The sequence below is a fragment of the Streptomyces sp. NPDC029296 genome, assembly GCF_055569255.1.
Genome location: NZ_JBVHXT010000003.1, coordinates 150,630 through 206,209, shown reverse-complemented (window position 1 = coordinate 206,209; position 55,580 = coordinate 150,630). Strand labels below are relative to the sequence as shown.

52 protein-coding genes and 1 pseudogene (1 of these 53 only partly in view) are annotated in these 55,580 nt (G+C 74.2%); 35 read left to right on the top strand and 18 right to left on the bottom strand.

Annotated features, from left to right (window positions below):
* On the bottom strand, positions 1–944 hold the 5' portion of the coding sequence (locus ACZ4W9_RS03965; RefSeq protein ID WP_467932980.1) for an Rv2578c family radical SAM protein. 100 nt of this gene lie to the left of the window's left edge; the window shows 944 of its 1,044 coding nt (coding positions 1–944); the start codon lies at positions 942–944; its stop codon lies beyond the left edge, outside the window.
* A gap of 134 nt (positions 945–1,078) precedes the next feature.
* Here ACZ4W9_RS03965 and ACZ4W9_RS03960 point away from each other — a divergent pair, with 134 nt between their 5' ends.
* From ACZ4W9_RS03960 to ACZ4W9_RS03920, 9 genes are all read left to right on the top strand, one after another.
* Positions 1,079–1,522 carry an SRPBCC family protein gene (locus tag ACZ4W9_RS03960; protein ID WP_467932979.1) on the top strand — a complete coding sequence of 148 codons (444 nt, stop codon included), beginning with the start codon at positions 1,079–1,081 and terminating at the stop codon, positions 1,520–1,522.
* A 161-nt stretch (positions 1,523–1,683) separates the two neighbouring features.
* The gene (locus ACZ4W9_RS03955; RefSeq protein WP_467932978.1) at positions 1,684–4,089 is read left to right on the top strand and encodes an MFS transporter; all 2,406 of its coding nucleotides are present in this window, start codon (positions 1,684–1,686) and stop codon (positions 4,087–4,089) included.
* Positions 4,090–4,244: 155 nt separating this feature from the next.
* Positions 4,245–6,713: an ATP-binding SpoIIE family protein phosphatase gene (locus ACZ4W9_RS03950; RefSeq protein WP_467932977.1), complete on the top strand. Its 2,469-nt coding sequence runs from the start codon at positions 4,245–4,247 to the stop codon at positions 6,711–6,713.
* 103 nt (positions 6,714–6,816) lie between these two features.
* The gene (locus ACZ4W9_RS03945) at positions 6,817–7,536 is read left to right on the top strand and encodes a methyltransferase domain-containing protein (protein ID WP_467932975.1); all 720 of its coding nucleotides are present in this window, start codon (positions 6,817–6,819) and stop codon (positions 7,534–7,536) included.
* Positions 7,537–7,590: 54 nt separating this feature from the next.
* Positions 7,591–8,424 (top strand): M55 family metallopeptidase, encoded by an 834-nt coding sequence (locus tag ACZ4W9_RS03940; RefSeq protein ID WP_467932974.1) that lies wholly within the window; start codon positions 7,591–7,593, stop codon positions 8,422–8,424.
* On the top strand, positions 8,417–9,721 hold the full coding sequence (locus ACZ4W9_RS03935; RefSeq protein ID WP_467932973.1) for a M20/M25/M40 family metallo-hydrolase: 1,305 nt from the start codon (positions 8,417–8,419) through the stop codon (positions 9,719–9,721). The genes ACZ4W9_RS03940 and ACZ4W9_RS03935 overlap by 8 nt, the downstream gene beginning before the upstream one ends.
* A gap of 3 nt (positions 9,722–9,724) precedes the next feature.
* Positions 9,725–11,692, top strand: coding sequence for a S9 family peptidase (locus tag ACZ4W9_RS03930; protein ID WP_467932971.1), 1,968 nt, complete (start codon positions 9,725–9,727; stop codon positions 11,690–11,692).
* Positions 11,689–12,612, top strand: a complete 924-nt coding sequence (locus ACZ4W9_RS03925; RefSeq protein WP_467932970.1) for a S66 peptidase family protein — start codon at positions 11,689–11,691, stop codon at positions 12,610–12,612. The genes ACZ4W9_RS03930 and ACZ4W9_RS03925 overlap by 4 nt, the downstream gene beginning before the upstream one ends.
* A 17-nt stretch (positions 12,613–12,629) precedes the next feature.
* The gene (locus ACZ4W9_RS03920) at positions 12,630–13,175 is read left to right on the top strand and encodes a GNAT family N-acetyltransferase (protein WP_467932969.1); all 546 of its coding nucleotides are present in this window, start codon (positions 12,630–12,632) and stop codon (positions 13,173–13,175) included.
* 5 nt (positions 13,176–13,180) lie between these two features.
* Here the strand turns inward: ACZ4W9_RS03920 and ACZ4W9_RS03915 are convergent, their stop codons facing one another.
* Positions 13,181–13,522, bottom strand: coding sequence for a VOC family protein (locus tag ACZ4W9_RS03915; protein WP_467933122.1), 342 nt, complete (start codon positions 13,520–13,522; stop codon positions 13,181–13,183).
* Positions 13,523–13,608: 86 nt separating this feature from the next.
* Between ACZ4W9_RS03915 and ACZ4W9_RS03910 the strand changes: the two genes are divergently transcribed.
* The gene (locus ACZ4W9_RS03910; RefSeq protein ID WP_467932968.1) at positions 13,609–14,022 is read left to right on the top strand and encodes a phage holin family protein; all 414 of its coding nucleotides are present in this window, start codon (positions 13,609–13,611) and stop codon (positions 14,020–14,022) included.
* A gap of 33 nt (positions 14,023–14,055) precedes the next feature.
* Here ACZ4W9_RS03910 and ACZ4W9_RS03905 read toward each other — a convergent pair whose 3' ends face one another.
* Positions 14,056–15,012: an LLM class F420-dependent oxidoreductase gene (locus tag ACZ4W9_RS03905; protein ID WP_467932966.1), complete on the bottom strand. Its 957-nt coding sequence runs from the start codon at positions 15,010–15,012 to the stop codon at positions 14,056–14,058.
* Positions 15,013–15,304: 292 nt separating this feature from the next.
* On the opposite strand from ACZ4W9_RS03905, the gene ACZ4W9_RS03900 reads away from it, so the two are divergent.
* The 13 genes and pseudogenes from ACZ4W9_RS03900 (at position 15,305) to ACZ4W9_RS03840 (ending at position 24,707) form a co-directional block, all read left to right on the top strand.
* Positions 15,305–16,732 carry an NAD(P)/FAD-dependent oxidoreductase gene (locus ACZ4W9_RS03900; protein WP_467932965.1) on the top strand — a complete coding sequence of 476 codons (1,428 nt, stop codon included), beginning with the start codon at positions 15,305–15,307 and terminating at the stop codon, positions 16,730–16,732.
* 17 nt (positions 16,733–16,749) lie between these two features.
* Positions 16,750–18,597, top strand: coding sequence for a transketolase (locus tag ACZ4W9_RS03895; RefSeq protein WP_467932964.1), 1,848 nt, complete (start codon positions 16,750–16,752; stop codon positions 18,595–18,597).
* Positions 18,594–19,223 (top strand): annotated as a pseudogene (ligD, locus tag ACZ4W9_RS03890) (non-homologous end-joining DNA ligase LigD); the annotation flags it as partial. The gene ACZ4W9_RS03895 and the pseudogene ligD, both read left to right, overlap by 4 nt.
* 51 nt (positions 19,224–19,274) lie before the next feature.
* On the top strand, positions 19,275–19,652 hold the full coding sequence (locus ACZ4W9_RS03885; RefSeq protein WP_467933121.1) for a gas vesicle protein GvpO: 378 nt from the start codon (positions 19,275–19,277) through the stop codon (positions 19,650–19,652).
* A gap of 64 nt (positions 19,653–19,716) precedes the next feature.
* On the top strand, positions 19,717–20,139 hold the full coding sequence (locus tag ACZ4W9_RS03880; protein WP_467932962.1) for a gas vesicle structural protein GvpA: 423 nt from the start codon (positions 19,717–19,719) through the stop codon (positions 20,137–20,139).
* Positions 20,136–20,906 carry a GvpL/GvpF family gas vesicle protein gene (locus ACZ4W9_RS03875; RefSeq protein WP_467932961.1) on the top strand — a complete coding sequence of 257 codons (771 nt, stop codon included), beginning with the start codon at positions 20,136–20,138 and terminating at the stop codon, positions 20,904–20,906. The genes ACZ4W9_RS03880 and ACZ4W9_RS03875 overlap by 4 nt, the downstream gene beginning before the upstream one ends.
* A gap of 39 nt (positions 20,907–20,945) precedes the next feature.
* On the top strand, positions 20,946–21,206 hold the full coding sequence (locus ACZ4W9_RS03870) for a gas vesicle protein GvpG (protein ID WP_467932960.1): 261 nt from the start codon (positions 20,946–20,948) through the stop codon (positions 21,204–21,206).
* Positions 21,203–21,880, top strand: coding sequence for a DNA primase (locus tag ACZ4W9_RS03865; protein ID WP_467932959.1), 678 nt, complete (start codon positions 21,203–21,205; stop codon positions 21,878–21,880). The genes ACZ4W9_RS03870 and ACZ4W9_RS03865 overlap by 4 nt, the downstream gene beginning before the upstream one ends.
* Positions 21,877–23,082 carry an SRPBCC family protein gene (locus tag ACZ4W9_RS03860; RefSeq protein WP_467932957.1) on the top strand — a complete coding sequence of 402 codons (1,206 nt, stop codon included), beginning with the start codon at positions 21,877–21,879 and terminating at the stop codon, positions 23,080–23,082. Before ACZ4W9_RS03865 ends, ACZ4W9_RS03860 begins: the two co-directional genes overlap by 4 nt.
* Entirely contained in the window at positions 23,079–23,414 is a 336-nt protein-coding gene (locus tag ACZ4W9_RS03855; RefSeq protein WP_467932955.1) for a gas vesicle protein, read from the top strand. Before ACZ4W9_RS03860 ends, ACZ4W9_RS03855 begins: the two co-directional genes overlap by 4 nt.
* Positions 23,411–24,217 (top strand): GvpL/GvpF family gas vesicle protein, encoded by an 807-nt coding sequence (locus tag ACZ4W9_RS03850; RefSeq protein ID WP_467932954.1) that lies wholly within the window; start codon positions 23,411–23,413, stop codon positions 24,215–24,217. The genes ACZ4W9_RS03855 and ACZ4W9_RS03850 overlap by 4 nt, the downstream gene beginning before the upstream one ends.
* Positions 24,214–24,429, top strand: a complete 216-nt coding sequence (locus ACZ4W9_RS03845) for a gas vesicle protein (RefSeq protein ID WP_467932953.1) — start codon at positions 24,214–24,216, stop codon at positions 24,427–24,429. The genes ACZ4W9_RS03850 and ACZ4W9_RS03845 overlap by 4 nt, the downstream gene beginning before the upstream one ends.
* A complete protein-coding gene (locus tag ACZ4W9_RS03840; protein WP_030605837.1) occupies positions 24,426–24,707 on the top strand; it encodes a gas vesicle protein K in 282 nt (93 codons plus the stop codon). The genes ACZ4W9_RS03845 and ACZ4W9_RS03840 overlap by 4 nt, the downstream gene beginning before the upstream one ends.
* Here the strand turns inward: ACZ4W9_RS03840 and ACZ4W9_RS03835 are convergent.
* Entirely contained in the window at positions 24,704–25,528 is an 825-nt protein-coding gene (locus ACZ4W9_RS03835; RefSeq protein WP_467932951.1) for a class I SAM-dependent methyltransferase, read from the bottom strand. The two genes, ACZ4W9_RS03840 and ACZ4W9_RS03835, sit on opposite strands and share 4 nt — an antisense overlap.
* Before the next feature lie 138 nt (positions 25,529–25,666).
* A complete protein-coding gene (locus tag ACZ4W9_RS03830) occupies positions 25,667–27,160 on the bottom strand; it encodes a phosphatase PAP2 family protein (RefSeq protein WP_467932950.1) in 1,494 nt (497 codons plus the stop codon).
* Between the two features lie 58 nt (positions 27,161–27,218).
* On the opposite strand from ACZ4W9_RS03830, the gene ACZ4W9_RS03825 reads away from it, so the two are divergent.
* The 3 genes from ACZ4W9_RS03825 to ACZ4W9_RS03815 all read left to right on the top strand — a co-directional run bounded on the left by ACZ4W9_RS03825 (position 27,219) and on the right by ACZ4W9_RS03815 (position 30,058).
* Positions 27,219–27,875 (top strand): histidine phosphatase family protein, encoded by a 657-nt coding sequence (locus ACZ4W9_RS03825; protein ID WP_467932949.1) that lies wholly within the window; start codon positions 27,219–27,221, stop codon positions 27,873–27,875.
* 75 nt (positions 27,876–27,950) lie between these two features.
* Positions 27,951–29,570 (top strand): ABC-F family ATP-binding cassette domain-containing protein, encoded by a 1,620-nt coding sequence (locus tag ACZ4W9_RS03820; protein WP_467932947.1) that lies wholly within the window; start codon positions 27,951–27,953, stop codon positions 29,568–29,570.
* Between the two features lie 200 nt (positions 29,571–29,770).
* Positions 29,771–30,058 (top strand): DUF6158 family protein, encoded by a 288-nt coding sequence (locus ACZ4W9_RS03815; RefSeq protein WP_030789224.1) that lies wholly within the window; start codon positions 29,771–29,773, stop codon positions 30,056–30,058.
* A gap of 105 nt (positions 30,059–30,163) precedes the next feature.
* Here ACZ4W9_RS03815 and ACZ4W9_RS03810 read toward each other — a convergent pair whose 3' ends face one another.
* The 4 genes from ACZ4W9_RS03810 to ACZ4W9_RS03795 form a co-directional block, all read right to left on the bottom strand.
* Entirely contained in the window at positions 30,164–30,706 is a 543-nt protein-coding gene (locus ACZ4W9_RS03810) for a type 1 glutamine amidotransferase domain-containing protein (protein WP_467932945.1), read from the bottom strand.
* Positions 30,707–30,712: 6 nt separating this feature from the next.
* Positions 30,713–31,393, bottom strand: coding sequence for a diguanylate cyclase (locus ACZ4W9_RS03805; protein WP_467932944.1), 681 nt, complete (start codon positions 31,391–31,393; stop codon positions 30,713–30,715).
* The gene (locus ACZ4W9_RS03800; RefSeq protein ID WP_467932942.1) at positions 31,390–31,767 is read right to left on the bottom strand and encodes a DUF2795 domain-containing protein; all 378 of its coding nucleotides are present in this window, start codon (positions 31,765–31,767) and stop codon (positions 31,390–31,392) included. The genes ACZ4W9_RS03805 and ACZ4W9_RS03800 overlap by 4 nt, the downstream gene beginning before the upstream one ends.
* Positions 31,768–31,861: 94 nt before the next feature.
* Positions 31,862–33,658: a thiamine pyrophosphate-requiring protein gene (locus tag ACZ4W9_RS03795; protein ID WP_467932941.1), complete on the bottom strand. Its 1,797-nt coding sequence runs from the start codon at positions 33,656–33,658 to the stop codon at positions 31,862–31,864.
* 360 nt (positions 33,659–34,018) lie between these two features.
* On the opposite strand from ACZ4W9_RS03795, the gene ACZ4W9_RS03790 reads away from it, so the two are divergent.
* From ACZ4W9_RS03790 to ACZ4W9_RS03780, 3 genes are all read left to right on the top strand, one after another.
* Positions 34,019–34,816, top strand: coding sequence for a hypothetical protein (locus ACZ4W9_RS03790; protein WP_467932940.1), 798 nt, complete (start codon positions 34,019–34,021; stop codon positions 34,814–34,816).
* Between the two features lie 215 nt (positions 34,817–35,031).
* A complete protein-coding gene (locus ACZ4W9_RS03785) occupies positions 35,032–36,420 on the top strand; it encodes an aminotransferase class I/II-fold pyridoxal phosphate-dependent enzyme (RefSeq protein ID WP_467932938.1) in 1,389 nt (462 codons plus the stop codon).
* On the top strand, positions 36,417–37,460 hold the full coding sequence (locus ACZ4W9_RS03780) for an MBL fold metallo-hydrolase (protein ID WP_467932937.1): 1,044 nt from the start codon (positions 36,417–36,419) through the stop codon (positions 37,458–37,460). Before ACZ4W9_RS03785 ends, ACZ4W9_RS03780 begins: the two co-directional genes overlap by 4 nt.
* Positions 37,461–37,505: 45 nt before the next feature.
* Here the strand turns inward: ACZ4W9_RS03780 and ACZ4W9_RS03775 are convergent, their stop codons facing one another.
* Together ACZ4W9_RS03775 and ACZ4W9_RS03770 are read right to left on the bottom strand one after the other, a co-directional pair.
* On the bottom strand, positions 37,506–38,126 hold the full coding sequence (locus ACZ4W9_RS03775) for a DedA family protein (RefSeq protein WP_467932936.1): 621 nt from the start codon (positions 38,124–38,126) through the stop codon (positions 37,506–37,508).
* On the bottom strand, positions 38,123–38,896 hold the full coding sequence (locus ACZ4W9_RS03770) for an MBL fold metallo-hydrolase (RefSeq protein ID WP_467932935.1): 774 nt from the start codon (positions 38,894–38,896) through the stop codon (positions 38,123–38,125). The genes ACZ4W9_RS03775 and ACZ4W9_RS03770 overlap by 4 nt, the downstream gene beginning before the upstream one ends.
* Before the next feature lie 84 nt (positions 38,897–38,980).
* On the opposite strand from ACZ4W9_RS03770, the gene ACZ4W9_RS03765 reads away from it, so the two are divergent.
* The 3 genes from ACZ4W9_RS03765 to ACZ4W9_RS03755 all read left to right on the top strand — a co-directional run bounded on the left by ACZ4W9_RS03765 (position 38,981) and on the right by ACZ4W9_RS03755 (position 42,301).
* Entirely contained in the window at positions 38,981–39,412 is a 432-nt protein-coding gene (locus ACZ4W9_RS03765) for a hypothetical protein (RefSeq protein ID WP_467932933.1), read from the top strand.
* A 128-nt stretch (positions 39,413–39,540) separates the two neighbouring features.
* The gene (locus ACZ4W9_RS03760; protein ID WP_467932932.1) at positions 39,541–41,730 is read left to right on the top strand and encodes a phage holin family protein; all 2,190 of its coding nucleotides are present in this window, start codon (positions 39,541–39,543) and stop codon (positions 41,728–41,730) included.
* Between the two features lie 145 nt (positions 41,731–41,875).
* A complete protein-coding gene (locus tag ACZ4W9_RS03755) occupies positions 41,876–42,301 on the top strand; it encodes an OsmC family protein (RefSeq protein ID WP_467932931.1) in 426 nt (141 codons plus the stop codon).
* A gap of 63 nt (positions 42,302–42,364) precedes the next feature.
* Here the strand turns inward: ACZ4W9_RS03755 and narI are convergent, their stop codons facing one another.
* From narI to ACZ4W9_RS03725, 6 genes are all read right to left on the bottom strand, one after another.
* Positions 42,365–43,087 (bottom strand): respiratory nitrate reductase subunit gamma, encoded by a 723-nt coding sequence (gene narI / locus ACZ4W9_RS03750; protein ID WP_467932930.1) that lies wholly within the window; start codon positions 43,085–43,087, stop codon positions 42,365–42,367.
* Positions 43,084–43,578: a nitrate reductase molybdenum cofactor assembly chaperone gene (gene narJ / locus ACZ4W9_RS03745; protein ID WP_467932929.1), complete on the bottom strand. Its 495-nt coding sequence runs from the start codon at positions 43,576–43,578 to the stop codon at positions 43,084–43,086. Before narJ ends, narI begins: the two co-directional genes overlap by 4 nt.
* On the bottom strand, positions 43,578–45,173 hold the full coding sequence (gene narH / locus ACZ4W9_RS03740; protein ID WP_467932927.1) for a nitrate reductase subunit beta: 1,596 nt from the start codon (positions 45,171–45,173) through the stop codon (positions 43,578–43,580). The genes narJ and narH overlap by 1 nt, the downstream gene beginning before the upstream one ends.
* The gene (locus tag ACZ4W9_RS03735) at positions 45,173–48,856 is read right to left on the bottom strand and encodes a nitrate reductase subunit alpha (RefSeq protein WP_467932926.1); all 3,684 of its coding nucleotides are present in this window, start codon (positions 48,854–48,856) and stop codon (positions 45,173–45,175) included. Before ACZ4W9_RS03735 ends, narH begins: the two co-directional genes overlap by 1 nt.
* A gap of 101 nt (positions 48,857–48,957) precedes the next feature.
* A complete protein-coding gene (locus ACZ4W9_RS03730; protein WP_467933120.1) occupies positions 48,958–49,821 on the bottom strand; it encodes a helix-turn-helix domain-containing protein in 864 nt (287 codons plus the stop codon).
* Positions 49,822–49,921: 100 nt separating this feature from the next.
* Positions 49,922–50,752 carry a helix-turn-helix domain-containing protein gene (locus ACZ4W9_RS03725; protein WP_467932925.1) on the bottom strand — a complete coding sequence of 277 codons (831 nt, stop codon included), beginning with the start codon at positions 50,750–50,752 and terminating at the stop codon, positions 49,922–49,924.
* Between the two features lie 102 nt (positions 50,753–50,854).
* Between ACZ4W9_RS03725 and ACZ4W9_RS03720 the strand changes: the two genes are divergently transcribed.
* The 3 genes from ACZ4W9_RS03720 (at position 50,855) to ACZ4W9_RS03710 (ending at position 52,737) form a co-directional block, all read left to right on the top strand.
* Positions 50,855–51,160, top strand: coding sequence for a 4a-hydroxytetrahydrobiopterin dehydratase (locus ACZ4W9_RS03720; protein WP_467932924.1), 306 nt, complete (start codon positions 50,855–50,857; stop codon positions 51,158–51,160).
* A gap of 5 nt (positions 51,161–51,165) precedes the next feature.
* On the top strand, positions 51,166–51,921 hold the full coding sequence (locus tag ACZ4W9_RS03715) for a class I SAM-dependent methyltransferase (RefSeq protein WP_467932923.1): 756 nt from the start codon (positions 51,166–51,168) through the stop codon (positions 51,919–51,921).
* Between the two features lie 102 nt (positions 51,922–52,023).
* A complete protein-coding gene (locus tag ACZ4W9_RS03710; RefSeq protein WP_467932922.1) occupies positions 52,024–52,737 on the top strand; it encodes a hypothetical protein in 714 nt (237 codons plus the stop codon).
* Between the two features lie 52 nt (positions 52,738–52,789).
* Here ACZ4W9_RS03710 and ACZ4W9_RS03705 read toward each other — a convergent pair whose 3' ends face one another.
* The gene (locus ACZ4W9_RS03705) at positions 52,790–55,459 is read right to left on the bottom strand and encodes a cellulose binding domain-containing protein (protein WP_467932920.1); all 2,670 of its coding nucleotides are present in this window, start codon (positions 55,457–55,459) and stop codon (positions 52,790–52,792) included.
* Positions 55,460–55,580 lie beyond the last annotated feature (121 nt).

Sequence of the window (55,580 nt, the reverse complement as noted above, 5' to 3'; positions counted from 1 at the left end):
CCGTACTCCTCGGCCAGCTCGTGCACCTGGCGGGTGATCCGGCGCTGGTACCACCTCGGCGCGTAGGCGCCCTCCGCGTACAGCCGCTCGTAGCGCGGCACCAGGTGCGGGTGGTGCCGCCCGAGCCAGGCCATGAACCACTCCCGCGCCCCCGGGCGCAGATGCAGCACCAGCGGGGTGACGGAGACGGCCCCGGCCGCCGCGATCGCCCGCACGGTCTCCCGCAGCCGCCCCGGGTCGTCGCCCAGGAACGGGATCACCGGCGCCATCAGCACCCCGCAGCCGATGCCGTGCTCCGCGAAGGCGCGTACGACCTCCAGCCGGCGTTCGGGCGCGGGCGTGCCCGGCTCCACCGTGCGCCACAGCTCGCCGTCCAGGAAGCCGACGGAGACCGAGACGCCCACGTCCGTCACCTCGGCCGCGCGGACCAGCAGCGGCAGGTCGCGCAGGATCAGCGTGCCCTTGGTGAGGACGGAGAACGGGTTCGCGTGGTCGGTGAGCGCGGAGATGATGCCCGGCATCAGCCGGTAGCGGCCCTCGGCGCGCTGGTAGCAGTCGACGTTCGTGCCCATCGCGACGTGCTCGCCCTGCCAGCGGGGCGAGCCGAGCTGGCGGCGCAGCACCTCCGGGGCGTTGACCTTGACCACGATCTGGGTGTCGAAGCCGAAGCCCGTGTCCAGGTCCAGATAGCCGTGGGTGGCGCGGGCGAAGCAGTACACGCACGCGTGCGAGCAGCCCCGGTAGGGGTTGACCGTCCACTCGAACGGCATGCGCGAGGCGCCCGGCACCCGGTTGAGCACCGAGCGCGCCCGCACCTCGTGGAAGGTGATCCCGCGGAACTCGGGCGTGTCGAACGTCCGGGTGGTGACGGCGTCCGCGCCGAACAGCGCGGCGTCGGCGGCCCGGCCGTGGTCGCCGTCGTCGGTGAGGTTGTCCCAGCGCATGACGCCTCCTCGGTAGCACTGGGCCCAGAATAGAACATGTGTTCCCGTGATCGTGCGGACCCCGATTTGGGCGGCCGAGCGCCGGGGTGGTTGGCTTGCCCCAGCCCTTGACGGACAGGTCCTGGAGGAACGCAATGGCGCAGGTCGAAGCCACTACGGAGCGGGTCGTCGCGGCGGACGCGGAGAAGGTGTTCGACGCGCTCGCCGACTACCGCGGCACCCGGCAGCGACTGCTGCCCGAACAGTTCAGCGAGTACGAGGTGCGCGAGGGCGGCGACGGCGAGGGCACCCTCGTCCACTGGAGGCTCCAGGCCACCAGCAAGCGGGTGCGCGACTGCCTGCTCGAGGTGAGCGAGCCCACCGACGGCGAGCTGGTCGAGAAGGACCGCAACTCCTCCATGGTCACCACCTGGCGCGTCACCCCGGCCGGCGAGGGCCGCTCCCGCGTGGTCGTCACCACCACCTGGCAGGGCGCCGGCGGCATCGGCGGCTTCTTCGAGCGCACCTTCGCCCCCAAGGGTCTCGGCCGGATCTACGACGCCCTGCTCGCCAACCTCGCCGCCGAGGTCGAGAAGTAGCCCAACTGCCTGCCGGTGCAAGGGTGTTGACCTCCGGTTGATCCCTTCACCGGTTCGAGTGGATCTCCGTCGTCGGCCGGACGATGCCGTAACCCCAGGCAACCGGGCCCCGTTGTCGCCTCGCGCGGGAAACGCGCGAGGCGCGACGAGGGGAGCGGTCCGTGGGCGGGACGACACTGGCGCAGCAGGAGCCGGCCGTGGCACCGGCGGCCGGCGAGGAGGCCGCGCCCCCGCCGCCGCACCCCGCGCCCGCCGTGCCGCTGACGCCCCGCCGGGTCCGGCTGGTCTTCTCCGGGCTGATGCTGGCGCTGCTGCTGGCCGCCCTGGACCAGATGATCGTCGCCACCGCCCTGCCCAAGGTCGTCGGCGAACTGCACGGCCTGGACAAGATGTCCTGGGCCGTCACCGCCTACCTGCTCACCTCCACCATCGGCCTGCCCCTGTACGGCAAGCTCGGCGACCTCGTCGGCCGCAAGGGCGTCTTCCAGTTCGCCATCGCCGTCTTCGTCGTCGGCTCCGCGCTCGCCGGCCGGGCCGGCAGCATGGACCAGCTCGTCCTCTACCGCGCGCTCCAGGGCGTCGGCGCGGGCGGCCTGATGATCGGCGTGCAGGCCATCATCGCCGACATCGTGCCGCCCCGGGAACGCGGCCGGTACATGGGCCTGATCGGCGCCGCCTTCGGCCTCGCCTCCGTCGCCGGCCCGCTGCTCGGCGGCTACTTCACCGACCACCTCTCCTGGCGCTGGTGCTTCTACGTCAACGTCCCCTTCGGACTGGTCACCTTCGCCGTCGTCACCGTCGTGCTGAAACTGCCCCGGCCGCCCGTGCGGGCCCGGCTCGACGTCCCCGGCGCGATCCTGCTCGCCGCCGCCTCCACCTGCCTGGTGCTGCTCACCACCTGGGGCGGCACCGAGTACGCCTGGGACTCCCGGCCCGTCCTCTTCCTCGGCGCGGGCGCCCTCGTCACCACCGTCCTCTTCCTCGTCGCCGAGCGCCTGGCCGCCGAACCCCTCATCCCGCTCCGGCTGTTCCGTGACCCCGTGTTCACCGTCAGCGGCCTGGTCGGCCTGGTCGTCGGTGTCGCCCTGTTCGGCGCCGCCAGCTATCTGCCGACCTTCCTGCAGATGGTCGACGGGGCCAGCGCCACCGAGTCGGGGCTGCTGATGCTGCCCATGATGGCCGGGATCGTCGGCGCCTCCCTCGTCTGTGGCCAGCTCATCAGCCGCACCGGCCGCTACAAGGTCTTCCCCGTGCTCGGCAGCGCCGTCTCCGTGGCCGGCATGTGGCTGCTGTCCCGGCTCGGGACCGACACGCCCCGGCTGCACTACAGCATCTGGATGGCCGTCCTCGGCACCGGCATCGGCCTGGTCATGCCCGTCCTCGTCCTCGCCGTGCAGAACTCCGTGCGCCCCGCCGACCTCGGCAGCGCGACCAGTGCCAACAACTACTTCCGGCAGATCGGCGGCAGCGTCGGCGCCGCCGTCTTCGGCACCCTCTTCGCCGACCGCCTGGCCTCCTCGCTGCGCGCGGAACTGCCCCCGCGCGCGGCCACCGGACTGCCCGCCGCCGACTCGATCACCCCGCAGCTCGTGCACGCGCTGCCCCCGGCCCTGCGCGACGCCTACATCCGCGCCTACGCCGACGCGATGCCCCGGATCTTCCTCTATCTCGTCCCGGTGCTCGCCCTCGGCCTGCTCATCGCCTTCTTCCTCAAGGAGAAACCGCTGGTGTCCCACAACGCCCCCGCCCTCGACCAGGAGACCGCGCCGGTGACCACCCCGCTCCCGCACGCCCGTTCGCCGTACCCGGCCGGCATCCCCGTGTGCGGCACGGTGCAGCACCCCGACGGCACCGTGGTGCCCCGCGCGGCGCTCACCCTCATCGACGTCGCCGGGCAGCAGGTCGGCCGGGGCGCCAGCGGCGAGGACGGACGGTACGCGCTCAGCACGCCCGGCTCCGGCTCCTACGTGCTGATCGCCGCCGCCGGCGGACACCAGCCGCAGGCCGTCTCCGTCACCGTCGGCGAACGCCCCGTCGAACTCGACGTCGTCCTCGGCGGCGCCGGGCGCCTGGCCGGCAGCGTGCTCACCGCCGACGGCAGCCCCGTCCGCGACGCCACCGTCACCCTCACCAACGTGCACGGCGAGGTCGTCGCCGCCACCCGCAGCGGACGCGAGGGCGGCTACGTCATCACCGAGCTGGTGGCCGGCGAGTACACCCTCGCCGCCAGTGCCCCCGCCTTCCGGCCCGCCGCGGTCCCGGTCACCGTGCAGGCCTCCCGGGAGACCCGGCAGGACATCGAACTCGCGGGCGGCGCGGTCCTGAAGGGCACCGTCCGGGCCGGCGGCGGACGCCCCGTGGAGGAGGCCCGGGTGACCCTGCTGGACGCCGCCGGCAACGTGGTCGACACCCTCACCACCGGAGCCGACGGAACGTTCCGGTTCGTGGACCTCTCCTCCGGCGAGTACACCGTCATCGCCGCGGGCTACCCGCCGGTCGCCACGGTGCTCCAGGTCGCGGGGGGCGGACGCACGGAACGCGACCTCCAGTTGGGGCACGAGGACTGACCGGGGGGCGCACGCGGCGCGCCGGGCCGTGCGCCGGTGCATCCGGTGCATCCAATTCCAGGATTGCCACACATCGCGACCGGCCGTCGCCTTACCGTAGTGGCGGGCGGCACAGATCGTTGTGCGGACAGCCGTGGGGAGAAAGGGCCGGGGCCATGGACCGTGGCAGCGAGCGGGACGCGTCGGCCGGGCGCGGCGACGGCGACACCGCGGCGGGCCGGATCCCGCTGGCCGTGGTCGTCGTCGACCGCGCCGGCCTGGTGTCCCACTGGAGCAGCGGTGCACGGCGCCTGTTCGGCGCCGACCGGGAGGAGGCCGTCGGCCGGCCCGCGGCCGATCTGCTGCCCGTCACCGGCGCCCTGCACGACCCGGAGCCCGACCCGCTCACGGCGGCCGACGACACCGGCCCCGACCTGGAGGCCGCGCTCGACGGGCAGAACGGCTTCGCCAGGACCGGCCGCGCCCGGCTCTGCCCGCACCGGCAGGGGCCCGCCGCCGAGGACCGGATCGACGTGCTGTGGTGGGCCTACCCCCTGGTCGGCCCGGGCACCTCCCGGCTGCTGGTGCTCGCCGCCGACGCCACCCGGCTGCGCGCCGAACGCGGCCACGACGACGAGAGGGCCGAACGCATCTCGCCCGGCCTCGCCCGCCACACCGAACTGCCGGCCCCCGAGGACCTCGAACGGCGCCTGCCCGACATCCTGCCCAACATGGGCCCGGGTCTCAGCGCCCGCATCGTCTCCCAGGTCCTCGAACTCGGCTACCCGGTCCTGGAGTTCAGCCGGTACGAACGGGTGCCCGTGACCCCGTACTGGGGCGTGCCCCGCCGCCCCGGCCGCCCCGGCACCGAGACCGTCCCGGACACCACGGACACCACGGCCGTCGCGGCGCGCGGCCGGGCCCCGGCCGCCACCGCGCCGGCCGGCGCCGAACAGGACCTGGAATACGCCGCCGTCCGCGAACGGCTGGAGTTCCTGAACGAGGTCAGCTCCCGCATCGGCTCCTCCCTGGACCTCGGTGAGACCATCCGCGAGGTCACCAGCGCCGCCGTGCCCCGGTTCGCGGACTTCGCCGGCACCCATCTGCGCGCCGCCGTGCTGGCCGGCGAGGGCTTCCCGGACGGCCCGCCGGACGCCAGCACCGTGATGTTCCGCGTCTGGGTCGAGCACAACGACGAACCCGGCCGCTGGGACGACACCGTGCCGGTCGGCGAGGCCTTCGCCTTCCCCGAGCACACCCCGTTCTACAAGTGCATGGTCACCGGCGAACCCGTCCTCGTTCCCCGGGTCACCGACGAGCTGTCCGAGCGGATCTCCGGCGAGTTCGAGAAGCGGGACCTCAGGCCCCTCATCGGCGGCCGGTCGCTGCTGATCGTCCCGCTCAAGGCGCGCAACGTCGTCCTCGGCTTCATGGTGCTCATGCGCCGCCCCGACCGGCCGCAGTTCGACGACATGGACCGCACCACGGGCGCCGAACTCGCCGCCCGCGCGGGCCTCGTGCTCGACAACGCCCGCATGTACACGTACCAGGAGAACGTCGCCGACACCCTCCAGGACAGCATGCTGCCGCAGATCACCCCGCGGATGGCCGGCTGCGACATCGCCACCCGCTATCTGCTCGGCACCCGGCTCGGCCGGATCGGCGGCGACTGGTTCGACACCATCAAGCTGCCCGGCTCCCGCACCGCCCTCGTGGTCGGCGACGTCATGGGCCACGGACTGAACTCGGCCGCGATGATGGGCCAGTTGCGCACCGCCGTGCAGACCATGGCCGCCATGGAGACCCCGCCCGCCCAGCTCCTGCGCAACCTGGACGACCTGGCCCGCCGGCTCGGCGACACCTACCTCGCCACCTGCCTGTACGCGGTCTACGACCCGATCCGCGGCGAGCTGACCCTCGCCAACGCCGGCCACATCCCGCCCGTGCTGGTACGCGCCGAGGACGGCGGCAGTCAGCTCCTCGACCTGCCCACCGGAGCCCCGATCGGCGTCGGCGGCGTCCCGTTCGAGGCCGTCCGGGTCAAGGTGGCGCCCGGCGACCGGCTGGTGCTGTGCACCGACGGCCTGGTCGAGGTGCGCGGCTCCGACATCGGCGAGGGCCTGGCCGCGCTCTGCGAGTCCGCCGCCCACCCCGCGGCCTCGATGGACGACGCCTGCGACACCATCATCCGGGCGCTGAACACCCACGGCGGACGCAAGGACGACGTCGCCCTGCTCATGGCGCGCCTCAACGGCATCGGCGACGACCATGTCGCCGAGTGGCGGCTCGGCGCCGCACCGCGCGAGGTGGCGCGGGCCCGCCGCCTGGTGCGCGAACAGTTGCGCGAGTGGGGCCTGCCGCAGGCCGTGGAGACCGCCGAACTGCTGGTCAGCGAGGTCGTCACCAACGCCGTCCTGCACGCCGGGGGCGACCGGATCGGCCTGCGGATCGTGCGTACCGACGCGCTGCTGTTCGAGGTCACCGACGAGGAACCCGCCCTGCCCGCCCTGCTGGCCACCGGCCCCGACGACGAGACCGGCCGCGGGCTGCGCGTGGTCAGCCGGCTCGCCCGGGAGTGGGGCGCCAGCGCCACCGGGCACCGCAAGACCGTCTGGTTCGAACAGGCCCTCACCGCCGGCCGCTGACCCACCGCGCCCGCCCCCTCCCACAATGGCCGCCGCGCGGCCCTTGCCCCGCGCCGGTCCCCCGCGATATCCCGATCACGGAACCGACCCGTGGGGAGACAGCATGAACATCTCGGACACCTATCGCGACGCGTGGGAGAGCTACTGGAGCGAGACCTCCGACGTCGGGGGGGAGGCGATATGGGACTCCGACCCCTCGCTGAGCGCCGCACCGCACAGCGACCTGCTCCTGCGGCACGCGGACCCGGAGCGCACGATCGTCGACCTCGGCTGCGGCAACGGCACCCAGACCCGCTACCTGGCCACCCGGTTCGCCCGCGCCGTCGGCGTCGACCTCTCGCACGCGGCCGTCGACCACGCCCGCCGCGCCGCGGGTGACGCCCCCGTGGAGTTCCGGCAGCTCGACCTCACCGACACCGACGCCGTCCGCGCCCTGCACCGGCGGCTCGGCGACAGCCACGTCTACATGCGGGCCGTCATCCACCAGAGCGAACCGGCCGCGCGCCCGGCCGTGGCCGCCGCCGTCGCCGAGATCATCGGGACCGAGGGCCGCGCCTTCGTGGTCGAGCTGACCTCGGCCTCCCGGGACGTCCTCGGCCGCGCCGCCGCCGGACCGGCCGGCCCGCCGCCCAAGCTGCGCCGCGTCTTCCACCACGGGCTCAAGCCCGCCGCCGCCCCCGACGACGAGATCCCCCGCCTGCTCGCCGAGGCCGGCCTCACCGTGCTGGCCGACGGCGAGACCGCGGTGCCGCAGACCGAACACCTCCCCGACGGCACCCGCATCGACCTGCCGGCCCGCTGGTTCGTCCTCGCGCGGGGCTGACGGGTCCGCCGGGGTCGTGGTCAGGGGGCGGTCCGGCGCGTAACGTGACACGGCATGAAGATCCTCATCAGCGCCGACATGGAGGGCGCCACCGGGGTCACCTGGCCCGCCGACGTGCTGCCGGGGACGCCGCAGTGGGAACGGTGCCGGTCGCTGTTCACCTCGGACGTGAACGCCGCCGCCGAGGGCTTCTTCGACGGCGGCGCCGACGAGGTACTGGTCAACGAGGCCCACTGGACCATGCGCAACCTGCTGCTGGAACGGCTCGACGAGCGGGTGGAGATGCTCACCGGCCGGCACAAGGCGCTGTCCATGGTCGAGGGCGTCCAGCACGGCGACGTCGACGGCATCGCCTTCGTCGGCTACCACGCCGGCGCCGGGGCGGAGGGCGTCCTCGCCCACACCTACCTCGCCAACCAGATCACCGGGGTGTGGCTGAACGACGTCCGCGCCAGCGAGGGCCTGCTCAACGCCCGCGTGGTCGCCGAGTACGGCGTCCCGGTCGTCCTCGTCACCGGCGACGACGTGGCCTGCGAGGACGCCCTCGGCTACGCCCCCGAGGCACGGAAGGTGGCGGTGAAGGACCACGTGTCGCGGTACGCGGCCGTGTGCCGTACCCCGGCCCGGACCGCCGCCGACATCCGGGCGGCGGCCAAGGAGGCCGCCTCGCTGGCGGTCCGTCACCCGCCCGTGCACGCCGGGCCCTTCACGGTGGCCGTCGAGTTCGACGCCGAGCACCTCGCCCGGGCCGCCACCGTCGTCCCCGGCGTGGCGCGGACCGGCGAGCGGAAGGTGGCGTACACCAGCGCCACGATGTACGAGGGCATCAGGACGTTCAAGGCGGTCACCACGATCGCCTCCGCCGCCGTGGAGGAGCAGTATGGCTGACCCGCAGGCACTCGACGAGGTCGTGGAGTTCACCTCCGGCCTGATCCGCGTCGACACCACCAACCGGGGCGGCGGGGACTGCCGGGAGCGGCCGGCCGCCGAGTACGCCGCCGAACGGCTGGCCGGGGCGGGCCTGGAACCCCTGCTGCTGGAGCGCACCCCGGGCCGCACCAACGTGGTGGCCCGGATCGAGGGCACCGACCCGTCCGCCGACGCGCTGCTCGTCCACGGGCACCTCGACGTCGTACCCGCCGAGGCCGCCGACTGGAGCGTGCCCCCGTTCTCCGGTGAGGTCCGGGACGGGGTGGTGTGGGGGCGGGGCGCCGTCGACATGAAGAACATGGACGCGATGATCCTCGCGGTGGTCCGCTCCTGGGCCCGGCAGGGCGTACGGCCCCGCCGCGACCTGGTCATCGCCTTCACCGCCGACGAGGAGGCCAGCGCCGAGGACGGCTCCGGATTCCTCGCCGACCGGCACCCCGAACTCTTCGAGGGCTGCGCGGAGGGCGTCGGCGAGTCGGGCGGCTTCACCTTCCACGACGGCGCCGGCCGGGAGATCTACCCCGTCGCGGCGGGGGAGCGGGGCACCGCCTGGCTGAAGCTCACCGCGCACGGCCGGGCCGGACACGGCTCCAAGGTGAACCGGGAGAACGCGGTGACCCGGCTGGCCGCCGCCGTCACCCGCATCGGCGAGCACGAGTGGCCGCTGCGGCCCACCCCCACCGTCCGGGCCGCCCTGGACGCGCTCGCCGCGCTGTACGGCATCGACGCCGGCCGCGCCGACGTGGACCGGCTGCTGGAGAAGCTCGGCCCCGCCGCCCGGCTGGTCGAGGCGACCGTCCGCAACAGCGCCAACCCGACCATGCTGGAGGCCGGTTACAAGCTCAACGTCGTCCCCGGCGAGGCGGTCGCCTACGTCGACGGGCGCTATCTGCCCGGCACCGAGGAGGAGTTCGCCGCCACCCTGGACCGGCTCACCGGCCCCGACGTCCACTGGGAGTTCGTCCACCACGAAGTGGCCCTCCAGGCACCGGTGGACACCCCGCTGTTCGCGCGCATGCGGGCCGCCGTCGAGGAGTTCGCCCCCGGCGGGCACGTGGTGCCGTACTGCATGGCCGGCGGCACGGACGCCAAGCAGTTCTCCCGGCTCGGCATCACCGGCTATGGTTTCGCCCCGCTGAAGCTGCCCGCCGGCCTCGACTACCAGGCGCTGTTCCACGGCGTGGACGAGCGGGTGCCCGTCGAGGCGCTGCACTTCGGGGTCCGCGTCCTGGACCGCTTCCTGAGGACGGCGTAGACGATGGGGGAACAGACGCGCACCGCGCCGTACGGATCCTGGCCGTCGCCCGTCACCGCCGCGCTCGCCGCCGCGCACGACGGCCGCCCGGACTGGGTGGCGTACGTGGGCGACGAGATCTGGTGGACCGAGCCCCGGCCGGCCGAGGGCGGCCGGCGGACCCTGGTCCGGCGGCGCGCCGACGGCGCCGAGGAGACCGTGCTGCCCGCGCCGTGGAACGTCCGCAGCCGGGTCATCGAGTACGGCGGCCGGCCCTGGACCGGGGTCGTGGCCGACGGCCGGCCGCTGATCGTGTTCGCGCACTTCGCCGACCAGCGGCTGTACCGGTACGAGCCCGGCGGCGAACCCGTCCCGCTCACCCCCCTGTCCCCGGTGGGCGACGGCCTGCGCTGGGCCGAGCCCCGCGTGGACCTCGCCCGCGGCGAGGTGTGGTGCGTGCTGGAGGAGTTCACCGGGGACGGCCCGGACGACGTACGGCGGGTCCTGGCCGCCGTACCGCTGGACGGCTCGGCCGCCGCCGGCCGGGCGTCCGTCCGCGAACTCACCGCCTGCCGGCACCGGTTCGTCACCGGACCCCGGCTCTCGCCCGACGGCCGGCGGGCCGCCTGGCTCGGCTGGGACCATCCGCGGATGCCGTGGGACGGCACCGAACTGCTGGTCGCCGACGTGCGCGACGACGGCCGGCTGACCGGCGTCCGCACGGTCGCCGGGGGCCCGGACGAGGCCGTCTGCCAGGCCGAGTGGGCGCCGGACGGTGCCCTGCTGTACGCGAGCGACCGCGGCGGCTGGTGGCACCTCTACCGCGACGGCACCCCGCTGTGCGACCGGGAGGAGGAGTTCGGCGGCCCCCTCTGGCAGCTCGGGGCGCGCTGGTTCGCGCCGCTGGACAACGGCCTGCTGGCGGTGGTGCACGGACGCGGACCGGCCGGGCTCGGGATACTGGACCCGGAGTCCGGCGAGACCGTGGACGCCGCCGGGCCGTGGACCGAGTGCGCCCCCACCCTGGCCGTGCACGGCCAGCGCGTCGTCACCGTCGCCGCCGGCCCGCACACCGGGTACGAGGTGGTCGAGCTGGACACGGTCACCGGCCGCGCCCGCGTGGTCGGCGCCCGCCACCGCGACCCCGTCGACCCCGCCTACTACCCGCGGCCCGAGGTGCGCACCTTCGCCGGACCCGACGGCCGCGAGGTGCACGCCCATGTGTACCCGCCGCACCACCCCGCGCGGACCGCGCCCGACGGCACCCGCCCGCCGTACGTGATCTGGGCGCACGGCGGGCCCACCAGCCGGACCCCGCTCGTCCTGGACCTGGCCGTCGCCTACTTCACCTCCCGGGGCATCGGCGTCGCCGAGGTGAACTACGGCGGCTCCACCGGCTACGGCCGGGCCTACCGGGAGCGGCTGCGCGGCCAGTGGGGCGTGGTCGACGTCGAGGACTGCGCGGCCGTCGCCCGCGCGCTCGCCGCCGAGGGCGCCGCCGACCCCGCCCGGCTGGCGATCCGGGGCGGCAGTGCCGGCGGCTGGACCGCCGCCGCCTCCCTCGCCACCACCGACGTCTACGCCTGCGGCACCATCGGCTACCCGGTACTCGACCTCACCACCTGGGGCCCCGGCGGGACCCACGACTTCGAGTCCCGCTACCCGGAGTCGCTGATCGGCCCGCTCGCCGAGGTGCCCGCCCGGTACGCCGAACGCTCCCCGATCACCCACGCCGACCGGCTCACCGTGCCCTTCCTGCTGCTCCAGGGCCTGGACGACGTCATCTGCCCGCCCGCCCAGTGCGAGCGCTTCCTCGCCCGGACCGCCGGCCGGGGCGTACCGCACGCCTACCTCGCCTTCGAGGGCGAGGGCCACGGATTCCGCCGCGCCGAGACCGTGATCCGCGCGCTGGAGGCGGAACTGTCCCTGTATGCCCAGGTGTTCGGGCTGGACCCGGAACCGCCGGCCCCGAAGGTGGAGCTGACCCCGTGAAGGTACTCGTCCGGCCGCGCCGGCTGGCCCCGGGCGCCCGGGTCGCCGTCGTCGCCACCAGCGGCCCGGTGCCCGAGGAACGGCTCCAGGCGGGCCTGGACGTGCTGCGCGGCTGGGACCTCGACCCGGTGGCCGCCCCGCACGTCCTGGACCGGCACCCCGGGTTCGGCTATCTGGCGGGCACCGACGCCGACCGCGCCGCCGACTTCCAGAACGCCTGGTGCGACCCCGCCGTGGACGCGGTGCTGTGCGCCCGCGGCGGCTACGGCGCCCAGCGCATGCTGGACCTGCTGGACTGGGACGCGCTGCGCGCGGCCGGACCCAAGCTGTTCATCGGCTTCAGCGACGTCACCGCGGTGCACGAGGCCATCGCCACCCGGCTGGGGCTCGCCACGCTGTACGGGCCGATGGCGGCCGGGGCCGACTTCGTCAAGAGCCAGCGCGCCCAGGAGCACCTGCGGGCCACGCTGTTCGCGCCCGAGACCGTCCGCACCCTCGTCTCCGGCGGCACCGCCCTCGTTCCCGGCCGGGCCCGGGGCGTCACCGTCGGCGGCTGCCTGTGCCTGCTCGCCGCGGAACTCGGGACTCCGGGCGCCCGGCCCTCGGCGCGCGGGGGGCTGCTCTGCCTGGAGGACGTCGGCGAGCCGGCCTACCGGCTGGACCGGTACCTCACCCAACTCCTGCGCGCGGGCTGGCTGGACGGGGTGCGCGGGGTGCTGCTCGGCTCCTGGGAGGACTGCGCCGGCCGGGAGGAGCTGCGGGCCCTGTTCGCCGACCGGCTCGGCGGGCTCGGGGTGCCGGTCGCGGAGAACGTCGGATTCGGGCACTGCGAAGGGGCGTTGACGGTGCCCTTCGGGGTGGCCGCCGCGCTCGATGCGGAGGCGGGCACGCTCACCCTGGACGAGCCGGCCCTGCGCTGACGTCATAGGCTGGGCGGATGCCGCACCACCCGTCCCGTTACGTCGCCGAAGGCCCCCGCGTCGCCATCCGCCCCTTCACTCTCGAAGACGGCCCCGAGTTCACCGCCCGGGCCCGCGAAAGCAAGGACCTGCACCGGCCCTGGCTGTTCCCGCCGGACACCGACGAGGCGTACGCCGACTACGCCGGCCGGCTGATCGACGACCCGGCCCGGGCCGGCTTCCTGGTGTGCGAGCGGGACGGCGGGGACATCGCCGGATTCATCAACATCAACAACATCGTGCGGGGCGGCTTCCAGTGCGGCGCCCTCGGCTACGGCGCCTTCGCGCACGCGGCCGGGCGCGGCCTGATGCGCGAAGGGCTCCACCTGGTCATCGGGTACGCGTTCGGCCCGCTGGGCCTGCACCGGCTGGAGATCAACGTCCAGCCGGGCAACGCCGCCTCCATCGCCCTCGCCCGGGGCGCCGGCTTCCGCCTGGAGGGCTTCTCGCCCGCCATGATCCACGTCGACGGTGCCTGGCGCGACCACGAGCGCTGGGCCCTGACGACCGAGATGCGCGGCTGACCGGTTCAGCCGCGCTGGTCCACGTACTCGAAGACCGACCCGTCCGGGTGCACCGCCAGCAGATTGCGGCCCCCCGGGGTCGGCACCGGCCCCGCGACGACCCGCCCGCCCAGCTCCGTCAGCAGCCGGTGGGCCTCGTCCACGTCCTCGGCCGCTATCGTCGCCGCGACCTTGCGCAGGATCTCCAGCTCCTCCTCCGACCCGCTCATCGGCAGGAACGAGCCGACCGCGGCGACCTCGACCCCGCCGCGCGTGAAACGCCGCGCGCCGGCGCCCGTCAGCCGCTCGTAGAAGGGGACCGCGGTGTCGAGGCCGTCGACGCAGATGCGCAGCGAAGCGCCCGGAATCTCCGTGCGGGCGAGCCTGGTTGGGGCCGCCCGCGGCGCGCACGGCCCCCGCGTTACCCACGGTGGGTGACGGGTACCCGCACGGTATGAACCGTTCGGAGCACCTGGAACATCATCTGGACCGGCACCTGGTCGAGGAACTGGCCCAGGTGGCACGCGAGACGGTACGTGACGAACTGCGCGAGCAGTCCCGCAGGCAGCGCCGCACCGCCGTGCTCTACGCGGCCTCGGGCGCCCTCGCCCTGTACGCGGGCGGCGCGGTGGCCCTCGCGGTGGGCCTGGCCCTGGCGTCCGGCCTGCCCGGCTGGGCGGCGGCCCTGATCACGGCGGCACTCCTCGGCGTGGCGGCGTACTTCCTGCGCGGCGCGGCCCACGGCCACCACACCCCGCCGCACCGCGTCATCGGCGGCACCGCCCCCGGTGCCCCGCCCTCGGGCCTCGGCATGCCCTACCCCCCGATGCCCCAGAGCCCGCCGGACACCCCGCACCACCGGTCCTGACGGCGGGGCCCGCCCGCCCCACCGCTCATCCGGTCATCCGGTCAGCCGGGGCAGCACCTTCGTCCGGTAGAAGTCGAAGAAGCCCCGCTGGTCCGGCCCGATCTGATTCACGTAGACCCGGTCGAACCCGGCGTCGGCGAACGCCCGCAACGTGCTCACGTGCTGCTCGACGTCGTCCCCGCACACGACCTTCTCCCGCACCATGTCCTCGGTGACCAGCTCGTGCAGCTGCTCGAAGTGCCGGGGCGAGGGCAGCACCTGCCCCATCTCGCCGGGCAGCAGCTCGTTGTACCAGAGCCGGTGCACGGTGCGGACGCACGCGTCCCGGTCGGTGCCGTAGCACACCTTCGTGCCGCCGCTCACCGGCTTCAGGCCACCGCCGCCGTCGCGGAACCGGGCGACCATCCCCTCGTCCGGCATCATCGTGATGTAGCCGTCGCCGACCCGGGAGGCCAGCGCGATCGCCTTCGGGCCGAAAGCCGAGATGTCGATCGGGACGGGCTCGTCCGGGACGGTGTAGAGGCGGGCGTTCTCCACCGTGTAGTGCTTTCCGTGGTGGCTGACCTCCTCGCCGGTGAACAGCCGGCGCATCACCTCGATGGCCTCCTCCAGCATCTCCAGCCGCACCCGCACCGGGGGCCAGCGGTCGCCGAGGATGTGCTCGTTCAGCGCCTCGCCGGTGCCGACGCCGAGCCGGAAGCGGCCCTCGGTCATCACCGCGCTGGTCGCTGCGGCCTGGGCCAGCACCGCCGGGTGGATCCGCACGGTCGGGCAGGTCACGGCCGTCTCGACGGGCAGCGACACCGCCTGGGACAGCGCCCCGATCACCGACCACACGAACGCGCTCTGCCCCTGCGCGTCGTTCCACGGGTGGTAGTGGTCGGAGATCCACAGCGCCTGGAACCCGGCCTGCTCGGCCATCCGGGCCTGCTCGACGAGGGCCGCGGGGTCGTGTTCCTCGGCCGCCAGGAAATAGCCGTACTCGGGCATGGGCGAAACCTCCGCGTCGCTGGGCCGGTCCTGGTGCGGTCCGCGCCGGTCGCGGGGGGACCCGTGAGGTGTGGCCCGGACCGGTCCCGGGTAACCGGGCGCGCCCGCGCGAAACGCCGCCGCCGGGGCGCGCGACGCCGCGCCGTCCGGGGCTGCGGCCGGCGCGCGAGCCCCCGGGGCGGGCTCCGTACCCCCGCTCCGGCGGGCGTAACGGTGACCCGCCCGGCGTTTGGGGGCCCCGGCCCCGGTTACGCGGAAGACCTCGTACGAGCCACACCGCCGGAGGCGCACCGTGAGCCGACCCCGCGTCGTGATCGTCGGCGCCGGTTTCGCCGGGTACCGGGCCGCCCGCACCCTGGCCCGGCTCACCCGGAACCGCGCCGACATCACGCTGCTCAACCCCACCGACCACTTCCTGTACCTGCCGCTGCTGCCCCAGGTCGCCGCCGGTGTCCTGGAGGCCCGCCGGGTCACCGTGTCGCTGCCCGGCACGCTGCGCGGGGTGCGGCTGGTCCTCGGCGAGGCGGAGCGCGTCGACCTGGACGGGTGCACCGTGCACTACCGCGACCCCGAGGGCGGCGCCGGCGAGCCGCCGCCGGTCCCCGGCGCCGCCGAGCACGCGCACGGCTTCCGGGGGCCGCCCGAGGCGCTGTACCTGCGCGACCACGTCACCCGGCAGGTGGAACTCGCCGCCGGCGACGGCCCCGGGGTGGCCGCCGCCCGGTGCACGTTCGTGGTCGCCGGGGCCGGGTACACCGGCACCGAGGTGGCGGCACAGACCCACCTGCTCACCGACCGGCTGGCCCGCCGCACCCCGCTGCCGGCCGGGCTGCGCCCCCGCTGGATCCTGCTCGACGCGGCACCGCGCGTGCTGCCGGAGCTGGACGAGCGGCTGTCCCGTACGGCCGAGCGGGTGCTGCGGGCCCGCGGGGTCGAGGTGCGGACCGGCACCTCGGTACGGGAGGCCACCCGGGACGGGGTGCTGCTCGGCGACGGCGAGTTCCTCGCGTCCCGGACCCTGGTGTGGTGCGTGGGCGCACGGCCCGCTCCGCTGGTGGAGGACCTCGGGCAGCCGCGAATACGCGGACGGCTGATCGTCGACCCGTATCTGCGGCTGCCCGGCCGGCCCGAGGTGTTCGCCTGCGGGGACGCCGCCGCCGTGCCCGACCCGGAGGGACCGGGCGAGTTCGCGCCGCTGACGGCCCGGCACGCCTGGCGGCAGGGCCGGGTGGCCGGGGAGAACCTGGCCGCCTCGCTCGGGCTCGGCCGGCGCCGGCGCCCGTACCGCCACCACCGCACCCGCCTCGCCGTCGACCTCGGCGGGGCCCGGGCCGCCGCCGACCCGCTCGGCATCCCGCTGTCCGGGCTGACGGCGGGCGCGGTGACCCGCGGCCACCACCTGGCCGCCCTGCCCGGCAACCGCGTCCGGGTCGCCGCCGACTGGCTGCTGGACGCCGTACTCCCGCGCCAGGGAGTCCAGTTGGGCCTCGGCCGGTCCTGGCCCGTGCCGCTGGAGACGGCGGCGCCCGAACCGCCAGGGCACCCGGGCGGCCCCGGCCCGCACGAGGGACACGGCGGACCCGGGGAACACGAACGGGCAGAAGGCGCCGGGGGGCAGGAGCCCATGACCCGCGGGAGCCGCGGGATCCGGCCGGACGGCCACCCCGCCCCCGAACCGAGCACGAGGGGGTCTGCGAGCAGCCCCCCGACAGACCTGTAAGGAGACCCAGGAGACTCATGAACACCGACGAACTCGCCGAACTCGGCCAGCAGTTGCGCGTGGACAGCGTGCGGGCGTCCGCCGCCGCCGGATCGGGGCACCCCACGTCCTCGATGTCCGCCGCCGACCTGGTGGCCGTCCTGCTCGCCAACCACCTCCGCTACGACTTCGAGCGTCCCGAACACCCCGCCAACGACCGCTTCGTCCTGTCCAAGGGCCACGCCTCCCCGCTGCTGTACGCCGCGTACAAGGCGGCCGGCGCCATCGAGGACGGCGAACTGGTCACCTTCCGCAAGCTCGGCAGCCGGCTGGAGGGCCATCCCACGCCCCGCCGGCTGCCCTGGGTGGAGACGGCCACCGGTTCGCTCGGCCAGGGCCTGCCGGTCGGCGTCGGCATCGCCCTCGCCGGCAAGCGGCTGGACCGCACCGGCTACCGGGTGTGGGTGCTGTGCGGCGACAGCGAGCTGGCGGAGGGCTCGGTGTGGGAGGCCGCCGAACACGCGGGCCACGAGAACCTGGACAACCTCGTCGCCATCGTGGACGTCAACCGGCTCGGCCAGCGCGGACCCACCCGGCACGGCCACGACCTGGACGCCTACGCCCGCCGCTTCCAGGCCTTCGGCTGGCACACCATCGAGATCGACGGGCACGACATCGACAAGATCGACCGGGCGTACGGCGAGGCGCTGTCCACCGCCGGGCAGCCCACCGTGATCCTCGCCCGCACCCTCAAGGGCAAGGGCGTCGCCGCAGTGGAGGACCGCGAGGGACTGCACGGCAAGCCGCTGCCCGAGGCCGAGGAGGCCATCGCCGAACTCGGCGGGCAGCGTGATCTGCGGATCCGGGTCAGCGAGCCGCAGGTCGCCGCCGCCCTGCGCTCCCTCACCACCGAGGCGGTCCGGCTGCCGCGCTTCGAGGTGGGCGAGGAGGCCGCCACCCGGGACGCCTTCGGCAAGGCCCTCGCCGCGCTCGGCACCGCGCGCGGCGACATCGTCGCCCTGGACGGCGAGGTCGGCGACTCCACCCGCACCGAGGAGTTCGCCAAGGAACACCCCGACCGCTACGTCGAGTGCTACATCGCCGAGCAGCAGCTCGTCGCGACCGCCGTCGGCATGGCCGCGCGCGGCTGGGTGCCCTACGCCGCCACCTTCGCCGCCTTCCTCACCCGCGCTCACGACTTCGTGCGCATGGCGTCCGTCAGCGGCTCCGGGATCAACCTGGTCGGCTCGCACGCCGGTGTCGCCATCGGCCAGGACGGACCCTCGCAGATGGGCCTGGAGGACCTGGCGATGTTCCGGTCCGTGTACGGCTCCACGGTGCTCTACCCGTGCGACGCCAACCAGACGGCCCGGCTCGTCGCGACGATGGCCTCACGGGACGGCATCCGCTATCTGCGCACCTCCCGCGGCAAGACCCCGGTGATCTACGGCCCGGACGAGGAGTTTCCCGTCGGCGGCAGCAAGACGCTGCGCTCCGGCGAGAACGACCGGCTGACGATCGTCGCGGCCGGGGTGACCGTGCCCGAGGCGCTGACGGCCGCCGACCGGCTCGCCGAGGAGGGCATCGAGGTGCGGGTGATCGACCTGTATTCGGTCAAGCCCGTCGACGCGGACACCCTGCACCGCGCCGCCGAGGAGACCGGCTGCCTGCTCACGGTGGAGGACCATCACCCGGAGGGCGGCCTCGGGGACGCCGTCGCGGAGGCGTTCGGCGACGGCCGGCCGGTGCCCCGCCTGGTCCGGCTGGCGGTGCGCACCATGCCGGGCTCGGCCGCGCCGGACGAGCAGCTGCACGCGGCCGGCATCGACTCGGTGGGCATCGCGGCGGCGGCCCGGCTGCTGGTCGAGGAGGCGGTCGTGCGATGAGCCACGGCGCCGCGCGGGCGGGCCGGCGGCCGGGGAAGGTCCTCTTCCCCGGGCGCGACGGCGCGCCGAGTACACCAAGGGCGACCCCGCCGACTACCACCGGTCCGTCGCGCCGTATCCGCTGCCGCACGTGCGGGCCGCCCGCTGATGCCGGAGCGGCACCCGGACGGCCCGCACGACGAGCGGTTCCCGCGGAGCCGGGCCTGCCCGCCGTGCCCATGACCACCGGCTCGCGCGGCCCGCACCTCGTCGTCCCGCCGGACGGCCGCGGCGACACCGGCGAGGTGCCGCGGTCCGCCCGGGACGTCGCTCCGCCGGCCGCCGCCCGGCACCCGGACCGGCTCACCACGGCCGCCCGCACCGGGGACCGCGCGGGCCGCCCCTCCCTCGGCGTCCAGCGCGATGCGTGTGCCCGGACCGCCGTCGCCCCGTACCCCGTCCGCGCCCGCCCGGGCGCTCCGGTCGCAGTGCCCCTAGCCTGGAAGCAGATGGACGTTCCCGCGCGCGGCGCCCGCCGGTGGACCCTCGCCGGCGCCGTAGGCCGGGCCTGCGCCGAACCATGGGCCGAGCTGCCGAGGCGGGGCCGCTCCCTCGGGCCGGCCCGGCGTCGCCTCGATGACATGCGCTCCCGAGGTTTGGCCAAGGGAGGAGCGGCCACACGCAGGGGAGAGGTGGCCATGTCGAACACAAACAGCACACCAGAGACACAAGGTTCACAAGAACCCCAAGATTCACACGACACGCACGACAACGCACAGGACAACGCGCGGAACGAGGCGAGCGGCCGTCGGCCACCCCTCGTGGAGGTGCTGCGCCAGGCGCGCGCCCAGCTCACCGAACTCACGGGGCTCGTCCCCGAGAACGTCTCCTCCTTCGAGCAGACCGAGGACGGCTGGGCCATCGAAGTCGAGGTACTGGAGTTGGCCCGGGTGCCCGACACCATGAGCCTGATGGCGAGCTACCAGGTCGAGCTGGACCCCGAGGGGCAGCTGACCGGATACCGGCGCGTCCGCCGTTACGAACGCGGCAGGGCCGACGCGCGCGGCGGACGCTGAGCCCGCTCGCGCGTCCCGACCGCGCAGTCCGTGCACCTACTAGGCACGAGGAGGAATCGTCGGTATGACTGTTGTTCCGGCACAGCAGAGCGGAGGCGGAGGCGGCAGCAGCGGCCTCTACGACGTGCTCGAGCTCGTCCTCGACCGGGGGCTGGTGATCGACGCGTTCGTGCGCGTCTCCCTGGTCGGCATCGAGATCCTGAAGATCGATGTCCGGGTCGTCGTGGCCAGCGTCGACACCTATCTGCGTTTCGCCGAGGCGTGCAACCGCCTCGACCTGGAGTCGGGGCCGCGCAAGAGCCCCGGTCTGCCCGAGGTCGTCGGCGAGATCACCGAGAAGGGTGCCCGCGGCAAGTCGAAGGGCGCGCTGTCCGGTGCCGCCCAGACCATATCCGAGGCCTTCAACCAGGCCCGCCAGGAAGGGGAGACCGAGTCCCGGCCGCGCGCCCGCAAGGCCGCGGCGAGCCGTAAGGAGGAGCAGGAGTGAGCACCTACGTCTACGGGATCACCGCCCGGTCGCACCCGGCGCTGCCCGAGGGCATGACGGGCGTGGGCGAGCCGCCCCGCCCGGTTCGCGTCCTCACGGCCGGTGACCTGGCCGCCGTGGTCAGTGACGCCCCCGAGGACCTGCGCCCCAAGCGACGGGACCTGCTCGCCCACCAGAACGTGCTCGCCGAGGCCGGGGCCGGCGGCTGTGTGCTGCCCATGCGGTTCGGCAGCGTCGCCGCGGACGACGACGCGGTCGTCCAGGTGCTCACCGAGCGTGCGGACCACTACGGGGAGCGGCTGCGGGAGCTGGACGGCAAGGTCGAGTACAACGTCAAGGCCACCCACGTCGAGGAGGCCGTGCTGCACCTGGTGATGGCCGAGAACGCCGAGGCACGCGCCCTCGCCGAGGCCAACCGCCGTTCCGGCGGGGGCAGCTACGACGACAAGATCCGCCTCGGCGAGCTGGTCGCCGCGCTCGTCAAGGGCAAGGAGGCCGAGGACGCGGGTGAGGTGCGCGACCTGCTGGCACCGACCGCCGCGGCGGTCAGCGTGGGCCCCGAGTCCACCGGCTGGCTGCTGAACGTGTCGTACCTCGTGCCCCGGGACACAGCCGAGCGTTTCCTGGCCGCGGTGGAGGAGGTCCGCGAGGGCCGTCCCCACCTCGACCTGCGGATCAACGGGCCGCTGCCGCCGTACAGCTTCGTCGAGCCCGGCCCGGCCCAGCCCGCCGGCAGTACGGCCGGCGCGGACACCGGCGCGCGGTAGCGCTCCGGGCCCGGACGGCCCGGACGGAAGGAGAACACCATGGGACTGATCGGCGAAGTGCTGATGCTGCCGTTCGCGCCCGTGCGCGGTGGCGCGTGGGCCATCAGGCAGGTGCTCCAGGAGGCGGAACGGATCTACTACGACCCCGCCACCGTACGGGCCGAACTCGCCCGCCTCGAAGAGCAGCTGGAGGCGGGCGAGATCACCGAGGAGGAGTTCGACCGGCGCGAGGACGAACTGCTCGACCGGCTGGAGACCACCCTGCACTCCGGCGACACGACAGGCAACGGGACGGGATGATGAACCGAACGGCACTGGGCCTCGCCGTAGGGGCCGGATACATGCTCGGCCGCACCAAGAAGCTGAAGATGGCACTCGCGGTCGGCTCCCTGGTGGCCGGCAAGAAGCTGAACCTCAGCCCGAAGATGCTCGCGGAACTGGCGAACCAGCAGCTGAAGAACAACCCCCAGTTCAAGGAGATCGGGGACCAGCTGCGCCAGGACCTGCGAGGCGTCGGCAAGGCCGCCACCGGTGCGATGGTCGAGCGGCAGATGGGTTCGCTCGCCGACCGGCTGCGCAGCCGCACCGACCGGGTGTACGACGAGCTGTCGGGCGCCCTGTCCGGCGGCTCGGACGAGGAGCCGGACGAGCGCGCGGAACCCGGCGGGGACGAGGACGAGGACGCGGACGAGGACGCCGGTACGAAGGGCGGGGCCCGGGACGGGGCACGCCGGGGTAACGGCGGGAAGGCCGCCGGGGACAAGGCTCCGCAGAAGAGGACTTCCGAGCGGAAGGCCCCCGAGAAGAAGGCTCCTGGCCGGAAGACCGCCGGGAAGCCGCTGTCCGCCACGGGCAAGGGGGCGGGCGGGAAGACGGGCGCGGCCGTGAGGTCGGCGGCGAAGCGGACGTCCGCGGCCGGTGAGACCGCCCGCGGCGCCGCCTCCCGGCAGTCGAAGGGTGGCGATGACCGATGACAGAGACCCTCCGTGACATGGCCTCCCGGGTCGTCGGCGGGAACCCGCCGGGCCCGCTCGCCGACCTCGCCCACAGTGAGGCCGCCGACCGGCTCAAGGAGGAGGCCCGCGCCTATCTGACCGCACAGGCCGAGCGGCTGCTGACCGGCGTCGGCCGCAAGCTCGGCGAGACGACCGTGCGGCTCAACGACATCGCCGAGGGCAACAGCCCGGGCTTCGCCAAGCTGGCGCTGGAAGGCGGCCGCAAGCTGGCCGAGGGCAAGGGCCCGCTGCGCTCCGCACTGGAGCTGGGCGCCTCCCGCGCCAAGGAGAACGTGATGGGCGCGGTCAGAAACCTGGGGGGCGGCAAGGGCAAGAAGGGCGGCGCGGGCAGGAAGCCCATCGTCATCATGGAGTCCGTCGACGTGGGCGTGCCGCTGCGCACCGCGTACGACCAGTGGACGCAGTACCAGAGCTTCAGCACCTTCGCGAAGGGCGTCAAGAGCGCGAGCCGCTCCGACGACACCCACTCCGACTGGCAGGCGAAGATCTTCTGGTCGTCCCGCAGCTGGAAGGCGCACACGACCGAGCAGATACCCGACTACCGCATCCAGTGGACCTCGGAGGGCGCCAAGGGCACCACCAAGGGCGTGGTCTCCTTCCACCGCCTGGAGGAGAACCTCACCCGGGTGCTGCTGGTCATGGAGTACTACCCGACCGGCCTGTTCGAGAAGACCGGCAACATCTGGCGGGCGCAGGGCCGCCGGGCCCGGCTGGACCTGAAGAACTTCGCCCGTTTCATCACCCTCAAGGGTGAGGCGGAGGACGCCTGGCGCGGTGAGATCCGCGACGGCGAGGTGGTTCGCAGCCACGAGGACGCCGTGGCCGAGGAGGAGCGGGAGCAGGAGCCCGAGGCACAGGCGCCCGGGGAAGGCGAAGAGGAAGAGGGCGAGGAGCCCGAGGAGTCCGAGGAGCCCGAAGAGGCCGAGGCGTCCGAGCGGGAGTCCCGGGAGCCCGAGGAGGGCGACGAGGCATACGAGGACGAGGAGGCCGGGGAGCCCTACGAGGACGAGGACGAGCCCGAGGAGGCCGGAGAGCCCGAGGAGGGCGAGGAGCCCGAAGAGGACGAGGAGCCCGAAGAGGACGAGGAGGGCGCCTACGACGAGGACGAGGAGGACGAGGAAGAGGAACCCGAGTCCACCGGGCGCGGGAGCCGTCGATGACGTTCCCGAGCCGCCTGCCCGAGCCGTACGGACAGGGATCGGGGGCCAACCTCGCCGACATTCTCGAACGAGTGCTCGACAAGGGTGTCGTCATCGCGGGCGACATCAGGATCAACCTGCTCGACATCGAACTGCTCACGATCAAGCTGCGCCTGATCGTCGCCTCGGTGGACAAGGCCAAGGAGATGGGGATCGACTGGTGGGAGAGCGATCCCGCCCTGTCCTCCCGGGCCCGCCGGGACGAGCTGACCCGGGAGAACGCCGAGCTGCGTGAACGGCTCGCCCGCCTCGAGGAACTCGAGGCGGGCCGCGCCCGGAAGGAGGCCCCATGACCGGACTGCGGTACGTGTACGCCGTCTGCCGTCCCTTCATGACACCGCTGCAGGCCGAGCTGACGGGCGTGGGGGGCGCCCCGGCGGGCCTGCTGCACCACCACGGGCTGGTCGCGGTGGTCAGCACGGTCCCGGAGGCCGATTTCGGGGAGCAGGCGCTGAAGGCACACCTGGAGGACCTGGACTGGCTCGCCGCGACCGCCCGGGCGCACCAGGGCGTGGTCGGGGCGCTCACCACGGTCACCACCCCGCTGCCGCTGCGGCTCGCCACCGTCTTCCGCGACGACAGTGCCGTACGCATGATGATCGAGGCTCGCGAGGACCACTTCCGGACCCTGCTCGACCGGCTCGACGGCCGGGTGGAGTGGGGCGTGAAGGTGTTCGTCGAGAACGAGCCGGCCGAGCCGGCCGAGGCGGCGCCCGCCGACCCGGCGCGGCCCGCGAGCGGCCGGGACTACCTGCGGCAGCGGCGTGCCCGCGGCCGGGCGCGGGAGGAGACCTGGCAGCGGGCCGAGGGGTTCGCGCGCTCGCTGCACGAGCGCCTCGCCGAACGCGCCGAGGACGTCCGGCTGCACGCTCCGCAGAATCCCGCGCTCTCCGGAGCGGCCGGGCAGAATGTGCTCAACGCGGCCTATCTGGTGCCACGGGCGCATTCCGAGGAATTCGTGGAACTGGTGGACCGGACGAAGGACGGGGCCCCCGGGATCCGGGTGGAGCTGACCGGCCCGTGGGCCGCCTACTCCTTCGCGGGGACCGCGGAAGAAGCGCAGGACACGGGAAGTACGGGGGAGGAAGTGACGTGACCGTCGTCGAACGGCGCGAGATCGCGCTCGTCGACCTGCTCGACCGGCTGCTGGCCGGCGGAGTCGTGATCACCGGGGACATCACCCTGCGGATCGCGGACGTCGACCTGGTCCGCATCGACCTGAACGCGCTGATCAGTTCCGTCAACGCGGCGGTGCCCTCGCCCTTCGACCCCCTGGTGCCCTCCGAGCCCCCCGAGGAGGTCGTGTGACCCCGCCCAAGCGGCTCGACCTGGAACCCGACACGGTCGAGCGCGACCTGGTGAAACTGGTGCTGACCGTGGTGGAACTGCTGCGCCAGCTCATGGAACGGCAGGCCGTGCGCCGCTTCGACACCGGCGAGCTGACCGAGGAGCAGGAGGAGCGCATCGGGCTCACCCTCATGCTCCTGGAGGAGCGCATGGCCGAGCTGCGCGACCGCTACGGCCTGCGGCCCGAGGACCTGAACCTGGACCTCGGCCCGCTCGGCCCGCTGCTGCCCCGCGATTAGGGCGCTTCCTTGCGGCACAGGATCTCGCCGTGCAGCACGGCGAACCAGCCGTCCTCCCGGCGGCCCCATTCCCGCCACGCCTCGGACACCGCCCGCAGCCCCTCCGGGGTGGCATGGCCGCCCTGGACCGCCCGGTCGGCGTAGGGGGAGGCCAGGGTGCGGTCCGCCCACAGGCCGCTCCACCAGGCCCGCTCCTCGGCGGTGGCGAACGTCCAGGTGCCGGTGGTGGCGGTGACGTCGGTCAGTCCGGCGGCCAGCGCCCACGCCTTCAGGCGGCGCCCGGCGTCGGGCTCGCCGCCGTTGGCCCGGGCCACCCGCTCGTACAGGTCCAGCCAGTCGTCCAGCCCCGGCACCGCCGGGTACCAGGTCATCGCCGCGTAGTCCGCGTCGCGTACGGCGACGAACCCGCCCGGCCTCGTCACCCGCAGCATCTCGCGCAGCGCCCGTACCGGGTCGCTCACGTGCTGGAGCACCTGGTGGGCGTGGACCACGCAGAAGGTGTCGTCGGGGAAGTCCAGGGCGTGCACGTCGGCCACCGCGAAGTCGATGTTGGCCAGCCCCCGGCCGGCCGCGGTGGCCCGGGCCTGCTCCAGGACGCCGGGCGCCCGGTCGACGCCGGTGACATGGCCGTCGGGCACCAGTTCCGCCAGGTCGGCGGTGATGGTGCCCGGGCCGCAGCCGATGTCCAGGATCCTCATGTGGGGCTTCAGGGAGCCGAGCAGATAGCCCGCGGAGTTGGCGGCGGTCCGCCAGGTGTGCGAGCGCAGCACCGACTCGTGGTGCCCGTGCGTGTAGACGGCGGTCTCCTGTGGCGTCGCCATGGCCGTACCCCTTCACCCCTCGTGGCGGACGGGCCGGACCCGTCCGCCGGTACGTCCCCACCGTACGCGTGTCGCCGAATGATGAGACTCGCATACCGCCATGTGGACTGACGGGGGGTCAGGGGAGGGATCGGCCGGTCACGTGCCCAGCGGGCGGTAGACCGTCAGGGCCTCCGGCAGCTTCTCCAGCGTCACCTCGCCGGACACCGACGTGACCTCGCCGTCGTAGGCGAGCGGGGTGCCCGGGGCGAGGCCGGTCAGCCGCAGCCGGTTCACCTGCACCGCCGAGTGCGCCGGCGACCGGGTCAGGGGGCCCGCGAGGGCCGCCGAGAACAGCCGCAGCGCGGGCCTGCGGCCCCCGTGCACCACCCGCACGTCCAGCAACCCGTCCGCCAGATCGGTCCGGCGGCCCGGGGAGAGCCCCATGCGGTGGTAGACGCCGTTGCCGACGAACAGCAGCCACAGGGGCCGCGGTCTGCCGCCCATCTCCACCTCCAGCGGGTGCCGCCCGGCCCGCAGCACGCGCAGCGCGCCGAGCACCCCGGCGGGCCAGCCGCCGATCCGGTGCGACCAGTTGTCCCGGGCCCGCACCAGCTCCGGGTACACGCCGAGGCTCAGCGTGTTCAGGAACAGGCCCTCCTGGTCCCCGGCGACGAACCGGCCCGCGTCCACCCGGACCGCCTCGCCGTGCCGGACCGCGCGGGCCAGCAGGCGTTCGTCCTCCACGCCCAGGTCGTAGGCGAAGTGGTTGAGGGTGCCGCCCGGCAGCACCGCGAGCGGCAGACCGTGCCGCAGCGCCACCCGGGCCGCCGCGTTCACCGTGCCGTCGCCGCCGCACACCCCGAGCACCCGTGCCCGGGCCGCCGCCTTCTCCAGCTCCTCCCCGATCTCCTCCGGGGCGCACTCCACGATCTCCGCCCGCGGCAGCGCGTCGTGCAGCGCGCCGACCCGGTCCGCCGTGCCCGAGGCCCGGTTGGCGACCAGCACCAGCCCCTCGCCCTCGGGCAGCGCCGGGACCTCGGCCCGGGTCCGGGCCGACTGCCGGACCTGGGTACGGGCCGGCACCAGCCGCCGCACCAGGAAGGCGGCGCCCGCCCCGAGCGCCGCCCCGGCCAGCACGTCGCTCGGGAAGTGCACCCCGGTGTAGACCCGGGACGCCGCCACCGAGAGGGCCACCGGTGCCACCGCCGCGCCCCACGCCGGCGACTCCAGCGCCACCCCGGTCGCGAAGGCCGCCGCCGAGGCCGCGTGCCCGGACGGGAAGGAGGTGGTGATCGGCTGCCGCTTCAGCTGCCGCACCAACGGCACCGGGTCCAGGACCGGCCGGGCCCGGCGCACCGAGCGCTTGCCGAGCGTGTTGATGGTCAGCGAGGCCAGGCCGAGCGAGGCCAGCCCGCGCACCGCCGCCCGGCGGGACCGGGGGGTGCGGGCCGCGCCCAGGGCGGCGGCCGTGGCGAACCACAGCACGCCGTGGTTCGCGGCCCGGCTCAGACGGGGCAGCACCCGCTCGGCGCCGGGCCAGTGCCAGGCGGCGGCGGCCTCGAACAGCCGGCCGTCGAGGTCGAGTGCCCGGCGCAGCGGGGCACGGGCGGCGGACGCCACGGGGGCGGTCAGGTCCAGGTCAGGGCTCATGGGGTGCGGTTACCCTGAAGGGCCCGTTCCTTGTGTCCGCGCGGAGGTGAACCCCCGGATGCGTCTGCTCCTCGTCCGGCACGGCCAGACCCCGTCCAACGTCGACGGCCTGCTGGACACCGCGGTGCCCGGCCCGGGGCTGACCACGCTCGGCGCGGCACAGGCCGCAGCCCTGCCTGGGGCGCTGGCCGCGGAGGACATCGACGCCCTGTACGCCTCCACGCTCATCCACACCCGGCAGACGGCCGCCCCGCTGGCCGCCGCCCGCGGCCTGGAGGTGATCGTCCGGGACGGCATCCGCGAGCTGTCCGCCGGAGACCTGGAGATGCTGCCCGGACACACCCCGCAGGGCCGGCGGTACCTGCGCACGGCGTTCGCGTGGGCGTCCGGGGACACCGCGCTGCGCATGCCCGGCGGGGAGAGCGGCACCGAGGCCCTGGGCCGGTACGACGCGGTGGTCGCCGAGGCCGCTGCGAGCGGCGCCCGGACCGTCGCCCTGGTCGGTCACGGCGCCGCGATCCGCGTGTGGACCGCCGCCCGCGCCGCCAACGTGAAGGTCGCCTTCGCCGCGGCCCGCCCGCTGGAGAACACCGGCGTGGTGATCCTGGAGGGCTCCCCGGCCGGCGGCTGGAAGGCCCTGTCCTGGGAGGGCGCCGTGGTGGAACCGGCCGGCGGGGGAGGGCCGGCCGGAGAGGCCCTGGGAACGGACGGGTAGCGCGGGGCGCACGCCCGGTACCCGACCGGGTATCCGTTTGCCCCCGGCGCCCGGCGCCGCGCAGAATGCCTGCCCATGGGACATCTGGAAGCCGCGCACCTCGAATACCACCTCCCCGACGGGAGGACGCTGCTCGGCGACGTCTCCTTCCGGGTCGGCGAGGGCGCCGCCGTCGCCCTCGTCGGACCGAACGGCGCCGGCAAGACCACGCTGCTCAGGCTGATCTCCGGCGAGCTGAAACCCCACGGCGGCACCGTCACCGTCAGCGGCGGCCTCGGCGTGATGCGCCAGTTCGTCGGCTCCGTACGGGACGAGTCGACCGTACGGGACCTGCTGGTCTCCGTGGCCCCGCCCCGCATCCGGGAGGCGGCGAAGGCCGTCGACGCCGCCGAGCACGCCCTGATGACCGTCGACGACGAGGCCGCCCAGCTCGCCTACGCCCAGGCCCTCGCCGACTGGGCCGAGGTGCGCGGCTACGAGGCGGAGACCCTGTGGGACATGTGCACCACCGCCGCCCTCGGTGTCCCCTACGAACGCGCCCAGTGGCGCCAGGTGCGCACCCTCTCCGGCGGCGAGCAGAAGCGGCTGGTGCTGGAGGCGCTGCTGCGCGGCACCGACGAGGTGCTGCTGCTGGACGAGCCGGACAACTACCTCGACGTGCCCGGCAAGCGGTGGCTGGAGGAGCAGCTCGGGGAGACCCGGAAGACGGTTCTGTTCGTCTCCCACGACCGCGAACTCCTCGCCCGCGCCGCCGAGAAGATCGTCTCCGTGGAGCCCGGCCCGGCCGGCGCCGACGCCTGGGTGCACGGCGGCGGCTTCGCCACCTACCACGAGGCCCGCCGCGAACGCTTCGCCCGCTTCGAGGAGCTGCGCCGCCGCTGGGACGAGAAGCACGCCCAGCTGAAGAAGCTGGTGCTGAACCTCCGTCAGGCCGCCGCCGTCAGCCACGAGATGGCCTCCCGGTACGCCGCCGCGCAGACCCGCCTGCGCAAGTTCGAGGAGGCCGGCCCGCCGCCCGAGCCGCCCCGCGAGCAGGACATCACCATGCGCCTGAAGGGCGGCCGTACCGGCGTACGCGCCGTCACCTGCCAGGGACTCGAACTGACCGGTCTGATGAAGCCGTTCGACCTGGAGGTCTTCTACGGCGAACGGGTCGCCGTCCTCGGCTCCAACGGCTCCGGGAAGTCGCACTTCCTGCGGCTGCTGGCCGGCGAGGACGTCGCGCACTCGGGGCAGTGGAAGCTGGGCGCCCGCGTCGTCCCCGGCCACTTCGCGCAGACCCACGCCCACCCCGAACTGAGGGGCCGCACCCTCCTGGACATCCTGTGGAAGGAACACGCCCAGGACCGGGGCGCGGCCATGTCCCGGCTGCGCCGCTACGAACTCACCCAGCAGGCCGAGCAGACCTTCGACCGGCTCTCCGGGGGGCAGCAGGCCCGCTTCCAGATCCTGCTGCTGGAACTGGCCGGCGCCACCGCGCTGCTGCTGGACGAGCCCACCGACAACCTCGACCTGGAGTCCGCCGAGGCCCTCCAGGAGGGGCTGGAGGCGTTCGAGGGCACGGTCCTCGCGGTCACCCACGACCGCTGGTTCGCCCGCTCCTTCGACCGCTTCCTGGTGTTCGGCAGCGACGGCCGGGTCCGTGAGACCCCGGAACCGGTCTGGGACGAACGCCGGGTCGAGCGGGCCCGGTGACCCTCGCGCCGCGTGTCCGGCCCGTCCGGAGGATCGGCGGCTCGGCCCGGCCGGTGCTCCCGGGCCGCCTCGGGCCCTGTCCCCGCAAGGCCGACGACGCGCGCGGAGGCCCGGAAGCCCGGATGTTCGTACAGTGGACTCGGGAACGCGAGCTCGGAAATCACTCGGGGCAGCGCGTTCCGGGCGGGTACCCGTAGCCCATGAACGAACACGACGAGCGGGGCACCACCATGACCGGAGTCGACCCCAGCCGGCTGGACGACCAGCAGCTCATGAAGGAGCTGGAGACGATCCACCGCACGCGCCACGACACCCTCCTGTACGGCTCGAACGACGCGCTGCGGGCCCACAACGAGCGGATGGCGCAGCTGGAGGGCGAGTATCTGCGGCGCAATCCCCGCCGCCTGGTGAGCGCCGGCCGCACCCGCGAAGGTGCCCGGGAGCGCGGCTGCGGCGAGGCGGCGACCCCGGACGCGTCCGGCACCTGACCCACGCGTCCGGCACCTGACCCACCGGACAAGCCCGCGCGACGACGCACGACGACGGGGCCGGCCCGCCTGGCGGGCCGGCCCCGTCGCACACGGGCGGGAGGCTCAGCCTGCCTCACCGGAGAACACGTGCACGAACGCGTCGCAGAACGCCTTCAGGTCGTCCGGCTTGCGGCTGGTCACCAGCTGGTTGGAGCCGTGGTCGCAGATCTTCACCTGCTCGTCCACCCAGGTGCCGCCCGCGTTGCGGATGTCGGTCCGCAGGCTCGGCCAGGACGTCAGCACCCGGCCGCGCACCACGTCGGCCTCCACCAGTGTCCACGGCGCGTGGCAGATCGCGGCGACCGGCCGGCCCTGGTCGAAGAAGTCCTTCACGAAGGCGACGGCCTTCTCGTCCATCCGCAGGAAGTCCGGGTTGGCGACCCCGCCCGGCAGCACCAGACCGCCGAACGACCCGGCCGACGTCTGCTCCACCACCTCGTCCACGGGGAAGGTGTCCGCCTTGTCCAGATGGTTGAACGCCTGGATCTTCCCGGACTGTGTCGACACCAGCACGGGTTCGTGACCGGCGTCCGAGGCCGCCTTCCACGGCTCGGTCAGTTCCACCTGCTCGACGCCCTCGGGTGCCACCAGAAACGCGATACGCATGATGTGTCAGGCTCCTTTCAGTTTCCGCAGCGCCGCCTCGCGGTTCCGGGCGCGGCGCTTCTTTTCCCTGGCCGCCCGTCGGCAGCGCAGCAGCTCCTCGCCGTACGGCAGCAGCACACACGCGCCGATCGCGACCCCGATGCCCGCCAGATAGCCCGGCGACAGCGGCCGCCGGCGCGGCACCAGCCGCCAGGCGTCCGGGTCCCCGCGGCCTCCCCGCAGCAGCGACCGCACCTGGTCGGAGTGCAGGCACATGAGGGAGACCAGCCCGCCGAACGGCAGCGACTCCAGGAAGCTGTGGATGTGCTGCTCGATCGGCTTGACCTCGCGGTCGCTGTCCTCCGCCGTCCGTACGTCCCACAGCGCGGTGGCCTCGTGCACCGCCGCCGCGCCTAGCTGTACGGCCAGCAGCAGCGGATTGACCTCGTAGCGCAGGGTGAGCGCGATGGGGACGCCCACCTCCGCCATCATCAGGGAGTGGATCAGGGACTCCTTCGTCCCCGACGTGTCCTCGATCCCGGTGCGCCGGTGCATCGCCCAGTCGGCGAGCCCCGGCACGAACCAGCCGGGCAGCAGCCCGTACAGCAGGAAACGCGTCGTGACCTCGCCGGTGTCGACCGTGGCCCCCCGCGCGATCTCGGCCGCCTGGTCCGTGGCACCGCCGGCAGCCGGTATCGGCAGCCTCATGCGCCCCCCACCAGCGCCTCGGCGAGCTGCTGCAGGTTCTCGTAGCGGCCCTCGTGCGGCAGGGCGGCCACGCCGTCGATCAGTGTGCCGGGCGCGTTGCTCCGGCGCAGCGCCCGGGCCAGCTCGCCGGGCTTCGCGGGGAAGGCGTGCCGGTTCAGGTGCCGGGCCAGCTCCAGCCGGGTCCGTTCCAGTGCCGCCGGGGACCCGAGGCCGCCCACCGGGCCGCTCCAGACCTCCGGGTCGTCGTCCGCGGCCGGCTCCGGGTCGTGCCACTCCTCCACGCGGGTGGGGTGGCCGGAGCGGAGCAGACCCCTCAGCTCGTGCTTCATCTCGTCGTCCCGGTGGACGTTCAGCCGGTCACTGCCTCGCTGCATACTTTCCTCCAAGGGTCGAAGGTGCGCACCGCGTACCCGGTGCCGCACGTCCGACACGGGTTCGTCACGCCGGCACGGATCTCGTCCCGCACGGTCACTGCTTGGCCCGGCCCGGCAGGAACTCCTGCACCTTCGCCTTCAGCCCCTGCTTGATCACCGAACCCCGGTCGGCGTCGCCCTTCAGGATCGACGTGGCCGTCGCCTCCATCTGCTCCCAGGTGGCGTGCGGCGGGATCGGCGGCACGGCGGGGTCGGTGAGGAACTCCAGCACCGCCGGCCCGTCCGCCTCCAGCCCGGCCCGCCAGGCCCCCTCCACGTCCTCCGGCTTCTCCACCCGGATGCCGGTCAGCCCGAGGGACCGGGCGAACTCCGCGTACCGCACGTCCGGGAGCGACTGCGACGGGAGGAAGGAGGGGGAGCCCTCCATGGCCCGCATCTCCCAGGTCACCTGGTTCAGGTCCTGGTTGTTCCACACGGCCACCACCAGCCGCGGATCCGACCAGCGGTCCCGGTACTTCGCCGCGGTGATCATCTCCGCCAGGCCGTTCATCTGCATCGCGCCGTCACCGACCAGCGCGAACACCGGCCGGTCCGGGTGTGCGAACTTCGCCCCGATCGCGTACGGCACGCCCGGGCCCATCGTCGCCAGCGTCCCGGACAGCGAGCCGCGCATGCCCGGCCGCATCGTGATGTGCCGCGCGTACCAGTTGGCGACCGAACCGGAGTCCGAGGTCAGGATCGCGTTGTCCGGCAGCAGCGGATCCAGCGCCCGGGCCACGTACTCGGGGTTGATCGGATCGGCCTGCACCGCGGCCCGCCGCTCCATCGTCGCGTGCCAGCGCCGCACGTTCGCGCACACCGTGTCGTGCCACTCGCGGCTCCGGCCCTCCGCCTTCAGCAGCGGGATCAGCCGGCGCAGCGTGGCCCGGGCGTCGCCGACGAGGTTCACCTCGTACGGATAGCGCATGCCGATCATGTGCGCGTCGATGTCGATCTGCACCCCGCGTGCCTTGCCGAACTCCGGCATGAACTGGGTGTACGGGAACGACGAGCCGATCGTCAGCAGCGTGTCGCAGTCCCGCATCAGCTCGTACGACGGCCGGCTGCCGAGCAGCCCGATCGGGCCGGTCACATACGGCAGCTCGTCGCTGAGCACGTCCTTGCCGAGCAGCGCCTTGGCCACCCCCGCGCCGAGCAGCTCGGCGACCTCGCGCACCTCCGCGACCGCGCCCGACGCGCCCTGGCCGACCAGGACGGCCACCTTCTCGCCCGCGTTGAGCACGTCGGCCGCCCGGCGCAGCGCCTCGTCCGTCGGGGTCGCGGTGAACTCGCTCATCCCCAGGCTGGACGGCACCATCTTGAACGCGTGCGTCGGCGGTGAGTAGTCCAGCTCCTGCACGTCGCCCGGGATGATCAGCGCGGTCGGGCAGCGCCGGGCGTACGCCGTGCGGATCGCCCGGTCCAGCACGTTCGGCAGCTGCTCGGGCACCGTCACGGTCTCCACGAACTCCGAGGCGACGTCCTTGTACAGCGTGTGCAGGTCGACTTCCTGCTGGTAGGAGCCGCCCATCGCGGTCCGGTTGGTCTGGCCGACGATGGCCAGCACGGGCACGTGGTCCAGCTTCGCGTCGTACAGTCCGTTGAGCAGGTGGATGGCACCGGGGCCGGAGGTCGCCGCGCACACGCCGATGCGCCCGCTGAACTTCGCGTACCCGACCGCCTCGAAAGCGGACATCTCCTCGTGCCGGGACTGGATGAACCGCGGCTGGTCCTCGGCGCGGCCCCAGGCGGCGAGCAGTCCGTTGATGCCGTCGCCCGGATAACCGAAGACCTGTTCCACGCCCCATGCGCGCAGGCGTTCGAGGATGTGGTCCGAGACCTTGGTGCTCATGGACAGACCTCCCGGTGGAGAGCGAAGCGGACGATCCGGTCAGCCTGTACCGAGTCACCTGCGCCACGGCCGGAAAACATCCGGCACGGGCCCGGGGCGCGTACGGCGCGGCCCGGGGGCCGTCACCCGGGCGGCCCCGTGTGTCGCGCGAATGGGCTCCGGCCGCGCGCGGTACGGGCCCGCGCGGGCTGTCATGGCAGCGAGGGCACACCGACCGTGCCCCCGTGGCCGGGGCGCCGCACGGCATCGCCGCGGTACGACCGTCCCCTCGTGGCCGGGTGCCGCACGGCGTCGCCGTGGTGCCGGTGCGCCGGCGTACGGCCGTCCGACCGCCCGCCGCACCCGCGAGGAGCCCCGCCCATGCGCCGCACCGCCCGCGCCGCCCTGTCCGCCGCCTTCGCCGCCGGTGCCGTGCTCGCCCTGACCGGGCCCGCCGCGTCCGCCGCCCCGGTCCCGCTCCCGGCGTCCTGCGACCCCCTCACCGGGCCCCTGCCGGTACCGCTGCCGGGCACCCTGGGCGCCGCGCCCATAGCTCCCGGCGACAAGAGCGCGGGCGATCCGGGGTGCGAGGACACCTCCCCGGGCGCGGGCGGGCGTGAACCGGCCGTGCCGGACGGGGGCGGCGCCCCGGACGCGGGAGCCGTGGGCGGCACCGGGAAGGAGGCGGCCGGGCCGGACGGCACCGGGTGGGACGGCTCGGCGCAGGAGGGCGGCGCCGGTCGGGCCGGGGGCCCGGACGGCCCGGGGCGGGATGGATCCGGGCAGGTCGGCGGGGGCCAGGACGCCGGGGGACGGGACGGGGCCGGGCAGGCCGACGGGGGACCGGGCGGCGGCGGGTGGGACGGCGGGAGCGCGGACGGCGGGGGGCGGGAGTGCTCGGGAGGGGACTCCTGCGCGCAGGACGGCCCCCGGTGCGGGGAGTCCGGCGACGCGGCCTGCTCCGACGCCGGCCGCGCCTGCCGTGAGGGCCGCGACACCGACGGCTGCCCGCCGGCCGGCGTCCAGCACGGCGTGGACGCGGGAGCGGGCGGCAGCCTCGGCGGCTCGGTGCCCGCGCTCGCCGCCGGCGCCGTCCTGATCACCGCCGCCTGCGCGGGCGCCGGCTACCGGGTGTACGGCCGCGCCCGCCTCGCCGCGGACCGGTCCGCCGGGATGTGACCCCGGAGACACCGGCCGTCTCCCATGGAGCGCGGCAGGACGGGTATACGGCGTCCGGGGCCACCGCCGGCGGCCCCGCCGGCACCCCCCGCGGCCCGGCCACCGGACCGGGAACGCCGGAACGCGTCGCCCGGGCACGGACGGCACCACGGCCACGAGGAGCACACGGCCCGGGCAGGGCGGCACGACGGCACCACCGACTCGCGGAGGCGGACATGCGGCGGACGGACCCCGACCGGGACCGCCGGGACGGCCACGGCCCCGTCCGCCGCCGCGAGAACGAAGGCCACCGCGAGAACGAAGGCCACCGCGAGAACGAAGGCCACCGAGAGGGCCGAGGCCACCGAGAGGACCGAGGTCGCGGGGAGGGACACGGCCCGGTCCGCTACGGCCCGCCGCTCCCCGGCGACGGCCTGCCCGTGCTGCCCGAACTCTCCGCCGTGCTCGCCGCCGCGGCCGGCCGCGCCGACGCCCAGCCCGTCGGCGGCGCCCCCGCCCTGCTGGAGGCGGCCTGCGGCTACTGGACCCGGCGCGGACTGCCCTGCGTCCCCGACCGGATCGCCGCGGCCCCCGGCGCCCCCGCCCTGCTGCTCGCCCTGACCGCCGCGCTGTCCGGGGACGGCGCCGACATCCTCGTACCCCGCCCCTGCGCCGCCTGGTGGGCCCCGTACGCCCGCCTCCTCGGCCGCCCCGTCTTCCATGTGCCGACCCCCGCCGAGAGCGGTGGCGTCCCCGACCCGTACGCCCTGCTGGAGACGGTCCGCCGGGTCCGCGCCGAGGGCGGCGACCCGCGGCTGCTGGTGCTGTCCGTCGCCGACGACCCCACCGCCACCGTCGCCCCGCCCGAACTGCTGCACGAGACCGTGGAGGCCGCCACCGCCGAGGGCCTCCACCTGGTCAGCGACGAGACCTGGCGGGACACCCTGCACGCGCCGCACGAGTCCGTCCTGCTCAGCCCGGCCGAGATGTGGCCCGACGAGGTCACCGTGGTCACCGACCTGGCCGGCGCCCTGCTGCCGGCCGGCTGGCCCGCCGCCGTCGCCCGCTTCCCGGCCACCGACGCCGGACACCGCCTCCACGCGCGCGTGCTCGACATCCTCACCGCCCTCGACGCGCGGCTCGCCGTACCGGTCGCCGCGGCGGCCTGCTACGCGCTCGACGAGCCGGCGCCCGTCATCGAGCGCCGGGAGGCCGCCGTCCGGCTGCACGCGGGCGTGGCCGCCGCCGCGCACGCCTGCCTGGTCGCCGCCGGCGCGCTCGTCCGGCCCCCGCAGGCCGGCCGCCACCTGTACGCCGACCTCGGGCCGCTGCGCGCACCGCTCGCCGCCCGGGGCGTCGGCGACGCCCAGGAACTGGAGGACCTCCTCACCGCCCGGCTCGGCATGCCCGCGCCCGGCGGCCACCGCTTCGGCGACGACCTCGGGGCGCTGCGCGTACGGCTCGCCACCGGCCCCCTGCTGGGCGGCACGGACGAGGAGCGCGCGGAATGCCTCAGGTCCACCGCCCCGGTGGAACTGCCACACGTACAGGGCGCGTTGGCCTCCTTGAGGTCGGCCTTCGACGATCTCCGCGATGACGCTCAGCGATGGGAGCCTCCTCGATGACGCAGCAGACGCACGAGCCCGGACCGGCCCCGGCGACCACGGTGCCCGGCACGTCCCGCACCGGCACCTTCCCCCCGCCGGCCGAGCCCCGCCCGCTGGGCGGACACCGGGTCTGGCCGCGCACCTTCCACGACCGGCTGACCGCGCCCCTGCCCGGCCTGAGGGCCCTCGCCCGGTTCGCCCGCGAAGGCGCCGTGCGCCCCGGTCCCGAGGGACTCGCCGACATCCCCCGGCTGCCGTACGAGCCGCGACCGCTGCCCCGCGTCGGCACCCGCACCCTCGCCGTCACCTGGGCGGGACACGCCAGCTGGATCGTGCGGATCGGCGGGCTGACCGTCCTCACCGACCCCGTCTGGTCCCGCCGCATCCTCGGCACCCCGGCCCGCGTCACCCCCGTCGGCGTGCCCTGGGAGGCCCTGCCCCCCGTCGACGCCGTCGTCATCAGCCACAACCACTACGACCACCTGGACGCGCCCACGCTGCGCCGGCTCCCGCGCGACACCCCGGTGTTCGCGCCCGCCGGCCTCGGCCGCTGGTTCCGCCGCCGCCGGTTCACCCGCGTCACCGAGCTGGACTGGTGGGAGGGCGCCGAACTGTCCGGCACCCGCTTCGACTTCGTGCCGGCCCACCACTGGTCCAAGCGCACCCTCACCGACACCTGCCGCAGCCTGTGGGGCGGCTGGGTGCTCACCGCGCCCGACGGACAGCGCCTCTACTTCGCGGGCGACACCGGCTACGGCCACTGGTTCTCCCGCATCGGCCGCCGCTATCCCGGCATCGACCTCGCCCTGATGCCCATCGGCGCCTACGCCCCCCGCTGGTGGCTCAGCGACGTCCACTGCGACCCCGAGGAGGCGGTCCAGGCCACCGTGGACCTCGGCGCCCGCCGCATGGCCCCCATGCACTGGGGCACGTTCATCCTCTCGGCGGAACCGGTGCTGGAACCGCTCACCCGGGTACGGACCGCCTGGGAGAAGGCGGGGCTGGAGCGGGAGGACCTGTGGGACCTGCCGATCGGCGCCTCGGGAGTGCTGGAGTGAGGGGACGCGGGACGGCACGGCGCCCCCTCGCCCGGCGGTGACGGCTCACCCGGCGGCCCGGACCCGCCGCCACACCCCGGGCGCCGCGCCGACGACGACGGTCAGCACCACCGCCAGCACGACCCCTTCCCAGGGCTCCTCGAACAGCGAACCCCCCACCACCCCGATCACCTGGTACGTGGCCGCCCAGGCCAGACACGCGGGCAGGTTGCCCCGCGCGAACCGCCGCGGCGGCCACTCCGCCAGCAGACACGCCAGCATCACCGGTATCCGCCCGCCCGGCACCAGCCGGGACAGCACCAGCACGGTGCCCCCGTGCTCGGCCAGCCTGCCCCGCGCCTGCGCCAGCCGTTCCTCCGGCGCCCGCGACCGGATCGCCGCCAGCCACCGCGACCCGTTCCGGGACCGTGTTCCGCGCCGCCCCAGCCAGTACAGCGCCGCGTCCCCGAGGAACGCGGCCAGCGACGCCGTCACGAACACCAGCGCCAGCGAGAACGGCGCCGTCCGGTGGCACGCCACCGCCGCCGCCGAACTCACCAGCGCGCCCGTCGGCACCACCGGCACCAACGCCCCGATCAGCACCAGCAGGAACAACGACGGATAGCCCACCGCCTGCTGCGCGGACCCGGCCGTCGCGGCCCTGGACGCCTCGGCGAGCCACGTCACCGCGCGACCTCCAGCCGAACGCTCTCGCCGTGTCCCAGCTTGTGCACCGCCACCCCGGGCGCGGCCAGCGCCGCCAGCCGCACGAACTCGTCGCCCGGCGCGTGGAACTCGTGCGGGCGCACCGCGTCCATGCCCACCGGCCAGTACGTGCCGTAGTGCACCGGGACCGCGGCCCGCGGCGCCAGCCGGGCCAGCGCCCGTGCCGCCCGCCCCGCGTCGAGGTGCCCCTCCCCGAGATACGGCCCCCAGCCGCCCACCGGCAGCAGCGCCACGTCCACCGGCCCGACCCGCTCGGCCATCGTGTCGAACAGTCCCGTGTCCCCGGCGAAGTAGGTGCGCGCCTCGCCCTCCACGACGTACCCCAGCGCGGGGCAGCGGCGCGGGCCCACCGGCAGCCGCCGCCCGTCGTGCAGCGCCGGCACCACCCGGACCCGCACGGCGCCGATCCGCACCTCGTCCCCGGGCACCACCTCGGTGATCCGCAGCTGCCGCAGCCGGCGCAGTCCGGGCACCGCCCGGGGTGCGCCCCGGGGCACGAGCAGGCGCGTGCCCGGGGCGAGACAGGCCAGCGAGGGCACGTGCAGATGGTCGGCGTGCAGGTGGGAGACCAGCGCCAGGTCCGCGCGGCGGGCCCCGGCGGGCGGCACGGCGCCCCGGCGGCGGCGCAGATGCGCCAGCCGGCGGGCGAACAGGGGATCGGTGATCACCCTGATGTTCGCGTCCTCCACCACGCAGGTGGCGTGGCCCCACCAGGTGATCTCCACCGGCACCTTCTTTCGCCTCCTTCACGCGACTCCCCGAAGCCTACGGGCAGGAGTAGGGTCGGCGGCGAAAACCGGAGGTGAGGGGACCCCATGAGACAGCCGCGAGGTGCGTTCGGCACGCTCACGCCGGTGCGGGTCACCGCCATCGCGAGCCTGACGCCCCTGGAGGAGCTGGAGGCGGACCCCTTCCTGGTGGACTCCCGCAGCCAGCACGCCATGTGCGCCCGCTGGGCCGCCGAGCGCGGCTATGTCGTCGCCCGGGAACTCCTCGTCGGCGGCCTCCGTTTCGATCACTGCGCGCTGTGGGAGGGCGTGCGCCCCGGGGTGGACGTGTTCGTCGCGCCCAGCCTCCGGGTGCTGCGCCGGGCCCTGTCCTCGGTGGAGGAGTTCACCGCCGAGTGCGTGCGCCGGGGCGTGCGCGTGGAGACGGTGGGGCGCGCCGAGCCGGCGTACGACGCGCAGATGAAGGCCCGGGTGCACCGGCGCCTGTCCATGCCGACGGCCGGCTACGACGGCCGCTGACCCCGGCCCGCCCGATCCGCCCGCGCCCCGTGTGACAAGGTGGAGCGGGGCCCGACCGGCCCGGTGAAGCGCAAGGAGGCTCCTTCCGGCCCGAGGGCGGGGGAGGGCCGGGGTGTGAGGTGTACGGCGTGCGGGGCATGCGGTGGCGGCGGATCGCCGGTCAGGTCGGACGAAGCGTCGCCGTATGGGCGGTCTCCACGCTCACCCTGCTGGTCCTCGCCGGGCTGCTGCCCGACTTCCGGCTCCAGTCCGCCGACGGCGACAGCGTCACCCGTATCGCGTTCACCGCGGCCTGCGGTGCCGGCGCCTTCGGCGTCCTGTCGGCCGTGGTGTGGCCGCTGCTGGTCCGCCTGCTGCTGCTCGTGCCCGCGCTGGTCCTCGGCCTGCTGGTCTTCTTCCTCAACGGCTCCCTGCTGCTGCTCGCCCTGCGCGTCAACCCGTCCGGGCGGGGCGAGGCCGCGCCGGAGACCGCCGTCATCGTGGCCGCGGTGATGTCCGCCGTGGCCTCCGCGACCGGGGCGGCCCTCGCCGTGCGCGACGACGAGGCCTACCGCCGCCGGCTGCACCGCCTCGCCACCCGCGGCCGCCGGGCCCACCCGCCCTGCCCCACCGCCCCCGGTCTGGTCTGCGTCCAGCTCGACGGCGTGGGCCACGACGTCCTCACCGACGCGGTCCGGCGGGGCCTGATGCCGACGGTCGCCCGCTGGCTGTCCCCGGAGGAGAACATACGCCCGGCCGCCGATGGCATACGCCCGGCCGGTGACGGCATGCGACCGGCAGCCGCCCCTGCCCCCGGCCGCTCCACCCCCCGGTCCGGCACCCCCCGCCCCGCGCCCACGCCCACGCACCGCCTCACCCCTTGGCGTACCGACTGGTCCAGTCAGACCGGGGCCAGCCAGCTCGGCATCCTGCACGGCAGCACCTTCGACGTGCCGGCCTTCCGCTGGTACGAGAAGGACCGCGGCGAGGTGATGGTCTGCAACCGGCCGACCAGCGCGGCCGAGCTCCAGCGCCGCGCCGCCCTGCGGACCGGCGACGGCGGACTGCTCGCCGTCGACGGCGCCAGCCGCGGCAACCTCTTCAGCGGTGGCGCCGGCGAACAGGCCCTCGTGCTCTCCATCGCCACCCGCCGCCGCGGCCGGGACAACCGCTCCCGGGCCGGCTACTTCGCCTACTTCTGCGACCCCGCGAACGCCGTCCGCACCGCCCTGTCCTTCGTCGCCGAGGTGGCCCGCGAGATCGGCCAGTCCACCCGGGCCCGGCTGGGCCGGCAGCGCCCGCGGGTCGGCCGGGGCGGCCTCTACCCCCTCGTCCGGGCCTTCGCCACCGTCGTCGAACGGGACGTGGTCGTCGCCGCGGTCATGGGCGACATGCTCGCCGGCCGTACCGCCGTCTACGCCGACCTGGTCGCCTACGACGAGGTGGCCCACCACTCCGGCCCGCGCGGCCGCGACGCCGAGCAGGTCCTGCGGCGCCTCGACCGCTGCCTGGCCCTGCTGGAGCGCGTCGCCGAGCACGCCCCGCGCCCGTACCGGATCGTCGTCCTGTCCGACCACGGGCAGAGCCCTGGTGAAACGTTCCGCTCCCGCTACGGCCTCGGCCTCGGCGACCTGGTCCGGGCCGGCTGCGGACTGCCCGTGCCGCGCCGGGCCGAGCAGACCCACAGCGGCGCCGAGGCCCGCGCCGCCGTCCGCGCCGCGCTGCGCCGCCCGGTGGAGGAGAGGGGCGGGCACCACCGCCCGGCCCGCCGCCGCGAGCCGATCGTGCTGGCCTCCGGCAACCTCGGCCTGGTCTCCTTCCCGGACGTCCCGCACCGGATGATCAAGGAGGAGATCGACGCCCGCCACCCCGCCCTGCTCACCACCCTCGCCAACCACCCCGGCATCGGCTTCCTGCTGGTGCGCAGCGAAGAGCACGGCGGCGTGGTGCTCGGCGCGCACGGCGCCGAGATCCCGCTGGACCGGCTGGACGACGAGCGGGGCCCGCTGGCCCGCTTCGGCCCCGGCGCCGCCGACGCCGTCCGCCGCACCCACTCCTTCCCGCACACCGCCGACATCATGGTCAACTCGGCGTACGACCCGGCCGACGGCGAGGTCCTCGCCTTCGAGGAGCAGATCGGCTCCCACGGCGGCCTCGGCGGCGCCCAGTCCCGTCCGTTCCTGCTCTCCCCGGTGGACCTCTCCCCGCCCTCGGCCGACGGGACGGAACCGGCCGGCGCCGAGCGGATCCACCACGTCCTGCGCCGCTGGCTCGCCGAACTGAGCGACCCCCAGGTCCCGCCGGCCCCCGCCACGGAGGCGGAGGAACGCGCCGCCTGAGGAAGGCGGCGGACGTCCGGCCCCCGGCACATCACCTCCCGTTCACCCCGTGTGAGCCGGTCTTCGGAGTGTGCGGAGGCCGGATGTGATCGGATAGGGGACACCGGGTACCCCGGAGACCGCGACCCTCGTGAAAGGAAGCATCGTGGCAACCACGCGCACCGCCCACACCGTCTGGGAAGGCAACCTGCTCGACGGCAACGGAGTCGTCACCTTCGACTCCTCCGGCATCGGCCAGCAGCCGGTGTCGTGGCCCTCGCGCGCCGAGCAGGCGAACGGCAAGACCAGCCCGGAGGAGCTGATCGCCGCCGCCCACTCCAGCTGCTTCTCCATGGCCCTCTCGCACGGCCTGGCCGGCGCCGGCACCCCGCCCACCCGGCTGGAGACCAAGGCCGACGTGACCTTCCAGCCGGGCGAGGGCATCACCGGCATCCACCTCACCGTGCGCGGCGAGGTGCCCGGCCTGGACGCGGACGGCTTCGCCTCGGCCGCCGAGGACGCCAAGAAGAACTGCCCGGTCAGCCAGGCCCTGGCCGGTACGACGATCACCCTGACGGCCGAGCTGGCCTGACCCTCGTCCGCATCCGCGGGCCGCGCCCTCGCAGTGGGGCGCGGCCCGCGGTGTGCGCGGGGCTCAGCCGCCCAGGCGCTCCCAGCCGCGCCGCTCCGGGCGCGGGCCGAGCTGCCGGGGGTCCCGGGTCCGGTAGACCACGTACGGCCGGAACAGGTACCGCACCGGCGCGCTGAACATGTGCACCAGCCGGCTGTACGGCACGAACGCGATCAGCACCATGCCGACCACCGCGTGCACCTGGTACAGCACCGGCACGCCCGTCATCAGTTCCGTTCGCGGCCGGAGCGTGAACAGGCTGCGCGCCCAGGGGGCGATCGTCTGCCGGTAGTCGTATCCGTTGCCACTGGTGTGCATCAGCTTGGCGACCATGCCCAGCACGATCGCGCCGAGCAGCAGCAGGTACATCGCCTTGTCGTTGGCCGTCGTGGCCCGGAAGACGGGGGCGCGGGTGCGGCGGCGGTAGACGAGCAGCCCGATCCCGGCGACCGCGAGGGCCCCGGCCGCCGTCCCGCCGTACAGCGACAGCAGGTGGTACGTGTGCTCGCCCACCCCGAACGTCTCCGTCCAGGACACCGGCACGAACAGCCCCATCAGGTGTCCGGCCAGCACGAACAGGATGCCGTAGTGGAAGACCGGGGAGGCGATGTTCAGCAGCCGTGACTCGTACAGCTGCGAGGAGCGGGTGGTCCAGCCGTACTTGTCGTAGCGGTAGCGCCAGACGAGGCCGGCCACCAGCAGGGCGAGGGCGATGTAGGGCAGGGCGCCCCACAGGAGAACGGTCATCGGCGTACCCCCGGTCGGGAGGCGGGCAGGGCGGCGCACACCGCGTCCAGGACGCCCGCGTACGGTGTGCCGCGGGCGGTCAGCCGGGTGCGCAGCTGCTCCAGCCCGGCGCGGTGTTCGGTCAGCAGGCCGGTGTCGCCGGTCCGCGCGGTGAACTCCAGCACCGCCGGCAGGAAGTCCGGCAGTTCCTCGCCGCTGAACTCCAGGCCGTGCCGGCGGTAGACGTCCTTGAAGCGCACCAGGGACATCCCGCGCCGCCGGGTGTCGCCGTCCTGCCACCAGCTCAGGTACAGGCTGTGCCGGTTCCTGAGGTCGAAGACCTCCACGTAGTGGGCGGCCAGGTCCAGGAGCGGGGTGAGGGCCGCGTGGTCGGCGAACTCCCGCAGTTGCGGGGCGGCCTCGCGCAGCAGCGGCAGCCGGACGATCAGGTCGTCGTCCGGGTAGGTCAGGCAGAGGGCCGCCGCCTGGTAGAGCACCGTGTCCGAGGGCATCAGGCGTCCTCCGCGTCGTCCGAGGTCTGCCGTCTGCGCAGCAGGTGGAAGTTCTCCACGGACACCAGCGGGAGCCGCCGGCGGCCGGAGTCCCGGCCGAACGGGCCGTCGCCGCCCATGCCGGGGCCGCCCGCGACGTCGAGGCTGCACTCGCCGGGCACCGCCGACTCCTCCAGCCGGCGGGCGTCCCCGAGGGCGGCGGTCGGGATGACGTACCGCTCCTCGTACTTGGCGATCGCCAGCAGCCGGTACAGGGCCTCGACGTCGGCCGGGCGCAGGCCGGCCGACGCGGCGATCGCCGGGTCCGGCACCTCGCCGAAATTGACGGCCCGCATGTGGGAGCGCATCGCGGCGAGCTTCTCCAGCGATGCCCGCACCGGCCCGGTGTCGCCCGCCGTGAACATCTCCGCCAGGTACTCCAGCGGAATGCGCAGGGTGTCGATGGCGCCGAACAGATTGCCCGCGTCCTCCCCGTCGTGGCCGGTCTCGGCCAGCGCGTCCACCACCGGCGACAGCGGCGGGATGTACCAGACCATCGGCATCGTCCGGTACTCGGGATGCAGCGGCAGCGCCACCCGGTGCCGGCTGATCAGCGCGTGCACCGGGGAACGCCGGGCGGCCTCGGTCCAGTCGCGCGGGATGCCCGCGTCCTCGCAGGCGCGCAGCACCGCGGGGTCGTCCGGGTCGAGGAACACCCCCAACTGGGCCTCGTACAGGTCCTTCTCGTCCGGTACCGAGGCCGCGGCGGTCACCTTGTCGGCGTCGTAGAGGAGCACACCGAGGTAGCGCAGCCGGCCCACGCAGGTCTCCGAGCACACCGTGGGCAGGCCGACCTCGATGCGCGGGTAGCACAGGGTGCACTTCTCGGCCTTGCCGGTGGCGTGGTTGAAGTACACCTTCTTGTACGGGCATCCGGTCACGCACATCCGCCAGCCCCGGCACTGGTCCTGGTCGACCAGGACGATGCCGTCCTCGGCCCGCTTGTACATCGCCCCGGACGGGCAGGAGGCCACGCACGAAGGGTTCAGGCAGTGCTCGCAGATCCGCGGCAGATAGAACATGAACGCCTGTTCGTAGGCGAACCGCACCTTCTGTGACGCCTCTTCGCGCAGGCGCTCGACCATGGGGTCCAGGTCGCCGTAGGCGGGGGCGCCGCCGAGGTTGTCGTCCCAGTTCGACGACCACTCGATCTTCATCGGCTCGCCGGTGATCGACGACACCGGCCGGGCCACGGGGTAGTCGTCGCCGAGCGGGGCGTCGGTGAGGTTGCGGTACTCGTACGTCCAGGGTTCGTAGTAGTCCTTGATCTCGGGCAGCCGGGGGTTGGAGAAGATCCCGGCGAGCTTCCTGAACCGGCCGCCGTCCTTGAGCCTGAGCGCGCTGCGCCGGTTCAGCTCCCAGCCGCCGCGCCACTTCTCCTGGTCCTCGTAGCGGCGCGGATAGCCCTGCCCGGGGCGGGTCTCCACGTTGTTGAACCAGACGTACTCCATGCCGCGCCGGTTGGTCCACGCCTGTTTGCAGGTCACCGAACAGGTGTGGCAGCCGATGCACTTGTCGAGGTTCATCACCATCGCGATCTGGGCCATCGGACGCATCAGTACTCGACCTCCTGGCCGCGGCGCCGGATCACGGTCACCTCGTCGCGCTGGTTCCCCGTCGGGCCCAGGTAGTTGAACGCCCAGGACAACTGGGCGTAGCCGCCGATCAGGTGGGACGGCTTGAGCAGCAGCCGGGTCAGGGAGTTGTGGATGCCGCCGCGCATCCCGGTGGTCTCCGTCTTCGGCACGCTCACCGTGCGCTCCTGCGCGTGGTGCATGTAGACGGTGCCGGGCGGCATCCGGTGGGAGACGATCGCGCGGGCCACCACCACGCCGTTGCGGTTGACCGCCTCCACCCAGTCGTTGTCCCGCACCGCGATCGCGTCGGCGTCCTGCGGGGACATCCAGATGGTCTGCCCGCCCCGGGAGAGGGCCAGCATGAACAGGTTGTCCTGGTACTCGGAGTGGATCGACCACTTGTTGTGCGGGGTGAGGTACCGCACCGTCACCTCCCGCTGGCCGTCCGGGCCGAGGCGCGGTTCGCCGAACAGCCGGTGCATGTCCAGCGGCGGCCGGTACACCGGCAGCGCCTCCCCGAGTTCGTGCATCCAGTCGTGGTCGAGGAAGAAGTGCTGGCGGCCGGTGAGGGTGTGCCAGGGCTTGCCGTGTTCGGTGTTGAGCGTGAAGGCCGTGTAGCGCCGGCCGCCGGACTCGCTGCCCGACCACTCCGGCGAGGTGATCACCGGCACGGGCGCCGCCTGGGTGTCGGCGTACGTGACCCGCTTGCCCTCGTGCTCGGCGGCGAGATGGGCCATCCGCTGCCCGGTGCGCCGCTCCAGCGTGCGGAAACCCTCGGTGGCCAGGCGCCCGTTGGTGGTGCCGGACAGGGCGAGGATGGTGTTCGCCGCCTTCACGGCCGTATCGAGCGACGGCCGTCCCCGAAAGCCCGTGCCGTTCGACTCGCGCAGCCGCGCGACCTCCACGTCCGGGCGCAGGGTGACTCCCTTGGTGGTGAGGCCCAGTTGTTCCACCAGCGGGCCGAGCGCGGCGAACTTGGCGCCGACGGCGGTGTAGTCGCGCTCCACGACGGTCAGGTTCGGCAGCGTCCTGCCGGGTACGGGCTCGCACGTGCCCTGCTTCCAGTCCCGCACCACCCCGCCCGGCTGGGCGATCTCGCCCGGGGTGTCGTGCTGGAGCGGGCTCGCCACCAGGTCCCGGCACACGCCCAGGTGCTCCACCGCCAGCTCGCTCAGCTTCTCCGCGAGCGCCTTGAAGGTGTCGAAGTCGGTGCGGGCCTGCCAGGGCGGGTCCACGGCCGGGGTGAAGGAGTGCACGAAGGGGTGCATGTCGGTGGAGGACAGATCGTGCTTCTCGTACCAGGTCGCCGCCGGCAGCACCACGTCCGACAGCAGTGTGGAGGAGGTGTGCCGGAAGTCCAGCGACAGCAGCAGGTCGAGCTTGCCCTCCGGTGCCCGCTCCCGCCAGGTCACGTCCCGCGGGCGCTCGCCGGGCGCGGCCTCCTCGGCCCGCAGCGAGGAGTGGGTGCCCAGCAGGTGCCGGGTGAAGTACTCGGCGCCCTTGGCCGACGAGCCCAGCAGATTGGCCCGCCACAGGGTCAGCACGCGCGGCCAGTTCTCCGGGGCGTCCGGGTCCTCGCAGGCGAACTTCAGGGTGCCCGCGCGCAGCCCGGCCACCGCCTTCGCCACCGGATCGCCGCTCTCCGCGCCGAGGTCGAGCGGATTGCGGTCGAAGGTGGGGTACGACGGCATCCAGCCCGCGCGGGCGGACAGCGCCAGGCAGTCCGCGGCGGTCATCCCGGTGAAGCGGCCCTCACCGAGCGGCGAGGCCAGCACGTCGGCGCCGAAGCGGTCGTAGCGCCACTGGTCGGTGTGCAGGTACCAGTACCCGGTGCCGATCGCCTGCCGGGGCGGGCGGGACCAGTCGGAGGCGGCGGCCAGCGTCGCCCAGCCGGTCACCGGGCGGCACTTCTCCTGGCCCACGTAGTGCGCCCAGCCACCGCCGTTGCGGCCCTGGCAGCCGGTGAGCTGGAGCAGGGCCAGGAAGGCGCGGTAGATCGTCTCCGAGTGGAACCAGTGGTTGGTGCCCGCCCCCATGATGATCATGCAGCGGCCCCGGGAGCGCTCGGCGGTCCGCGCGAACTCCCGGGCGATCCGCACGCACTGGGCGGCCGGGACGGAGGTGTGCGTCTCCTGCCAGGCGGGTGTGGCCGGTGCGCGGTCGTCGTCGTAGGAGGCGGGCCAGTCGCCGGGCATCCCGGGCCGGCCGACCCCGTACTGGGCCAGCAGCAGGTCGTAGACGGTGGTCACCAGCGGGCCGTCCGCGCCGCCCAGCCGGGTGGCCGGCACGCTGCGCCGCAGCACCTCGCCGCGTCCCTGTCCGTGCGGCCCGCCCTCGGTGTCGAACCGGGGCAGCAGCACCTCCACCGGCACCGCGACGTCGCTGCCGTACAGGCTCAGCCGGGGCCGGATGTCGCCGAGGTCCAGGTTCCACCGGCCCTCGCCGGAGTCGGTCCAGCGAAAGCCCAGGGAGCCGCCCGGGACCACCGCGCGGCCGGTCGTCTCGTCCAGGACGACCGTCTTCCACTCCGCGCCCTCCCCGGCCTGACCGATGCCGTCGGCGCGCAGGAACTTCGCCGGCACCCACGCCCCGTCCCGCTCGGCGAGCGTCACCAGGAACGGCAGGTCGGTGAACTTCCGTACGTAGTCGGTGAAGAACGGCGTCTCCCGGTCGACGAAGAACTCCTTGAGGATCACGTGGCCCATCGCGAGGGCCAGCGCACCGTCGGTGCCCGGGTGCGGGTGCAGCCATGTGTCGGCGAACTTGGCGTTGTCCGCGTAGTCCGGCGCGACCACCACGACCTTCTGGCCGCGGTAGCGGGCCTCCGCCATCCAGTGCGCGTCCGGGGTGCGGGTCACCGGGACGTTGGAGCCCCACATGATCAGATAGGCGGCGTCCCACCAGTCGCCGGACTCCGGTACGTCCGTCTGGTCGCCGAAGACCTGCGGGGAGGCCACCGGCAGGTCGGCGTACCAGTCGTAGAACGACAGCATCGCCGCGCCGATCAGCGAGTGGTAGCGGGCGCCGGCCGCGTGCGACACCATCGACATCGCCGGGATCGGGGAGAACCCGGCGATCCGGTCGGGGCCGTGGGCCTTGATGGTGTGCACCTGCGCGGCGGCGACCAGTTCCACCGCCTCCTCCCAGCGCGCCCGTACCAGGCCGCCCTTGCCGCGCGCCCGCTGGTAACGGCGGCGCCGCTCGGGGTCGTTCTGGATGTCCGCCCAGGCCAGCACCGGGTCCCCCAGGCGCTGTTTCGCCTCCCGGTACATCTGGAGCAGGACGCCCCGGACATAGGGGTAGCGCACCCGGGTGGGGGAGTAGGTGTACCAGGAGAACGCGGCGCCGCGCGGGCAGCCGCGCGGCTCGTACTCGGGCCGGTCGGGGCCCACCGACGGATAGTCCGTCTCCTGGGTCTCCCAGGTGATGATGCCGTCCTTGACGTACACCTTCCAGCGGCAGGAGCCGGTGCAGTTCACCCCGTGGGTGGAGAGCACCACCTTGTCGTGGCTCCACCGGTCCCGGTAGAAGGCGTCCCCCTGCCGTCCGCCGGTCAGGGTGATGCCGTGCAGGTCGGGCGTGGGCGTGCCGGGCCGGAAGAAGCGGCCGGCGGCCAGCAGGGCGGCGCCGGGCTCCCTGGGCGGTCTCCGCGTGTCGGTCACGTGCGCTCCCTCGGTTCACCCCGTACTTCAGAACCTAGGGGCTGCCCCGGGAGGCCACCTGTCCGCAGACCCGTACGGGTCATGCCGGGCGGCGGACCGGGTCACACGCGCTCGCGGTACTCCCGCAGCAGCTTCAGCGTGCGCCGGGCGGACGCGGCCCGGGCCGTCATGTGGTCCAGCACCTCCAGGTGCGCGGCCACCTCCCGGCGCCCGTCCAGATACAGCGCGCCGGTCAGGTACTCGGTGAACACCATGTCCGGCAGCTCCGGCTCGGCGAACCGGAACAGCGTGAACGGCGCGTACGTCCCCGGGTGGGGACCGGCCGCGAACTCGGCGACCTGGAGCGTCACCCGGTCCCGTTCGGCGTACTCCAGCAGCCGGTCGAGCTGGCCGCGCTGCACCTTCGGGTCCGTGCTCACCGGGCGCCGGAGCACCGTCTCGTCCATGATCACCCACAGGTGGGGCGGGTCGGCGCGGTCCAGCAGCCGCTGCCGTTCCATGCGCAGCGACACATGCCGGTCGACCGTCTCCGGGGAGGTGTGCCCGATGGTGCCGGCCTCCATCACCGCCCGCGCGTAGTCCTCGGTCTGGAGCAGGCCGGGCACGAAGTGCGGCTCGTAGGAGCGGATGATCCGGGCCGCGCCCTCCAGACTGACGTACAGGCTGAACCAGTCCGGCAGCACATCGTGGAACCGCTGCCACCAGCCCGGCTGGTTCGCCTCCTCGGCCAGCCGGACGAACGCCTCGGCCTCCTCCTCCGGCACCCCGTAGGCGGTCAGCAGCACCTGTACGTAGGGGATCTTCAGCGAGACCTCGGCCGTCTCCATCCGCCGCACGGTCGCCGCCGCCACCCTGAGGACCCCGGCGGCCTCGTCACGGCTGAGCCCCGCGGTCTCCCGCAGCTCCTGCAGCCGTTTGCCGAGCACCACCTGCCCCACGGTGGGTGCGGCCCGCCGCTCACTCACAGCCACGCCCTTCCCTACGTGCCGATGAACGCGGGCAGCAGTCTGTCATGCGATCGCGCTTTCGCACATATGGCCGAGGGGATGAAGGGGCCGGGATCCGTCAGCCGGTGAGGGCGCGCAGGTGGTCGGCGGTCGCGCGGTCCGCCGGGAGGAAGGTCTCGATCGCCAGCTCGGCGACCGTGATGTCCATCGGTGTGTTGAACGTGGAGATCGAGGACACGAACGACAGCACCCGACCGGCGTGCTCCACGCGCAGCGGCAGCGCGAAGTACGGGACCGGCTCCGCCGGTTCGGCACCGGGATCCTCCGGCGGCACCGGGTACGCCGCCACCTCCTCGTACAGCGCGCGGAGCCGCTCCGAGCGGTGCAGGGCGATCTCCCGCTCCATCTGGGCCAGCAGATGCCCGCGCCACTCCCGCAGGTTCCGGATGCGCGGCGCCAGCCCCTCCGGGTGCAGCGTCAGCCGCATCGCGTTCGGCGCCGGGGTCATCAGATGCTCCGGTACCCCCTCCAGCAGCAGGGCGATGCCCCGGTTCGCGGCGACGACCGTGTAACCGGCGTCGACCACCAGCGCGGGATAGGGCTCGTAGCCCCGGATGAGCCGCTCCAGCCCGTCCCGCAGCGCGTCCAGCGCCGGGTCGTCCAGCGGGGTCTCCGGATAGCGCGGCGCGTAACCGGCCGCCAGCAGCAGCGCGTTGCGCTCCCGCACCGGCACCTGGAGCCGCTCGGCCAGCCGCAGCACCATCTCCTCGCTCGGCCGGGACCGCCCGGTCTCGATGAAGCTGATGTGCCGCGCCGAGGAGTCGGCACGCAGCGCCAGCTCCAGCTGGGAGATCCGCCGCCGCTCACGCCAGGCGCGCAGCAACGGGCCGGCACCCCGGCCGGTGGCGGCGGGGGCGGGGGCGGGGGGAGAGGAGGCGGCAACCGTCATACGGGCGACCCTAGTCGAGGGGGTCACGCGTCGGTGCGCCGCTCGTGGCGCCCGCGTGGCAGGCTGGGTGCGTACCCCCGGCACGGAAGGGAGCGAACGGTCATGGCCGTGGAACCGCTGGCGCAGGAGGAGATCGAGGGCCGGCTGGCCGAGTTGCCCGGCTGGTCGGTGCGGGACGGACGGCTCGGCCGCTCCTACCGGCTGGGCTCGCACTTCGCGGCCGCGGCGCTGGTGGTGCACATCGCCGGCATCCAGGACGAGCTGGACCACCACTCCGACCTGACCCTCGGCTACGACACGGTGTCCCTCCGGGTGCACACCCACAGCGCGGGCGGCGCGCTCACCGTCAAGGACTTCGAACTCGCCCGCAGGGTGGAGGACATCGCGCCAGGCCACGGGGCACACTGAACGATGTGCTCGACTACGAGAAGGAAGCCGGCGACTACGACGCCTCCCGCGGCGGCGAGGCCCGCGCGGAGGCCGCCGCGCACACCGTCCTCGGCCTGATACCCCCCGGGCCCGGACGTCTCCTCGACCTCGCCTGCGGCACCGGGAGCGTCACCCGGCGGCTCGCCGCCGCGCGCCCCGGGCTGCGGGTGACCGGCGCCGACCTCACCCCCGCCATGACCCGCCGGGCGGCGGCGCGGCTGCCCGGGTCGATCGTCCGGGCCGACAGCCGCCGACTCCCCTTCTCCGACGGCGCGTTCGACGCCGTCACCAGCATCTGGCTGCTGCACCTGCTGTACGACCCCCGGGACCTGCGCGCGGTCGTCGCCGAGTGCGCCCGGGTGCTGCGGCCCGGCGGGGTGTACGTCACCACCGTCGACAAGGCCGCCGCGCACGACGTCGGCAGCGACATCGACGCCGTCCTCGCCGGCCGCCCGCGCCGGCCCGCGCCCGACGCCCCGGACACCGTCACCGCCGAGGCCGCCCGGCACGGGCTCCGCCCCGCCGGTCACGGCTCGTTCCGCAGCCCCGGACAGGGCCGCAGCCCCCGCGGCACCGTCACCGATCTGCGCCGGGGCTGGTTCACCCTGCTGCCGCCCGGCGAGCCGCGCACCGAGGAGTTCGCCGCCCGGCTGGCCGCCCTCCCCGACCAGGACCGCCCGCGCGCCGACCCGGTTTTCCACGTGCGGGCGTTCCGGAAAACGGCACCGGCCGCGCCCTGAGGACGCGGCATCGGCCAGGGACACGATTCCATTACAGGGTTTTCACATTCCGCTTGGAGAAGGGATGATGCGAAGATCACACAGCACGTCCCTGGGGGGCCCATGAGCACCGACTTCACACCACCGCCCATGCCGGGCTACGGACCGCCGGTCCCCCCGCCGCCCGTACCGCCGAGGAAATCCCGCACCGCGCTCATCGCCGTGGCGGCGGCCGTCGTCGCCGCCGCGGTCTCGGCCCTGGTCACGGCGGGCGTCAGCGGAGACGCCGAGGCGAAGCCCGCGCCCACCGTGACCGTCACCAAGACCGCCGCCGCGGATGACGGCGCGGACCAGGCCGACGACGACGCGACGGCGGCCGGCGACGACGCGGAGAACGCGGACGCCGCCGAGGACGAGGACAGTGGCGACGCCGGTGACGAGGACGGGGTCTACGCCCTCGACGACACCGCCGTCTACGAACCGGACACCGAGGTCGCCCTCTCCGGGCTCGCGCGGGCCGTCACCGGCGAGTACGCCGAGCCGGAGAACACGCCGTACCTCAAGTTCACCGTCAAGGTGAAGAACGGTGGCAAGAAGGCCCTCGACGTCACCCAGCTCACCGTCAACTGCTCCTACGGGCAGGACGGCGAGAGCAGCGACTCGGTGTTCGACTCCGACGCGGGCCTGGACGGCGGCCCGGAGACCAAGCTGCTCCCCGGCCGCTCCCTGAACGTGCCCTGGGGCTGCGCACTGCCCAAGGGGGAGAAGCTCATCCAGATCGAGGTCAGCCCCGACTACGACTCGGAGGCGTCGATCTTCACCGGGACCGTCGAGTAGGGGGCCGCGGCGGGGATGCCGCTCGTGGACGGCACCCCCGCCGGGCCGATGGTCAGGCGACCGCGCAGGTCCGGTCGCCCAGCTTGAACGAGGCCGGTGTGGTGTTCGTACCCGCCCGGCCGCCCGTGAAGCCGAAGGACACCGACGAGCCCGCCGCCACGGTGCCGTTCCAGCCGGCGTTCCTCACCGTGACGGTCGTGCCGGACTGGGTGTAGCCGGCGTTCCACATCTGCGTGACCTTCTGGCCGTCGGCGAAGGTCCAGCCGAGGGACCAGCCGTTCCAGGACGACGAGCCGGTGTTGGTCAGCCGCACGTCGGCCTGGAAGCCGTCGGCCCACTGATTGGTGATCTTGTAGCTGACGGTGCAGGCACCCGTGGGCGCCGGGTCCGTGCCGCCTCCGCCGCCTTCGTCCCCGCCTCCGCCGCTCGTGTCGGAGGTGTCGCCGTAGACGACACCCCGGCCGTTCGTCGACACGTACACCCGGCCGTACACCCGCGGATCGCCCGTGATGGCCGCGCCGGTCCAGCCCCACTGGTGGGCGTCGTCGTTGATCCGGGTCCAGGACGCGCCCCTGTCCGTGGAGCGGAAGATGCCGCGCACCCCGCCGATCCTCGCGCTGGTGTAGAGCGTCTGGTACGAGGCGCCCGGCGCGGCCTTGCCGAAGCCGGCGGTGTCCGCCTGCTGCACGTTCGCCAGCTTGGTGAAGCTCGCGCCGCCGTCGGTGGAGTGCCACAGCCCGTACGCGCCGTCCGCCGCCCCGCCGGCCAGCCATACGTCGCCCTTGGTGCCGGGCAGCGCCTTGAAGCGCACGCTGTCCCCGCTCGGCAGGCCCGTGGCGGCCGAGGCGGTGAAGGTCGCCCCGCCGTCCGTACTGACGTAGAACTTCCCGGCCTTGAAGCCGTAGAAGGTCTTCGCGTCGACGCGGTCGGACTCGACGATCGCGCCCGCCGGGATGCCCGCGGACTGCGCCCAGGAGGTGCCGAAGCCCGTGGTGTATCGCACACCGGTGCCGGCCGGGCTCCACACGAACCGGCTGCCGTCCGCGGCCGCCGCCACCGTCCCGCCGCCCGAGACCCCCGAAGGGTCCGTGCCCGCGAACCAGTTGGCGCCGTTGTCCGTGGAGAACGCGATGTGCGGGCCGGAGTCCAGGTCGCCGACGCGGACCACGGTGGCCGGGTTCGACTCGGCGAAGTCCAGGGCGGTGGTCGAAGTGAAGGTGGGCGAGGTGTACATCATGGACGGCACCGCGGTCGGGTCCGTGTGCCGGAAGCCGCCGATGTCACCGAGGGCGCTGAACAGCCGGGCATCGCCGGAGGGCGGGGCGGCGAGGTCGTTCACCGCCGTCTCCTCCAGGCCCCGCGCCATCGGTCTCAGGCCGAACTGCCCGCCGCTGTCCCACTTCGTGAGGTCCTCGGTGCCGTAGATCGTGGCGCCCGTGCCGAACATCATGCGGGAGGAGTCGAACGGGTCGATCTCCAGCGCCTCCGTCATCCAGCCCAGCTTCGGCGACTGCTCGGGCGGCGACGGGTTGGCGCCGAAGGTCAGCCAGGGCGAGGAGGACACGTCCATGGTGTAGCGGTTGGCGCGGTCGGGGTACGACGTGTAGTCCCAGGCCTTCGTCCAGGTGGCGCCGCTGTCGGTGGACCGGAACAGCTGGGTGTCCGGCCACCAGGAGCTGTACGCGGTGGCCATGAGGGTGGACGGGTGCTGCCGGTCGACCGTCAGCCCGCTGAAGCCGTAGTAGGTGTCCGCCTCCGCGACCGGGCTGATGTCGGTCCAGGTGCCGGTCGCCGTCGCGTACCGCAGCAGCCGTCCCTTGCCGCCGTCGTAGGGGCCGCCCGTGTCGCTGTAGGCGAGGTACAGATATCCGTTCCGGGCGTCCAGGACGCCCTTGTGCGCCAGGTACCCGGTCGGCTGGCCCGCGAGCCGCGTCCAGGTGGCGCCCGCGTCCGTGGAGCGGTAGACCGCGTTGTCCTTGTCGGCGACGCCCACGTAGATGCTCTTCGTCGCGGTCCCGGACGTGCCCGTCGACTCGTCGAAGGTGACCCAGACGATGCCCTGGTTGTCGCTCGCGTACCCGCTGGTGTCCGTCGGATCCTGCCGGTAGGTGCCGGGGTTGGGGAAGCTCGTCACCTGCGACCAGGTCACCCCGGAGTCCGTCGACCGCCACAGCCCCTTGCCGCTGGGCGCGCCCAGGTACAGCACGCTGTTCTTGTGGGGGTCGACCGCCAGCCGCTCGCCCATGCCCCGGCCGGGCATGTTGCCGCCCAGCTTGAACGGCAGGTCGGTCTTCTGCCAGCTCGCGCCCCGGTCGGCGGAGCGCAGCACCGCACCGTCGGTGGGGTCCCAGCTGTTGGTGTACGTCCCGACGGCCGCGTAGACCTTGTCCGGCTGGACCGGGTCGGAGGCGAGGCTCACCACGCCGGTGTGGCCCCACTCGTCCCAGCCCACCGAGTCCAGCAGCGGCGTCCAGGTCTTGGTCGCCTGCTGCCAGCGGTAGGCACCGCCGATGTCGGTGCGGGCGTAGGCGAGGTTCTTCTCGGTGCGGTTGAAGACGATCCCGGGGACGAAACCGCCGCCGTCGATCCGGGCGTTCTTCCAGGTGTAGGTGTCCGCGGCCAGGGGCGGGGCGGACGCCGCCGCGGCCAGTGCGGGCGGGGTGCCGGCGAGCAGTCCGGCGGCCAGTGAGAACGCGGCCACGAGGATGCGGGTTCTGCGCACGGTGGGGCTGCCTTTCCTGACGGAGTCTGGGCAAGGTCACGGAGGTGGGGTGCGGACGGGGGGGGGGGGGGGCCCCCCCTTCTTTTGGGCTGCCCCTCCCCCTTTCCCCCCCCCCCCTCCT

Excerpts from the sequence above, each read along its gene's own strand:
- ACZ4W9_RS03960 (WP_467932979.1), top strand. The coding sequence starts at position 1,079 with ATGGCGCAGGTCGAAGCCACTACGGAGCGGGTCGTCGCGGCGGACGCG.
- ACZ4W9_RS03950 (WP_467932977.1), top strand. The coding sequence starts at position 4,245 with ATGGACCGTGGCAGCGAGCGGGACGCGTCGGCCGGGCGCGGCGACGGC.
- ACZ4W9_RS03945 (WP_467932975.1), top strand. The coding sequence starts at position 6,817 with ATGAACATCTCGGACACCTATCGCGACGCGTGGGAGAGCTACTGGAGC.
- ACZ4W9_RS03940 (WP_467932974.1), top strand. The coding sequence starts at position 7,591 with ATGAAGATCCTCATCAGCGCCGACATGGAGGGCGCCACCGGGGTCACC.
- ACZ4W9_RS03935 (WP_467932973.1), top strand. The coding sequence starts at position 8,417 with ATGGCTGACCCGCAGGCACTCGACGAGGTCGTGGAGTTCACCTCCGGC.
- ACZ4W9_RS03930 (WP_467932971.1), top strand. The coding sequence starts at position 9,725 with ATGGGGGAACAGACGCGCACCGCGCCGTACGGATCCTGGCCGTCGCCC.
- ACZ4W9_RS03920 (WP_467932969.1), top strand. The coding sequence starts at position 12,630 with ATGCCGCACCACCCGTCCCGTTACGTCGCCGAAGGCCCCCGCGTCGCC.
- ACZ4W9_RS03910 (WP_467932968.1), top strand. The coding sequence starts at position 13,609 with ATGAACCGTTCGGAGCACCTGGAACATCATCTGGACCGGCACCTGGTC.
- ACZ4W9_RS03905 (WP_467932966.1), bottom strand. The coding sequence starts at position 15,012 with ATGCCCGAGTACGGCTATTTCCTGGCGGCCGAGGAACACGACCCCGCG.
- ACZ4W9_RS03895 (WP_467932964.1), top strand. The coding sequence starts at position 16,750 with ATGAACACCGACGAACTCGCCGAACTCGGCCAGCAGTTGCGCGTGGAC.
- ACZ4W9_RS03885 (WP_467933121.1), top strand. The coding sequence starts at position 19,275 with ATGTCGAACACAAACAGCACACCAGAGACACAAGGTTCACAAGAACCC.
- ACZ4W9_RS03880 (WP_467932962.1), top strand. The coding sequence starts at position 19,717 with ATGACTGTTGTTCCGGCACAGCAGAGCGGAGGCGGAGGCGGCAGCAGC.
- ACZ4W9_RS03870 (WP_467932960.1), top strand. The coding sequence starts at position 20,946 with ATGGGACTGATCGGCGAAGTGCTGATGCTGCCGTTCGCGCCCGTGCGC.
- ACZ4W9_RS03865 (WP_467932959.1), top strand. The coding sequence starts at position 21,203 with ATGATGAACCGAACGGCACTGGGCCTCGCCGTAGGGGCCGGATACATG.
- ACZ4W9_RS03860 (WP_467932957.1), top strand. The coding sequence starts at position 21,877 with ATGACAGAGACCCTCCGTGACATGGCCTCCCGGGTCGTCGGCGGGAAC.
- ACZ4W9_RS03855 (WP_467932955.1), top strand. The coding sequence starts at position 23,079 with ATGACGTTCCCGAGCCGCCTGCCCGAGCCGTACGGACAGGGATCGGGG.
- ACZ4W9_RS03850 (WP_467932954.1), top strand. The coding sequence starts at position 23,411 with ATGACCGGACTGCGGTACGTGTACGCCGTCTGCCGTCCCTTCATGACA.
- ACZ4W9_RS03835 (WP_467932951.1), bottom strand. The coding sequence starts at position 25,528 with ATGGCGACGCCACAGGAGACCGCCGTCTACACGCACGGGCACCACGAG.
- ACZ4W9_RS03830 (WP_467932950.1), bottom strand. The coding sequence starts at position 27,160 with ATGAGCCCTGACCTGGACCTGACCGCCCCCGTGGCGTCCGCCGCCCGT.
- ACZ4W9_RS03825 (WP_467932949.1), top strand. The coding sequence starts at position 27,219 with ATGCGTCTGCTCCTCGTCCGGCACGGCCAGACCCCGTCCAACGTCGAC.
- ACZ4W9_RS03820 (WP_467932947.1), top strand. The coding sequence starts at position 27,951 with ATGGGACATCTGGAAGCCGCGCACCTCGAATACCACCTCCCCGACGGG.
- ACZ4W9_RS03815 (WP_030789224.1), top strand. The coding sequence starts at position 29,771 with ATGAACGAACACGACGAGCGGGGCACCACCATGACCGGAGTCGACCCC.
- ACZ4W9_RS03810 (WP_467932945.1), bottom strand. The coding sequence starts at position 30,706 with ATGCGTATCGCGTTTCTGGTGGCACCCGAGGGCGTCGAGCAGGTGGAA.
- ACZ4W9_RS03805 (WP_467932944.1), bottom strand. The coding sequence starts at position 31,393 with ATGAGGCTGCCGATACCGGCTGCCGGCGGTGCCACGGACCAGGCGGCC.
- ACZ4W9_RS03800 (WP_467932942.1), bottom strand. The coding sequence starts at position 31,767 with ATGCAGCGAGGCAGTGACCGGCTGAACGTCCACCGGGACGACGAGATG.
- ACZ4W9_RS03795 (WP_467932941.1), bottom strand. The coding sequence starts at position 33,658 with ATGAGCACCAAGGTCTCGGACCACATCCTCGAACGCCTGCGCGCATGG.
- ACZ4W9_RS03790 (WP_467932940.1), top strand. The coding sequence starts at position 34,019 with ATGCGCCGCACCGCCCGCGCCGCCCTGTCCGCCGCCTTCGCCGCCGGT.
- ACZ4W9_RS03785 (WP_467932938.1), top strand. The coding sequence starts at position 35,032 with ATGCGGCGGACGGACCCCGACCGGGACCGCCGGGACGGCCACGGCCCC.
- ACZ4W9_RS03780 (WP_467932937.1), top strand. The coding sequence starts at position 36,417 with ATGACGCAGCAGACGCACGAGCCCGGACCGGCCCCGGCGACCACGGTG.
- ACZ4W9_RS03765 (WP_467932933.1), top strand. The coding sequence starts at position 38,981 with ATGAGACAGCCGCGAGGTGCGTTCGGCACGCTCACGCCGGTGCGGGTC.
- narI (WP_467932930.1), bottom strand. The coding sequence starts at position 43,087 with ATGACCGTTCTCCTGTGGGGCGCCCTGCCCTACATCGCCCTCGCCCTG.
- narJ (WP_467932929.1), bottom strand. The coding sequence starts at position 43,578 with ATGCCCTCGGACACGGTGCTCTACCAGGCGGCGGCCCTCTGCCTGACC.
- narH (WP_467932927.1), bottom strand. The coding sequence starts at position 45,173 with ATGCGTCCGATGGCCCAGATCGCGATGGTGATGAACCTCGACAAGTGC.
- ACZ4W9_RS03725 (WP_467932925.1), bottom strand. The coding sequence starts at position 50,752 with ATGACGGTTGCCGCCTCCTCTCCCCCCGCCCCCGCCCCCGCCGCCACC.
- ACZ4W9_RS03720 (WP_467932924.1), top strand. The coding sequence starts at position 50,855 with ATGGCCGTGGAACCGCTGGCGCAGGAGGAGATCGAGGGCCGGCTGGCC.
- ACZ4W9_RS03710 (WP_467932922.1), top strand. The coding sequence starts at position 52,024 with ATGAGCACCGACTTCACACCACCGCCCATGCCGGGCTACGGACCGCCG.